Annotated in this window: 47 protein-coding genes and 1 pseudogene; 15 read left to right on the forward strand and 33 right to left on the reverse strand. The window is 32.4% G+C overall.

The window, feature by feature from the left end; all coding sequences use genetic code 11:
• Window positions 1-266: 266 nt before the first annotated feature.
• The 7 genes from Q4Q35_RS02315 to Q4Q35_RS02345 all read left to right on the forward strand — a co-directional run bounded on the left by Q4Q35_RS02315 (window position 267) and on the right by Q4Q35_RS02345 (window position 5,837).
• Window positions 267-1,115 carry a UDP-2,3-diacylglucosamine diphosphatase gene (locus Q4Q35_RS02315; RefSeq protein WP_303276309.1) on the forward strand — a complete coding sequence of 283 codons (849 nt, stop codon included), beginning with the start codon at window positions 267-269 and terminating at the stop codon, window positions 1,113-1,115.
• A gap of 284 nt (window positions 1,116-1,399) precedes the next feature.
• Window positions 1,400-1,828, forward strand: coding sequence for a DUF1801 domain-containing protein (locus Q4Q35_RS02320; protein WP_303276310.1), 429 nt, complete (start codon window positions 1,400-1,402; stop codon window positions 1,826-1,828).
• A gap of 134 nt (window positions 1,829-1,962) precedes the next feature.
• On the forward strand, window positions 1,963-2,505 hold the full coding sequence (locus tag Q4Q35_RS02325) for an NADPH-dependent FMN reductase (RefSeq protein WP_303276311.1): 543 nt from the start codon (window positions 1,963-1,965) through the stop codon (window positions 2,503-2,505).
• Between the two features lie 109 nt (window positions 2,506-2,614).
• Window positions 2,615-3,307 carry a helix-turn-helix transcriptional regulator gene (locus Q4Q35_RS02330; RefSeq protein WP_303276312.1) on the forward strand — a complete coding sequence of 231 codons (693 nt, stop codon included), beginning with the start codon at window positions 2,615-2,617 and terminating at the stop codon, window positions 3,305-3,307.
• A 129-nt stretch (window positions 3,308-3,436) separates the two neighbouring features.
• Window positions 3,437-4,087 (forward strand): antibiotic biosynthesis monooxygenase family protein, encoded by a 651-nt coding sequence (locus Q4Q35_RS02335; RefSeq protein WP_303276313.1) that lies wholly within the window; start codon window positions 3,437-3,439, stop codon window positions 4,085-4,087.
• A 74-nt stretch (window positions 4,088-4,161) separates the two neighbouring features.
• Entirely contained in the window at window positions 4,162-5,265 is a 1,104-nt protein-coding gene (locus Q4Q35_RS02340; RefSeq protein ID WP_303276314.1) for a DNA alkylation repair protein, read from the forward strand.
• Between the two features lie 134 nt (window positions 5,266-5,399).
• Window positions 5,400-5,837 carry a MauE/DoxX family redox-associated membrane protein gene (locus Q4Q35_RS02345; RefSeq protein WP_303276315.1) on the forward strand — a complete coding sequence of 146 codons (438 nt, stop codon included), beginning with the start codon at window positions 5,400-5,402 and terminating at the stop codon, window positions 5,835-5,837.
• A gap of 82 nt (window positions 5,838-5,919) precedes the next feature.
• Here the strand turns inward: Q4Q35_RS02345 and Q4Q35_RS02350 are convergent, their stop codons facing one another.
• Window positions 5,920-8,847, reverse strand: a complete 2,928-nt coding sequence (locus Q4Q35_RS02350; protein ID WP_303276316.1) for an FAD-binding and (Fe-S)-binding domain-containing protein — start codon at window positions 8,845-8,847, stop codon at window positions 5,920-5,922.
• A 168-nt stretch (window positions 8,848-9,015) separates the two neighbouring features.
• On the opposite strand from Q4Q35_RS02350, the gene Q4Q35_RS02355 reads away from it, so the two are divergent.
• Window positions 9,016-9,528 carry a hypothetical protein gene (locus tag Q4Q35_RS02355; protein ID WP_303276317.1) on the forward strand — a complete coding sequence of 171 codons (513 nt, stop codon included), beginning with the start codon at window positions 9,016-9,018 and terminating at the stop codon, window positions 9,526-9,528.
• 63 nt (window positions 9,529-9,591) lie between these two features.
• Here Q4Q35_RS02355 and cmk read toward each other — a convergent pair whose 3' ends face one another.
• The 4 genes from cmk to Q4Q35_RS02375 form a co-directional block, all read right to left on the reverse strand.
• The gene (gene cmk / locus Q4Q35_RS02360; protein WP_303276318.1) at window positions 9,592-10,287 is read right to left on the reverse strand and encodes a (d)CMP kinase; all 696 of its coding nucleotides are present in this window, start codon (window positions 10,285-10,287) and stop codon (window positions 9,592-9,594) included.
• Window positions 10,288-10,450: 163 nt separating this feature from the next.
• Window positions 10,451-11,470 (reverse strand): type IX secretion system protein PorQ, encoded by a 1,020-nt coding sequence (gene porQ, locus Q4Q35_RS02365; protein ID WP_303276319.1) that lies wholly within the window; start codon window positions 11,468-11,470, stop codon window positions 10,451-10,453.
• Between the two features lie 109 nt (window positions 11,471-11,579).
• Window positions 11,580-14,030, reverse strand: a complete 2,451-nt coding sequence (gene lon, locus Q4Q35_RS02370) for an endopeptidase La (protein WP_303276320.1) — start codon at window positions 14,028-14,030, stop codon at window positions 11,580-11,582.
• A 194-nt stretch (window positions 14,031-14,224) separates the two neighbouring features.
• On the reverse strand, window positions 14,225-14,857 hold the full coding sequence (locus Q4Q35_RS02375) for a rhomboid family intramembrane serine protease (RefSeq protein ID WP_303276321.1): 633 nt from the start codon (window positions 14,855-14,857) through the stop codon (window positions 14,225-14,227).
• Between the two features lie 62 nt (window positions 14,858-14,919).
• Here Q4Q35_RS02375 and Q4Q35_RS02380 point away from each other — a divergent pair, with 62 nt between their 5' ends.
• Window positions 14,920-15,807: a lysophospholipid acyltransferase family protein gene (locus Q4Q35_RS02380; RefSeq protein WP_303276322.1), complete on the forward strand. Its 888-nt coding sequence runs from the start codon at window positions 14,920-14,922 to the stop codon at window positions 15,805-15,807.
• Between the two features lie 97 nt (window positions 15,808-15,904).
• On the opposite strand, the gene Q4Q35_RS02385 is transcribed toward Q4Q35_RS02380, so the two are convergent.
• The 14 genes from Q4Q35_RS02385 to Q4Q35_RS02450 all read right to left on the reverse strand — a co-directional run bounded on the left by Q4Q35_RS02385 (window position 15,905) and on the right by Q4Q35_RS02450 (window position 36,383).
• On the reverse strand, window positions 15,905-18,493 hold the full coding sequence (locus Q4Q35_RS02385; protein ID WP_303276323.1) for a DUF6923 family protein: 2,589 nt from the start codon (window positions 18,491-18,493) through the stop codon (window positions 15,905-15,907).
• Between the two features lie 158 nt (window positions 18,494-18,651).
• A complete protein-coding gene (locus Q4Q35_RS02390; protein WP_303276324.1) occupies window positions 18,652-21,081 on the reverse strand; it encodes a DUF4114 domain-containing protein in 2,430 nt (809 codons plus the stop codon).
• Between the two features lie 221 nt (window positions 21,082-21,302).
• Window positions 21,303-22,016 carry a LytR/AlgR family response regulator transcription factor gene (locus Q4Q35_RS02395; RefSeq protein WP_303276325.1) on the reverse strand — a complete coding sequence of 238 codons (714 nt, stop codon included), beginning with the start codon at window positions 22,014-22,016 and terminating at the stop codon, window positions 21,303-21,305.
• A gap of 9 nt (window positions 22,017-22,025) precedes the next feature.
• A complete protein-coding gene (locus Q4Q35_RS02400) occupies window positions 22,026-22,343 on the reverse strand; it encodes an Hpt domain-containing protein (protein ID WP_303276326.1) in 318 nt (105 codons plus the stop codon).
• A 2-nt stretch (window positions 22,344-22,345) separates the two neighbouring features.
• Entirely contained in the window at window positions 22,346-23,395 is a 1,050-nt protein-coding gene (locus tag Q4Q35_RS02405) for a sensor histidine kinase (protein ID WP_303276327.1), read from the reverse strand.
• On the reverse strand, window positions 23,395-24,528 hold the full coding sequence (locus tag Q4Q35_RS02410) for an FIST signal transduction protein (protein WP_303276328.1): 1,134 nt from the start codon (window positions 24,526-24,528) through the stop codon (window positions 23,395-23,397). Before Q4Q35_RS02410 ends, Q4Q35_RS02405 begins: the two co-directional genes overlap by 1 nt.
• 489 nt (window positions 24,529-25,017) lie before the next feature.
• Window positions 25,018-27,120 carry a PAS domain S-box protein gene (locus Q4Q35_RS02415; protein ID WP_303276329.1) on the reverse strand — a complete coding sequence of 701 codons (2,103 nt, stop codon included), beginning with the start codon at window positions 27,118-27,120 and terminating at the stop codon, window positions 25,018-25,020.
• Window positions 27,120-27,659, reverse strand: a complete 540-nt coding sequence (locus Q4Q35_RS02420) for a heme NO-binding domain-containing protein (protein WP_303276330.1) — start codon at window positions 27,657-27,659, stop codon at window positions 27,120-27,122. The genes Q4Q35_RS02415 and Q4Q35_RS02420 overlap by 1 nt, the downstream gene beginning before the upstream one ends.
• Window positions 27,660-27,694: 35 nt before the next feature.
• Complete coding sequence (locus Q4Q35_RS02425) at window positions 27,695-28,108, reverse strand: response regulator (protein ID WP_303276331.1); 414 nt, start codon at window positions 28,106-28,108, stop codon at window positions 27,695-27,697.
• 204 nt (window positions 28,109-28,312) lie between these two features.
• Window positions 28,313-29,743: a rubredoxin gene (locus Q4Q35_RS02430; RefSeq protein ID WP_303276332.1), complete on the reverse strand. Its 1,431-nt coding sequence runs from the start codon at window positions 29,741-29,743 to the stop codon at window positions 28,313-28,315.
• Window position 29,744: 1 nt separating this feature from the next.
• Window positions 29,745-33,266, reverse strand: coding sequence for a nitrate reductase (locus Q4Q35_RS02435; RefSeq protein ID WP_303276333.1), 3,522 nt, complete (start codon window positions 33,264-33,266; stop codon window positions 29,745-29,747).
• A 125-nt stretch (window positions 33,267-33,391) separates the two neighbouring features.
• Window positions 33,392-34,819, reverse strand: a complete 1,428-nt coding sequence (locus Q4Q35_RS02440) for an MFS transporter (protein WP_303276334.1) — start codon at window positions 34,817-34,819, stop codon at window positions 33,392-33,394.
• A gap of 463 nt (window positions 34,820-35,282) precedes the next feature.
• A complete protein-coding gene (locus Q4Q35_RS02445) occupies window positions 35,283-35,942 on the reverse strand; it encodes a response regulator transcription factor (protein ID WP_303276335.1) in 660 nt (219 codons plus the stop codon).
• A 60-nt stretch (window positions 35,943-36,002) separates the two neighbouring features.
• A complete protein-coding gene (locus Q4Q35_RS02450; RefSeq protein ID WP_303276336.1) occupies window positions 36,003-36,383 on the reverse strand; it encodes a RidA family protein in 381 nt (126 codons plus the stop codon).
• A 272-nt stretch (window positions 36,384-36,655) separates the two neighbouring features.
• Here Q4Q35_RS02450 and Q4Q35_RS02455 point away from each other — a divergent pair, with 272 nt between their 5' ends.
• Entirely contained in the window at window positions 36,656-36,955 is a 300-nt protein-coding gene (locus Q4Q35_RS02455) for a GIY-YIG nuclease family protein (RefSeq protein ID WP_303276337.1), read from the forward strand.
• An 87-nt stretch (window positions 36,956-37,042) separates the two neighbouring features.
• Here the strand turns inward: Q4Q35_RS02455 and Q4Q35_RS02460 are convergent, their stop codons facing one another.
• From Q4Q35_RS02460 to Q4Q35_RS02480, 5 genes are all read right to left on the reverse strand, one after another.
• Window positions 37,043-38,848 (reverse strand): sensor histidine kinase, encoded by a 1,806-nt coding sequence (locus Q4Q35_RS02460; protein WP_303276338.1) that lies wholly within the window; start codon window positions 38,846-38,848, stop codon window positions 37,043-37,045.
• A gap of 12 nt (window positions 38,849-38,860) precedes the next feature.
• Window positions 38,861-39,448 (reverse strand): DUF4202 domain-containing protein, encoded by a 588-nt coding sequence (locus tag Q4Q35_RS02465; RefSeq protein ID WP_303276339.1) that lies wholly within the window; start codon window positions 39,446-39,448, stop codon window positions 38,861-38,863.
• A 14-nt stretch (window positions 39,449-39,462) separates the two neighbouring features.
• Window positions 39,463-39,840 (reverse strand): nitrite reductase small subunit NirD, encoded by a 378-nt coding sequence (nirD, locus tag Q4Q35_RS02470; RefSeq protein WP_303276340.1) that lies wholly within the window; start codon window positions 39,838-39,840, stop codon window positions 39,463-39,465.
• Window positions 39,841-40,144: 304 nt separating this feature from the next.
• Window positions 40,145-42,658, reverse strand: a complete 2,514-nt coding sequence (gene nirB / locus Q4Q35_RS02475; RefSeq protein WP_303276341.1) for a nitrite reductase large subunit NirB — start codon at window positions 42,656-42,658, stop codon at window positions 40,145-40,147.
• Between the two features lie 157 nt (window positions 42,659-42,815).
• Window positions 42,816-45,110 carry an FdhF/YdeP family oxidoreductase gene (locus Q4Q35_RS02480; RefSeq protein WP_303276342.1) on the reverse strand — a complete coding sequence of 765 codons (2,295 nt, stop codon included), beginning with the start codon at window positions 45,108-45,110 and terminating at the stop codon, window positions 42,816-42,818.
• A gap of 263 nt (window positions 45,111-45,373) precedes the next feature.
• Between Q4Q35_RS02480 and Q4Q35_RS02485 the strand changes: the two genes are divergently transcribed.
• Complete coding sequence (locus Q4Q35_RS02485) at window positions 45,374-45,616, forward strand: addiction module protein (protein ID WP_303276343.1); 243 nt, start codon at window positions 45,374-45,376, stop codon at window positions 45,614-45,616.
• Window positions 45,606-45,887 (forward strand): type II toxin-antitoxin system RelE/ParE family toxin, encoded by a 282-nt coding sequence (locus Q4Q35_RS02490; RefSeq protein ID WP_303276344.1) that lies wholly within the window; start codon window positions 45,606-45,608, stop codon window positions 45,885-45,887. The genes Q4Q35_RS02485 and Q4Q35_RS02490 overlap by 11 nt, the downstream gene beginning before the upstream one ends.
• A gap of 303 nt (window positions 45,888-46,190) precedes the next feature.
• Here Q4Q35_RS02490 and Q4Q35_RS02495 read toward each other — a convergent pair whose 3' ends face one another.
• From Q4Q35_RS02495 to Q4Q35_RS02535, 9 genes and pseudogenes are all read right to left on the reverse strand, one after another.
• Window positions 46,191-46,622 carry a hypothetical protein gene (locus tag Q4Q35_RS02495; protein WP_303276345.1) on the reverse strand — a complete coding sequence of 144 codons (432 nt, stop codon included), beginning with the start codon at window positions 46,620-46,622 and terminating at the stop codon, window positions 46,191-46,193.
• 2 nt (window positions 46,623-46,624) lie between these two features.
• Window positions 46,625-47,038, reverse strand: a complete 414-nt coding sequence (locus Q4Q35_RS02500) for a helix-turn-helix domain-containing protein (RefSeq protein WP_303276346.1) — start codon at window positions 47,036-47,038, stop codon at window positions 46,625-46,627.
• A gap of 3 nt (window positions 47,039-47,041) precedes the next feature.
• Complete coding sequence (locus Q4Q35_RS02505) at window positions 47,042-47,566, reverse strand: hypothetical protein (protein ID WP_303276347.1); 525 nt, start codon at window positions 47,564-47,566, stop codon at window positions 47,042-47,044.
• Window positions 47,567-48,151: 585 nt separating this feature from the next.
• Window positions 48,152-48,754, reverse strand: a complete 603-nt coding sequence (locus Q4Q35_RS02510) for a nucleotidyltransferase family protein (RefSeq protein WP_303276348.1) — start codon at window positions 48,752-48,754, stop codon at window positions 48,152-48,154.
• A 12-nt stretch (window positions 48,755-48,766) separates the two neighbouring features.
• Entirely contained in the window at window positions 48,767-49,780 is a 1,014-nt protein-coding gene (locus tag Q4Q35_RS02515) for an XdhC family protein (protein ID WP_303276349.1), read from the reverse strand.
• 12 nt (window positions 49,781-49,792) lie between these two features.
• Window positions 49,793-51,945: pseudogene (locus Q4Q35_RS02520) on the reverse strand (xanthine dehydrogenase family protein molybdopterin-binding subunit).
• 19 nt (window positions 51,946-51,964) lie between these two features.
• A complete protein-coding gene (locus tag Q4Q35_RS02525; protein ID WP_303276350.1) occupies window positions 51,965-52,426 on the reverse strand; it encodes a (2Fe-2S)-binding protein in 462 nt (153 codons plus the stop codon).
• Between the two features lie 226 nt (window positions 52,427-52,652).
• Window positions 52,653-53,870: a glycine C-acetyltransferase gene (kbl, locus tag Q4Q35_RS02530; protein ID WP_303276351.1), complete on the reverse strand. Its 1,218-nt coding sequence runs from the start codon at window positions 53,868-53,870 to the stop codon at window positions 52,653-52,655.
• Between the two features lie 29 nt (window positions 53,871-53,899).
• A complete protein-coding gene (locus tag Q4Q35_RS02535; RefSeq protein ID WP_303276352.1) occupies window positions 53,900-54,850 on the reverse strand; it encodes an NAD-dependent epimerase/dehydratase family protein in 951 nt (316 codons plus the stop codon).
• A gap of 162 nt (window positions 54,851-55,012) precedes the next feature.
• On the opposite strand from Q4Q35_RS02535, the gene Q4Q35_RS02540 reads away from it, so the two are divergent.
• The 3 genes from Q4Q35_RS02540 (at window position 55,013) to Q4Q35_RS02550 (ending at window position 57,612) form a co-directional block, all read left to right on the forward strand.
• Window positions 55,013-55,474, forward strand: a complete 462-nt coding sequence (locus Q4Q35_RS02540) for an Lrp/AsnC family transcriptional regulator (RefSeq protein ID WP_303276353.1) — start codon at window positions 55,013-55,015, stop codon at window positions 55,472-55,474.
• A 200-nt stretch (window positions 55,475-55,674) separates the two neighbouring features.
• A complete protein-coding gene (locus Q4Q35_RS02545) occupies window positions 55,675-56,616 on the forward strand; it encodes a hypothetical protein (RefSeq protein ID WP_303276354.1) in 942 nt (313 codons plus the stop codon).
• 303 nt (window positions 56,617-56,919) lie between these two features.
• Window positions 56,920-57,612 carry a hypothetical protein gene (locus tag Q4Q35_RS02550; RefSeq protein WP_303276355.1) on the forward strand — a complete coding sequence of 231 codons (693 nt, stop codon included), beginning with the start codon at window positions 56,920-56,922 and terminating at the stop codon, window positions 57,610-57,612.
• Window positions 57,613-57,671 lie beyond the last annotated feature (59 nt).

Consider the following 57,671-nt stretch of genomic DNA (forward strand, 5'->3'; position numbering starts at 1 on the left):
CGTGAAATATGGTAAAACTGAATTCGTGTGAATTCGTGAAACCTGCCAGCCGGCAGGCTGGTTCGTGTCAAAAGTTTTTAGAAGCTGAAAGCGACATGCACTAAAGTACTATAGTTTTAACTCCATTTGAGACCAATAAAAGAGCTATAAAGCTCCAAATTAATTGTAATTAACTACATAACAATTGTTTAACATAATGCTCATATTTAAATAATTATAAGATAATATAAAAACTGGTAATTTGTAAAGAAATAAATCCATCATTATTGAAAATTAAACGCAAAATAGAAATCGCAGTAATATCAGATGTTCATTTAGGAACCTATGGTTGTCATGCCAAACATCTACTTACTTATTTAAATAGTATTGAGCCTAAAAAGTTAATATTAAATGGTGATATTATTGATGTTTGGCAATTTAGTAAACGCTATTTTCCTAAGTCGCACTTAAAAGTTATTAAGAAGATCATGGATATGGCTTCCGATGGTGTTGATATTATTTACATTACGGGAAACCATGATGAAATGTTACGTAAATTTAGCAATACAACTATTGGTAATATTTCTATTGTAGATAAACTTGTTTTAGAATTAAATGATAAAAAAGCATGGTTTTTTCATGGTGATGTTTTCGATGTTTCCATACAAAATGCCAAATGGCTTGCCAAACTTGGCGGTTATGGCTACGATTTACTAACGCTTCTTAATCGTTTTATAAATTGGTATTTGGAAAAACGTGGAAAAGAACGTTATTCGTTATCCAAAAAAGTAAAAAACGGTGTTAAAGGTGCTATAAAATACATTAATGATTACGAAAAAGTTATTTCTGATTTAGCCATTGAAAACAATTATGATTATGTAGTTTGTGGTCATATTCACCAGCCAAAAATGGAATATAAAGAAAATAAGCATGGCAAAACCATGTATTTAAATTCTGGAGATTGGGTTGAAAATTTCACGGCACTTGAATACCAATTTAACCGTTGGAAAATATACAACTATAATAAAGACAAGCTCGCTCCTTTTTATGTGGATGAAGACATGGAAGATTTAGAAGTTAGAGATTTAATTGCCGCTATTACGATTGTTGAACAGCAAGAGAAAAAAGTTAAATAGTTTCTTTCCCAGTATCATATTAAATTCTTTTTCTTACGGTAAAATTCTGTTAGATTTGTATGTATATCTATAACAGGGATATAGTTACTGGTAACTGTATGTATTTGTTGTGGTGCATTTCACTCAAACCTAATAGATGAAAAAATTAATATTTCGACTGACAGAGAAAAATAGAAAATTGAAATAAAAAATAAAAAACGGCACCACGATGTATAAGGCATAGCTAATAGGTACTAAACCAAAAAGTTATATTTACAAAGACCATTACCATAATCTAAAAACCAATGAATGATTTACAAATAAAAATAAACCCAAAAGTTGAATTGGTTTTTAATAACTACCCAGATTCGGTTCGGGATAATATGCTAAGCCTTTGTAACTTAATTATAGAAACAGCTAAAGAAATTGATATAGTAACACACTTGGAGGAAACACTAAAATGGGGAGAACCAAGTTATTTAACAAAGCATGGAAGCACGATTAGAATGGATTGGAAATCTAAATCTCCGAATCAATATGCCATGTACTTTCAATGCACAAGCAGATTAGTAGAGACCTTTAAAATGGTTTTTAAAAATACTCTTAACTTTGAAGGAAAAAGAGCCATCATTTTTAAAATTGGAGAAGACATTCCCATAGAAGCATTAAAATATTGTATAAAATCTGCTCTAATTTATCATAAAGTAAAGCATTTACCGACATTAGGAATATAAAATAAAAAGCATATAGCTTGTGGACTGTTTTCTAATTTCCATATTGCTATAAAACACTACTATTTAAAACAAAATAAATCTCACCTCTTTCGAATTTTGTCAGTTATTTAATTGGTGCAAGAACTGAAAACTAAATGAATAAAAAATTAAAGATATTAGGGATTAACGGAAGTGCGAGCAAAAATTCATCAAATCTTTCTATACTAAACATAATCACTGAAATTGGAAAATCAAGATTTGAGTTAAAGATCATTGATGACTTAACAGAATTACCTCATTTTAAAACGGAATTAACAGACATAAATGTTCCTAAAAAAATAATAGAATTTCGAAATGAAATTGAAAAGGCAGATGGCATAATAATTTGTACACCCGAATATATTTTTAGTATTCCTAGCGGATTGAAAAATGCCATTGAATGGTGTGTTTCCACAACCGCTTTTTCGCAAAAACCTATTGGTTTGATTACTGCGTCTGCATCAGGACTAAAAGGACACGAAGAACTAAAATTAATAATGGAAACTGTCGAAACTAAATTTGTAGAAGACACTACTTTGCTTATAAGTGGCATTAAAGGAAAAATTGATAAAAATAGTTCCTTAAAAGACCTTGAGACCAAAAAACAGTTAGATAAATTTGTGAATGCATTTCAAAAATTAATACTAGAGTCAAAATAATATTGTATTAAATTTGTTATAACTTTTACGGAAAGGGCATTCAAAATTTGCAAAACAATTTCTAATTTTCATTCCATAAATAACGCAATTAAAAACTCCACATAACTTCATGAACAGACTCACTAGAATAACATCCATTCTAATTCAATTACAATCCAAAAAAGTAGTAACTGCTAAAGAAATTGCTAATAGGTTTGAAATTAGTTTACGAACTGTTTATAGGGATATTAAAACATTAGAAGAAGCTGGTGTACCTATTGGCTCAGAAAATGGCATCGGATATTTTATTGTAGATGGTTATTCTTTACCTCCAATAATGATCACAGAAGAAGAAGCAAATGCATTGATCGTTTCCGAAAAACTTATTTCCAATCAAGGAGACGCTTCTCTTATTAAAGATTTTAATTCTATCCTTATAAAAATCAAGTCCGTTCTAAGAGATCATGAAAAAGAAAATACATCTAAATTAGAAAACAGAATACTATCATCTTCTTATAAAAAAGAAATATTTGAAAGTAATTGGTTATCAATAATTCAAAAAGCAATTACTAATACAAAAATTCTTGAGATCGTTTATCATTCAATTTATAAAGATGAACAAACATTAAGAAACATTGAGCCTTTGGGTGTTTACTATACAGATAAAGCTTGGGTAATGATAGCGTATTGTAGATTAAGAAAAGACATGCGGGAATTTCGGTTAGATAGAATTTTAAAAATAAACCTCACCTCTCAAACCTTTGGTTATCAGACAGACTTCACGCTCTCTAAATATTTTAGCCAATTAACAGAACCTAGTTGACATAAGGCTGTCACCCTCCCATTTTACTTTTGTTTTATTATTAACATATAACATAAAAAAATGAAACAATTATCAATGCTATCAACCTTCTTGATCTTCTTTGGTTGTAATTCTCAAAAAAAAAGTAAAATGACAGAAACAACAAAAGAGGAAGTTGGAACCATTGTTCTAGTCATGTCGAAAACCCTACCAGAATACACAAGAAAAGAAATAATAAAACTTTCTGAAGCTATAGATCCTATGGTTAATGAGTTTGACGGATATTTAGGGCGCAAGATGGTCTTTTCTAATGATACTCCAGACCTCATGGGAGATATAGTTTATTATACTAATGTTAAAGCTTTTGAAGATGCCTCTGAAATTGAAATGAAAAGCGAAACATGTCAAAAGTTTTTTGCTACGATGATACCAGATCCTCAAACGAGTAAAATGCTTATTACATCGCCTTTAATAATGACTACGCCAAAGCAAGGAGTCGTTAAAGCTGTTGAATTAGTGCTTTTTAAAACGAAACCAGCATTTACAAAAGAAGTGGTAGTTAGTGCCGCCAAAAATATGAATTCTATACTAGAAAAACACAAAGGATACATCTCAAGAAAACTTTCAATAACAGAAGATGGACAATGGATGGATATCGTATATTGGACTGATCTTGAAAGTGCAAAAAAAGCATCAAAACACATTTTAGAAAATCAACTCAGTCAAAAGTATTTCGAAATGATAGATGAAGCTACCATGGAATTCACTCATTTTAATGTCGTTATAGATACAGAACAATAATAACATAACGCTCTTTATATAAGTATATAAGGAGCGTATTTATAAAACCAAAAACAACTATAAAAAAGAATAAAATGGCAGAATTATTTAAAAACATATATCATACAGAATTCTTTGATCGCTTTATAACTTCTGTCAACGAAGTTGTTCCTGGTTTTAATAAAGCATCTTTCTTAAAGGAGATATATGATACTGAATGGGAAAACAGAGAACTAAAACAACGTATGCGACATATTACCCAAGTCCTTAAAAATCATTTATCAGATGATTTCAACACAAATGTTGAAACCATATTAAAACTCATCCCCGTATTAAAAAAAGATGGGTTCAAACCAGATAATTTAGAATTTATTTTCTTGCCAGATTTTATAGAAATTTATGGTTTAGAGTCTTACGAAATAGCTATAAAAGCATTCGAAGAAATTACGCAGTTTGTAAGTTGTGAATTTGCTGTTAGACCTTTTATAATAAAATATCAGGATAACATGATAAAACAAATGTTGCTTTGGGCAAACCATAAACACAGTTCGGTTAGACGGCTAGCTACAGAGGGTTGCAGACCAAGGCTTCCTTGGGCCATGGCTATTGCATCATTAAAAGAAACACCTGCTCCTATTATTCCTATTCTTAAAAAATTAAAAAGCGACCCATCTGAATATGTACGAAGAAGTGTTGCAAACAATTTAAATGATATCTCTAAAGATCATCCCGAAACCGTTATAAATCTTGTTAAAAAATGGCAAGGAAATAGTAAAGAGACCGATTGGTTAATTAAACATGCATGCAGAACACTTTTAAAGCAAGGAAACACCAAAGTTATGGCGTTATTTGGTTTTGGAAACACCGAAAAAATAAAAGTAACCGATTTTAAAATATTGACACCAAAGGTCAAAATTGGAGACTTTGTAGAATTCTCATTAAAGCTTGTTAACACAAGTAATAATACTGCTAAGATCCGATTAGAATATGGACTTTATTATCAAAAAGCAAATACCTCTTTATCCAGAAAGGTATTTAAAATAAGTGAAAAAGAATATCCTAAAAACTCTACAACAAGTATTAACAGAAAACAATCGTTTAAGGTAATCACAACACGTAAATTCCATGTTGGGAAACATCAAATTTCTATCATTATAAATGGAAAAGAAATAGACGTATTAGACTTTGAACTTATTTAACGTAGGGTCACACCTTATTTACTTTTGACAATTTATCCTTCTAGGACAAGTATTTATCCATTAAAAATAAATTCTATTTCCGAACTTTAATTTTGCAATAAATAGGTTTAATCATCTATTAATTTAACAAAATTATGACAGGACATAGTAAACATAAAGATGTATTGTTAGAATGCATTCGTTTCCTGTTTATATTTTTGTTTTTATATGCTGCAATAAGTAAATTTTTAGTTTTTGATGAGTTTAAAATTCAGATTGAACAAGCTTTCATACCTATTGCTTATACTAATCTAGTGGCTTGGATGGTGCCACTTATTGAGATTTTAATCTCATTGCTTTTAATGATATCATTATTTAAAACATTGGCTTTATATACTGCTTTGGGCCTTATGGAGGTATTCACCCTCTATATTTTTATCATTTTGAGGTTTAGTGATCATATTCCCTTTTCCTATAATCGTGTTTTATTAAAATTAGGCTGGATTGAGCTTTTGGTTTTTAATATCACTTTTATGACTCTTGCTGTTATTGGGATCATGATATTGAGTATGCCAAAAAACCTTCAGCCCTAAAAATAGAGATACACTAAAACATTAGTAATGAAAACATCAAAAACAATAGATTTTTAAATAGAATTCGCCTTAATAAAAAAAATCAAACACGAATCAATGCTTCTTTTAAAATAGTAATGGGATGCTTAGCGTCTCGCTGGGTACCGTCTTTTATCTGATGCCTGCAACTGGTGCCATTCGCAGCGATAATGGTAGTTTCTAATGCTTTTTTAACAGCAGGAAACAAGGTTTGCTTCCCTACTTGCATACTAACCTCATAATGTTCTTTTTCATAACCAAAACTTCCTGCCATACCACAGCAACCACTTGGTATAATGGTTACTTTATAATTTTTAGGTAGGTTTAAAACATTAAAACTGGATAATTGATTACCCATTGCTTTTTGATGACAATGTCCGTGAAACTTAATAGTCTTTTCCTGTAGCGTAAATTGTTCTGAGGTTATGTGACCTAATGCTATTTCCTGTTGAATAAATTCTTCAATTAAAAAAGTAGATTTAGCAATCTTCTCTGCAGACACATTATCTTCTGCTAATTTTAAATATTCATCTTTAAAAGTAAAAATAGCAGAAGGTTCTATCCCAATTAATGGGGTGTCTTCTGAAATTTTATCTTTAAAAATTTCAACATTTTTATTAGCCAGAGTTTTTGCTTGTTTTAATAGACCTTTTGACAGGAACGCACGCCCCGATTCAGCATTATCGATAATTTCTACAAAATAATTTAATCCTTTTAAAAGCTCTAAAGCATCTATACCAATTTGAGTATCTAAATGGTTAGTAAATTCATCATTAAATAAATAAACCTTTTTAATATAGTTCCCTCTATTTCTTATTACTTTAAAATCTTCATAATACGCATTTAAACTACGCTTCGAAATTAATGGTAGACTTCTTTCTTTTGCTATTCCAAATGACTTCTTTAAAATAGCAGATGTTACCCCTTTAGAAAACACAAAATTGGTAAGCTTAGGAAACTTACTTCCTAAAGTATTTAGACTATTATTATATGCAAATAATTTTGTTCGTAATGACACACCATTTTCTTTCTGATATTGGTATTGAAATTCCGCTTTTAAGCTTGCCACATCTACACTACTAGGGCATTCACTAGCACAAGCTTTACAACTTAAACACAGGTCGAAAACAGTTTTTAATTCTTTATGATTAAACTTATTCGCTTTATCCGAATTCGTTAAAAACTCACGTAATGCATTGGCTCTTGCCCGCGTGGTATCTTTTTCATTTCCAGTGGCTCGATAACTCGGACACATGGTGCCTCCAAATTCGGGAAGTTTTCTACAATCTCCAGAACCATTGCATTTTTCTGCTTCACGTAATATGCCTTGAGATTTTGAAAAATCAAGTAATGTTTCTATGTCTGGTTCTGCCCTATCTGGAACATAACGTAACGATACATCCATTGGAAAGGCATCTGTAATCTTGCCCGGATTAAAAATAGCATCCGGATCGAACGCCTTTTTTATTTGTTTTAATATGTTATAATTTTCATCACCAATCATCATGGAAATAAACTCAGATCGAACGATACCATCACCATGCTCACCACTCATAGAGCCTTTATATCGCTTTACCAAACGAGCTACATCTGTTGTTATCTTCCTGAATAACTCAACATCTGCCTGCTTTTTTAAATTCAATATCGGACGTAAATGAATTTCACCAGCTCCAGCATGTGCATAGTAAATGGCTTCTTGATTATAACCTGCCATGAGTTTTTCAAAATCCATGATGTAATTGGCTAAATCTGGTAAGGCTACTGCGGTGTCTTCAATACAGGCAACCCCTTTCTTATCTCCAATAATATTTCCTAAAAGCCCTAACCCTGCACTTCTTAGATTATTCGCTTTTTCAATATCTGTTCCTTTAAGCACCGGGAATGCATAACTTAAACCAGAAACTTTAATGTCCTCCAGTAGGTTATTAACTAAAAGGTCGACATCGTTTTTAGTATCTGTTCTAACCTCACACATTAAAATAGCCTTAGGGTCTCCTTGTATAAAACGCCTGTTCTCTTGCTGTGTTTTATTATGCTTTGTACAATCTAAAATGGTTTTATCCATCATTTCGCAGGTGTACAAATTATGTTTCATAACAGGTTCTACGGCTTTTAAACATTTTTCTATACTATCAAAATGTGCTGCAACCATGACACCTTCAGATGGTGGAAGTTTATCTAATTTTAAAGTAATTTGTGTAGTAAATGCTAATGTGCCTTCGCTTCCTGCAAGCAGTTTACACATATTGAATTTGTCTGAAGTATCTGTAAATACGTCCGATTTTATTAATTCATCAATAGCATAACCAGTATTTCTTCTATGGATTTCCGGTTTTGGAAAGTTATTTTTTATTTCTTTTTGTACAGTTTCTGAAACAAGTTCTGAATATATTGTTTTATAAACTTGACCTTCTAACGTATTTTCTTTTGTTTTTCTGATAAATTCCTCTGATGATACTTCTCTAAAAACAGCGTTACTCCCATCACTTAAAACAGTTTGCAATTCTACAACTTTATCGCGGGTTACACCATATTGTATCGATGTAGTACCGGAAGAGTTATTGCCAACCATCCCTCCTATCATACACCTATTAGATGTAGATGTATTGGGGCCAAAAAACAAACCAAAAGGTTTTAAATAGTTATTTAATTTATCTCGTACCACTCCTGGTTGCACCGTAACGGTTTGTTCTTTTTCATTAATATCTAATATTTTTGTGAAATATTTAGACACATCTACTACAATACCTTTTCCAACACATTGTCCGGCAAGCGACGTTCCGGCAGTTCTTGGTATTAAAGGTGTTTTATTTGTTTTTGCGAAGGTTATTAGTCGTTTTAAATCTTCCTTGTTTTTAGGATATGCCACAGCCAATGGTAATATTCTGTACACAGAAGCATCGGTTGCGTATATTGATTTTATTAAATCATCATAATACAATTCACCAGAAAGCTTTTCTCTTAATATTTGAAAATGCGGAGTTAACCCCATGTTTGATAAAATATTTTATAAATCTAAAAAGATGTTAAATATAAATACAATTTTGGCGTTATTTTTGTTTAAGCAATCTAAATATTATAGAATAATCTTTTTTGCGAAAAATATCGTATATCAAGAATCAAATAAATATCATTAATCAAACAAAAAACATTTAAAAATATGAAGAAATTATTTTTATTATCACTTGCTATCATTGGTATCTCTTTATCATCAAACGCTCAGGACATTTCAGAAAACGCTATAGGGCTACGATTGGGAGACAGCGATGGTTTAGGGGCTGAAGTATCTTATCAACGTGCTATTCGCAGTAATAATAGGTTAGAATTAGATTTAGGCTGGAGAAATGGAAGAAACTACGATGGTTTTAAACTTGCCGGATTGTATCAATGGGTATTCCCTATAGAAGGGGCTTTTAATTGGTATGTTGGTGCTGGTGGTGGTATTGGTTCTTTTAGATATGATATTCAGGGTGGAGATGATATATCTGACACTTATCTTTTTGCTGCCGGTGATATTGGTATTGAATATAACTTTGACTTTCCTTTATTGTTATCTCTAGATTTTAGACCTGAAGCTGGTTTTAGAGATGATGTTTATTATAACGGTAACAGAGTTTATAACAATAGCGCTTTAGATTTTGATATCGCTTTTAGTGTTCGTTATCAATTTTAAATCAAAAAACATTGAAAAAGCGGCCTGCACTTCGACTACGTTCAGTGACCAAGGCCGCTTTTTTTATTCTTCACCTTCAATAGTCATATTTACCAGTTCCAAAATTTTATCAAACTGTTCTTTTAAACTAAGGTCTGAGTTATCTATTTCTATAGCATCTTTAGCTTTCTTTAGTGGCGAATCTTTACGTGTTGTATCTATGTGGTCTCGCTCCTGAACGTTTTGTAAAACATCTTCATAATTAACCTCATCACCACGATCAATAAGCTCTTTGTAACGCCTTATGGCTCTTTTTTCAGCAGAAGCTGTCATAAATAATTTGAGCTCGGCATCAGGAAAAACTACTGTACCAATATCTCTACCATCCATAACAACCCCCTTATCTTTTCCTAGTTTTTGCTGCTGTTCTACTAATTTATGACGTACTTGAGATACGGCTGCTACTTTACTAACAAAACTAGAAACATTTAAGGTTCTAATTTCTTTTTCTATATTAATTCCGTTCAAATAAACCTCAGCAAAACCAAGCGTTTTATTAAACTTAAAGCTAACTTCTATATTTGGTAATTGATAAACTAATGCCTCTATATTAAAATCATCATCGCTAATAAGTCCATGTTCCATAGCGTAAAACGTAACAGCTCTATACATAGCACCTGTATCAACATAGACATAACCTAAATGTTTAGCAAGTTGTTTAGCTACAGTACTTTTCCCTGTTGAAGAAAACCCATCTATAGCTATCGTAATTTTATTCATTTTATAGGTTTGAAGTGCCTAAAATAATTAAAGTAGTTTGAGCAAAAAAACTAATTGCTATAATTTATGTTTATTAGTTTTTTCTAGATAATAAGGAATACGAAACACCTCCTACTGAACACTAAGTACTGCCTATCGAACACTGAACACTGAACATTGAATACTACCGCAAATCTATCTGTAACCCAAAAAAGTTAGAATTAGCAGCACTTGTATATCTTGCATGGGTGTAGCTAAATCGCATATTATTCATTTTAATTGAAATTCCTGCGGATATTCCTGAGAAGTTACGTTGATCTATAATTCGTAATTCTTCACCCCTTCGAAAATTATAACCAAGTCTTATATTAAAACCTCCTTCTGGAAATAGTTCTGCTCCAAGAATGGTGTGTCTTATTAATTGACCTAAAAACCCAACCTTTTCATCCGTTTGATTACCACTTAAATCATTAACAGTCCGAGCTGGATTAGATCTGGCTATTGGCCATTGCTGTAAATTCTCGAAAGTAACATGCCAACGAATGGGTACATTTTCCAAACGCTGGGACATTCCGAAATCGACCTCAAACGGAAGACGCTCATTAAGTCCAGCATAGGTAGTAATTTGAGTTCCTAAGTTTCTTATTACAACGGTAGCATTAAAATCTATATCTTCATTAATATAGATCAAGCCTAAATCTGCTGCGGCCCCAAACGAACTATACTGCTCTAGTTTTGATGTAATAAGCTTAACATTGGCTCCAAAATAAAAATCGGAAAAACCAATTTGTAATGCATACCCTATTGATAAAGCGGCTTCGTTACCAGTAAATGTGCCTGTGCTAATACCGTTTTCGTCATACCCATCAAACGAGCCATAGTTTATATAAGTAATACCTGCATGGAATGTTTGTACACGTCTGTCTATAGTATAAGCGTAAGAAGCCGTTCCATAATTAATACCTCCTAAATAGCTTGTATAGTTTACTGCCAGCTGATTATCCATTTCTACATTTATAGTCGCCGGATTGAATAAACCTTGGGTAACATCGTAATCGATATTGGTTAGTACCTTACCACCTAACGCTGCCTGGCGAGGTGACGATATCAAATTAAGAAATTGATAAGTCGTTTCTCCTCCAACTTGAGCTATAGCTAGACTAGAAAAAGATAAACAAAAAAAAGTAGTAATTTTCTTTAGCATATTTACGATACAAAGTAAGTAAATCTATCTTAAAACGATAGCTTGTATCATTTATTTTAAATGATAAAAAAAACCTCGAAATGAATCGAGGCTTTATTTATACTTATTTTTAAAGCTTTTTGGCATTCTTAACTTTTTGGCTTGTAAGTGCTATTTTTATAACATCACTCATATCTGTTACATAATGAAATGTTAAGCCTTTTAAATACTCTTCTTTAATTTCTTCTATATCGCGTCTGTTCTCTTCACACAATAAAATCTCTTTTATACGTGCTCGTTTTGCAGCTAATATCTTTTCTTTAATACCTCCTACAGGAAGCACTTTTCCACGAAGTGTAATTTCTCCCGTCATCGCTAAGCCTTTCTTTACTTTTCTCTGTGTAAATAAGGATATTAACGATGTTAACATAGTAACTCCTGCACTTGGCCCATCTTTTGGCGTTGCGCCTTCTGGTACGTGAATGTGAACATTGTAACTATCAAAAATAGCTGTATCAATTCCAAAACTATCTGCATTAGACTTGATATATTCCATAGCAATGGTAGCAGATTCTTTCATCACTTTTCCTAAGTTTCCGGTAATAGAAAGTGCTCCTTTTCCTTTTGATAAAATAGATTCAATAAATAGAATATCACCTCCAACACGCGTCCACGCTAATCCTGTAACGACACCTGCCACATTATTATTTTCGTATTTATCGCGTTCTAGCTTAGGTCCTCCTAAAACTTCAATAATATCTTCATTAGAAACTTTAATATTATAAGTTTCTTCCATAGCTATATTTTTGGCTGCATAGCGTACCATTTTTGCTATTTGTTTTTCTAAACCTCGAACACCAGATTCTCGTGTATAACCTTCAACTATTTTTTCTAATTGTGGCTTACCAATTTTGATATGAGCTTCGGTTAAACCATGTTCTTTTAATTGCTTAGGCAATAAATGGCGTTTTGCTATTTCTACCTTTTCTTCTATTGTATATCCTGTAACATTAATAATCTCCATACGGTCTCGCAATGCCGGCTGAATGGTAGATAGGCTATTAGATGTTGCTATAAACATAACTTTAGAAAGATCATACCCCATTTCTAAGAAATTATCATAGAATTCGCCATTTTGCTCTGGATCTAGAACTTCTAACATTGCTGATGATGGATCTCCTTGATGCGAATTTGACAGTTTGTCAATTTCATCTAAAACAAAAACCGGGTTAGATGTTCCTGCTTTCTTCAAACTCTGGATAATACGCCCAGGCATAGCTCCAATATAGGTTTTACGATGTCCACGTATCTCAGCTTCATCACGCAAACCACCTAATGAAATACGTACATATTCTCTCCCTAATGCTTCTGCTATAGATTTACCTAATGATGTTTTACCGACTCCCGGAGGTCCGTATAAACATAGTATAGGTGATTTCATATCGTTACGCAATTTCAATACTGCGAGGTATTCTATAATTCTGCGTTTTACATCTTCTAATCCAAAATGATCTCTATCTAGTATTTTTTTAGCGCGTTTTAAATCGAATTTATCGGTACTAAACTCATTCCATGGCAAATCCAAGAACAACTCTAAGTAATTACGTTGGATTGAATATTCTGCAACTTGTGGATTCATACGTTGCATTTTAGCGATTTCTTTGTTAAAATGCTTTGCTACTTCTTCACTCCATTGCTTTTCGCTAGCTCGCAGCTTCATTTCCTCAAGCTCTTCATCATGACTTACTCCTCCCAATTCTTCTTGAATGGTTTTCATTTGTTGATGCAAGAAATATTCACGTTGTTGCTGATTCATGTCCATTTGAACTTTAGACTGAATATCGTTTTTAAGTTCTAACTTTTGAAATTCAACATTCATAAACTTAAGAGTTGCCAAAGCACGTTTCTTAAGGTCGTCCATTTCTAAAAGCTTTTGTTTTTCGGCTACCGAAAGATTCATGTTAGAGGACACGAAGTTTATTAAAAATGAATTGCTCTCTATATTTTTTATAGCAAATGATGCTTCACTTGGAATATTTGGACTTTCTTTAATAATTTCGAGCGCTAAATCTTTTATGGATTCTATAATAGCGGAAAACTCCTTATTATTAACAGCTGGCTTTGCTTCTGCCATATCTCTAATAGTTGCATTCATATAAGGCTCTTCTGTAATAACCTCTGCTATTTTAAAGCGCTTTTTGCCCTGTATAATAACTGTTACATTACCATCTGGCATTTTTAAAACACGTAGTATCCTTGCTACGGTTCCTGTTTCGTTTATATCTTTTACTGTTGGGTCTTCTACAGACTCATCCTTTTGAGACACTACACCTATAACTTTTCCGCCTTTATTTGCGTCATTTATTAGTTTGATAGATTTATCTCGGCCAGCAGTAATGGGTATTACAACTCCGGGAAACAATACCGTATTTCGCAATGATAAAATAGGCAGGGTTTCTGGTAATTCTTCATTATTGATAGCTTCTTCATCTTCGGGTGTCATAAGTGGAATTAACTCTGAGTTTTCATCGAATTCGTGTAATGACAAACTGTCAAGGGTAATAAAATTAGATTTCTTCATATATACATTTAGGTCAATCTGTCATTAAAACAAAATCGATCATTTATTATATTTATTTTTAAAAACATTAAACACATGAATATCAGTCACTTAAATAATAATATAAATATTCATTACTAGTATAAATTCAATAGCTATGCCAGATACTAATTTTATGCTTTAAATTATTATTATATAATATGTTTTTAATGGTCTTACACCTTTCCCATTTTCTTTAAAACAAATAATAAAACTATAGGTATTGCTAATAAACCAATCATAAGTAAATTAGTTTTAAATAACACTGGAGATAAGATTAAAGTAATGACATAACCTCCTATGGCACCCCCAAAATGTGCATCATGCCCTATATTGCCTATTCTGTTTTTCATGCCGTAAATAGAGTATAATAAATACCCTATTCCGAAAATATAACCAGGTATAAAATTGATGCTCATATCTGGTTCAAATAAAATAGCAGAATATAAAACACCCATAACTGCACCACTAGCTCCAACGGCACTGTAGTGATACTCATTTTTATGAAAATAAAGAGATAAAAAATTCCCAAAAAAAAGGCTTCCTATATAAACAAAAATAAAACTAATAGTTCCTAGGTGAGCTGTTACAGTTCCTGTAAAAAAGTACAAGGTTAGCATGTTAAACAATAAATGCTGTGTATCTACATGTAAAAACCCGGAGCTAAATAGTCTAATCTTCTCTCCTCTTTGAACGCCTCCTACATGAAATTTATATTTATCAAAAAAACTATAGTCACCAAAACCTTTATAAGAAATGATAACGTTTGCTGCTATTATTATTACAGTTATTAAATCTAAATTCCTCATATGGCATAAACGTTTAAAATCTATTTAACATATATTTGTCGATACAAATCTAAAATTAATTAATGCAATTTCTAATTTATATTCTTGTTTATCCTTTTTTATGGTTTATATCTAAATTTCCCTTTAAATTATTATATATAATATCGGATGGTTTTTACATATTACTTTACCATATAATTGGTTATAGAAAAAAGGTTGTTACTAATAATTTAAAACTGGTTTTTCCTCAAAAAACAGAAAAAGAAATTGCTTCTATTAGAAAAAAATTCTATAAACATTTATGTGACATGTTTCTGGAAATGGCTAAAACGATGTCTATTTCTGAAAAAGAATTAAACAGACGCTTTCGTATCACGAACCCAGAGGAATTTAAACGCTTAGAATCTTTAAACAAAAGTATTATTTTAATATTCGGTCATTATGCCAGTTGGGAATGGTCTATTGTACTTCAAAATTATATAAATTTTAAAGGATTAGCAGTATATAAAAAGCTGGCAAACCCTCATTTTGATAAACTGATTAGGGATATTCGTTCTAAATTTAATACGACATTAATTAGCACTAAAGAAACCACAAGTATTATAAATCAAAATGAGGCTAAGGATGTTAAAAGCATCATTGGATTTTTAAGCGATCAATCCCCAAGGTTAAGCAAGGATGTTTATTGGGGGCAATTTATGGGTATTGATATACCTTGTTTTACCGGAGCTGAACGTATTGCAAAAAAATTAGATTTATCTACAGCTTATTTAAAAATCACTAAAGTAAAACGCGGGTTTTATGAAGCAAAAATTATAACACTTGCCGAAGACTCTAAAAAGTATAAAAATTACGAATTAACAGATTTGTTTCTTAAAGAAGTAGAAAAACAAATCCATGAAGCTCCTGAGTATTATTTCTGGACTCATAAAAGATGGAAACATAAAGACCAATCGAATAACTTTCTATAAACTTATAGGAAAACTAACAAATAGTTTTAAGTGATATAAAAAGGCAAAAAACTTATGTCTTTTGCCTTTTCAAAATTTGAATTAGTCATTTATTATATTATTCTACAAGTAATTTTATTGTTTTATAACCTGTTTGTCCATTACTTATTTTACAAAAGTATAGTCCTGTAACTAGATTATTTTTGTCCAATTGTATTTGATTATTACCTTTTTCGGCCTCAAAGTCAACTTGTTTTACAAGCCCACCCAATTGATTGTACACCAATAATGTAACCGTTTCTGCTTCTTGTACTGTAAAATTAACTTTAGTACTAGATTTCATCGGATTAGGAATAGCAACAGGATCATTGAATGCTCCTTCGCTATTCAAGTTTTCTGCAGTCGACTCATTGCTTGTTGAAAAGCGAAGTTGCTGTAAAGTCATAGCTTTAGTTTCTTCTTCTCCATTTTCGGCCAACATAGTAAATACTATAGATGTGATATCATCCACTTCAAAATCACCACCATTGATTGATGTAAATTCGGTAAACGGGATGCTATAATCCTGTAATTTATCGGCCAATACGATACTAGTTTTGTACTGTTCTTCCCAATTGCTTACACCTTCCTTAACCAATCTTATAATTAAAGTTCCTGTTCCTTTTCCTTTTAACTGTAAGCTTTTATAGTCAGAAAAATCTATTGGGCTAAACTTTGGCGTTAAAGATCTATAAGTTGCAATGTAATCGCTAGTGGTAGCTACTAGTTCTATATTTCTTTCAATAGGATATTCATTATCACTAAATTGAGCTTCATTTGGTTCTACGATATAGCTACTAACTATAGTGCTCTCCCCTGCATCATCGTAGCCCCATGAACCATCCGACATAAACAAATCATCTGGAGTTTGTATGCCATCTCCTATTCTAAAACCGATATCGAACAGGCTACCAGCATCAACTTCTACATTGGTAATATAACTACCATCTAAGCTCAATGTAGACGATATATTCTCTATAGCATTAGTTTCTGTAGCTCTTAATCCGCCTTCAAAATTAACAGCTTCGCTCTTATTGGTATTTATAATTTGTAATTCCAGCTTACCGTAGCGGTATTTTCCTTTCTTAACAAATACCGTAGGAGGTGCCGAGCTATTATAATTGCTTACTGGTTTTTGAATATCTAATAACCTTACTACTTCTTCTCCAAGTAGTAATAGATCGTCTAATGAATTAGACCATATTTGGAAATTATAGTATGGTACGTTGCTTTCATATTTATCTAAATTCCAATGACTTTCTATATCGAAGTTGTTATCTCCATTAACTGGTTTGGCTGATAAACTGAGTACAAATTCCACAGAACCATCAATATTTCTAATTAAAGCTTTTATAAAACTATGCTCTTTTATTTCTATGGTTGATACCGAAAGTAACTCTGCTCCCAATAATCTGTCACAAATATATTTAGTATGCTCGTAAACACCTTCATCTGTTTTAAGAACCATTATTGTAGATATAGCATTATCTGATTTCATGTAATCTACAGAGTAAATTTCTGTTGCATTGGTAATATTTAATAGATCGGTTGGAGACGATTCTATCACATAGTCTTCTCCTATGATTTCTACTGGCACAAAATCTGATAGTTGCAATTCTTCTTTACCTGTTTTTTTACCATATTTTGCTGATTTTACCAGTCGTTTTGCTGATGTTTTATCAAACTTATAATTATTCTTTGCTCTATTAAAGTTTCGCTTATTGATTAGCTCGGAAAGTCTGTTGTTACTCTCTAAACCACCTTCATTTCCACTTGAAGTTGGAACTTCTATAACTGGACAGGAAGCATACCCTGAACATGAAGGGTCTTCACAATCTACCAAGCCATCACCATCATCATCAATACCATTAATACAATCTTCTTGAGGTACTGGTGCTGTGGGACAACGTGCTCCATCATTTTGAGAACTGGAAGGTCCAAAAGCAAACAAATTGGAATCCATAGCATTTGTACCGTCTAAATCTTGTACATTTTGAATCACATAAATGGTTCCCGTTTGGTTTGCAGATACATAAAAACGCCCTGATGCATCAAAATAAACTGCGCCATAAGTATAATTTAAACCAGATAGAATAGGAACTTCTCCCAAATTTTCTATGGTGTCTGTATCTGTATCTATACGGTATAATATGTTTGTTTTCTTTTCTACAGTGTATAATTTACCATCTACGGCGTTAAACGCCCAATCATGGATACTTAAACTGAGTGGTAAATTTTTTGTAGCAATATGACCTCCGTAATTCTCAGAATCTGGATTTACATCTACGGTATAATAGGTTTGACCTCCTCCTTTTAGGTAATAAACACCCTGAGAACTTACATCACCAATGTATCGTCCACTTGTAGGCAGCTCATCTACATAAAAAATTAGAGTTGAAAAATCTTTTCCTATTCTAACTATAGATTTAGACGGATAACTTAACGAGCCCCATATATATCCATCTGCTGGATTGTATGCAGCTGCATTAATTGACCCTTCTGTAACATCGGTAGCTACTTCATAAGAATTTCCAGATGCTAAATCTATAGCATAAACATCGTTGTACTGGAATAAATAGGCATTATAATCGCAATTAAATGGTTCGTCTTGTGCGCAAATACGCAAAACAAGGAGAAAAGCAAGCATTAAAAGTAGGTTTTTTTTCATGTCAATGTAGTTTTGGATTACAAATTTAAATAAATATAGTTTCTGTTCTTTCAATTTTCGATGAATGCAAAAAATGTGTCGTCGAATGGTTTAATTTTATCGTTGAATCGTATTTATTTTTGTAAGTAAATACGTATTTTATATTAAATATTTTTAATTTACTCAATCAAAAAAGTACCGGAATGATATGTTCTTAAATCATCTAATATCAAATATTTATAAACCCCTTTTGATAAATTCGGTGCGTTATAAACTGCTTTTTTATTATTGGTTTTGATGTGTTGTAAGTCTACTGTTCTACCCAACATATCTATCACTTTAATGTCTATAAACTCAGACACATTTGTCAGTTTTATAGTTGTATTTATTTTAAATGGATTCGGATAATTTTGTAACGTCATGTTTTTTGAAACGTCCTCTTCTAAACTTAAAGACGCAGCTTTAGCAAAGGCTAAATCATTAATTGATATTTCAAAAGGTATATAGTTTACATAATCTCCTATAATAGAAAACACAACTGTTTTAATATTATCCAATGTACCGGGGTTTCCATTGGCATCAACAAAATCGTTAAAAGACAAACTATGGAACGTTTCTGTCTGATTGGCTGAAATTGAATATCGCAAACGGTTATTCCAATCGGTTAATTCTTCTGGCATCAAAACAATTTCTACGTCTTGGTTACTCAATATATTGAATTGAATAATGTTGAAATTTGAGACATCTAAAGTTAGATCTCCAGGTAGTAAATGTCTAAAAACATTCACATTCCCTTTCACTTGACCAGAAACCGTAGGCTGTCTTTCAACTTCATATAAATCATCGTTATAATCTATACTTTCATTATCTACGTGGAAATCCTCTATAGATACATACTCTTCTAAAAAATCTATTCCCCATGGTCCATCTGCTAAGTACATCGCATCTATTTGCTCAGATTCGTTTGTAGATAATGAGAATCCTATATCAAATAAAGCACCTATTTCTATACTAAGGGTTTCTGTATAATTACCGCTTAATGATATTGTTTTAATTAGGCTATTAATATCTGCAACTTCTGTTTCTTTTATATTGCCTTTAAAAGTCATTTGCTTTGATGCAGACCTATTAACGATATCTAAATGAACATTGCCATTTGTATAGTAACCGGATTTAACAAAAACCGACGGCAATTTATCTTCTGTCAAATCACTATGTAAGCCCTTTTGATTTGAATATGTATCTAAAACATGATTGGCTATAGCGAATACCTGAGAAAAGGAACTTCCCCAAATTTGAAAGTTATTATAATCACCTTCTGGATACTGTGCTATATTCCAAAAACTGTATAACTGATTGTGGTCTTCACCCAATTTAATAGAAAAACTTAATGTATATTCTATCTCACCGGTAGCTCTTTTTATTTTTGAACTAATAATATTATGTCCTTTAACTGTTACTGTTCTAATGTCTTCTAAGCTTGAATTATTAAGCCTGTCGCAAATAACTTTAGAATGATCGTAAACAACACCTTCTGTTTTGGTTGCTAAAGCTGCAGATACACGCTTATTATCCTGATAAACATCAATTGAGAATACTTCCTTGGCATTGGTAATCTCCAATAAGTCTTCTGGACTGGATACATACGCCGTTTCTGTTCCGTACATTCCTGTATCTGGCAAATAATTCTCTAAAGTGTTCGCTTCGCCTTTTTTTGTTTTTCCTTTTGAATATGTCTTTTGAAGCCCTTTTTTATCTAGTGTTTTCCCTAGTTTTTTACGTCTAAAATTACGTTTTGCTATTAAACTTGCTAAGTCACCGTTACTTTCTAAACCGCCATTATTGGCAGAAGTCACATCTGTGGCACTGCTTACATCTGCAAAGTTTGTACTCCTCATGGCTTCGTAAGGGTTTGCTGTAACGTAAAATATCGCATCGTTGAAGTCGTTATCGCAAGAACCATAATCACGTCTAATATCTTCAAACCCTAGAATAACACGCTCATTATCAGGATCATTAAGCAGCACATTGTGGAATCTTAAATCTGAATTTGCTTCTGGGTTATAATCAGGGTTAGAAAATAACTGCCAATGCCCATTCCCTACACTACTGGTGCTCGAATTCCATGCGTTAGCTAAAAGTACCCAACCTATACCGGTTCCTGCTTCAAATGTTCCAATTTTAACTTTATCTCCAACTTGTAATCCACCACCACTACCCAATGCTGAAGCATTAGGAAAAATAATAGTAATATCTTCTGGTTGTGGTTTTGTACTGGATGGATTATCAATATCATACGTATAAAACCCCAATACGTTTCTATACCCTGCACCTTCGCTAACAAAAGTCACCCATACATCGGCAGGGGCATCAAGAATAACATCGGTATCATATCCTGATGAAATATAGTGCGGATTGTAATCTGGAACAGGATAGCTCTCTGGTAAAGAATTGCTAATCATTTCCTGAGTCTCTACAGAAACAATATCTCCAGGGTTTTCTAAATAAAGAGGTGTTCCGTTTGATGTATAAGCTCCTAAATAGTTATAATTCTGTGCAATCATTGCACTCGTGAATAATATGCTAAATAATAGTAGATGTTTTTTCATGATACAATTGTTTTATATCATAAATCTACTTATATAATCTACTGGATATCTTTATTTTCGGTAGATGAAAATGAAGTGTAGATGAGTGGGGTTTTAAGTTCGTTTAATATTTTAAACGGGTTCCTATCGATCAGTTATAGAGTCATCTTATAATGTTATCACTATCGAGTTCAAGGATAACTCATTATAACTAATTATTGATAAAACCTGATGCTTAATACTTAAAGTAAATTCAAGCGCTTCATTAATTCCGGTCTATTTGAACGGCTTACTGGAATAACGTCTTTTTTAATAAGTACACTGTTATCTTCTATATCTATAATTTTTTTGGTGTTAATTATGTAAGATCGATGTACTTTTAAAAAAAGACTGTCTGGTAGTTTTTCTTCTATTTTTTTTAATGTAGAATGCACCGTATAATTTTGGTTTTCGGTTTTTACATGAATGTAATCTCCTTTGGCTTCAACTAGATATATACTTGATATATCTAACTTTATTAAGCGTCTGTCAATATTGATATACAAATCATTACCTGAATCTGTTTCAACTGCTTTTGGTGATGTATTATTTGTAGTTTGCTTTACCTTGGTCAATTCTGCTTTCTGAATTGCCTTTTCAAAACGGGGCAATCTTATAGGCTTTATTAAATAATCTACAATACAATCATACTCAAATGCTTCTATAGCAAATTTAGAATCGGAAGTTGTTAATATAATTTTTGGTGGATTTTTTAAACTTTGAATAAAATCAAACCCGGTAAAATCCGGCATATGAATATCTAAAAAAATTAAATCGACATCATTTTGATTTAAATATTTCATAGCTAGAATAGCATTAGGAAATTCTTCCAAAACATTCAAACTGGGCAGATTTGAACACAATTGTGCTATAATCGTTCTAGCCGTAGCTTCGTCATCTATAATGATACAGTTCATGAAGTAATATTATATGGTCGCTAAAAAGTCTGTTATAACTTTTAATATATTCTGAAAGTCTTCTTTGCCTAAATCTTTATTCTCTTTTAAATTGTTTTCGTAATCTGTGGCTATTTTATAACTTTCTTCAAGCCCTAAAATAGTAATTTTATGTTTAAGTTTGTGTACATTTTCTGAAGCTTTTTTAAAATTGTTAGCTGCTATGTTTTGTAGGTATACGTCTTTTTCATTTGGAAACTCTGTTTTAATAATACCAATTAGCTTATTTTTAAAAGCTTCATCTTCTCCAGAAAGTGTATCTATATATGAAAAATTGGGCTGTTCCATATTTACTTTTTTATTGTGAAATAAAACGTAGTACCTTTTCCAACTTCAGATTCAACCCAAATTTTGCCTTTAAACAGATCTATAATTTTCTTTACTATGGATAAGCCAATCCCTGTTGAATCTGCATGGTCATTTTCCAGCTTTTCAAAGGTTTTAAATATTTTTTTGTGATAACTCTCTTCTATTCCTTTTCCATTATCTTCTATGCTAAACTGCCAATACTCTTCCAATTCAAGAGCTTCAACTTTTATTCTACCCTTTTCTTTGTCATTGTACTTAATAGCATTATCGATAAAGTTTTGGAATAATTGCTGTAACCTGTACTTATCTCCTCTAACTGTAGGTAATTTGCCTATATCAATTACAAAACCTTCTGGCAAAGTAATAATACTTAATACATCTTTAAGTATAACATTTAAATCTACATCATAAATTTCAATTTGAGTTTTTCCAATAGTCGAATACTCTAAAATACCACTTATTAAAGCATCCATCTTTTCTACATTACTTCTTATTAACTCTAAATTCCCTTTTCCTTGTTCGTCCAGTTGGTCTTCATAATCTCCCTTTAACCATGTTGTTAATGCATCAATACTACGTAGCGGGGATTTTAAATCGTGAGATACCATATGTGCATAATCACTTAATTCCTGATTTTGATATGCCAACTCTTCCAAGAGTTTTTCTCTTTGTTTGTTTATTTCTACAATCTCTTTGGTTTGATTATCTATAAATTCCACCAATTTTAAACCATCAAATTCTGAATTATCTGTACCATTGCCTCCTTCTAAATCATAAAACTTGAGTGTATCGATAACACTTTTAAGTTTATTAATCACATCTTGTTGTGCTTCCGATTCTTGTTGCAGTTTTCTATTGGCTTGAAACAATTCCTCTGAGCTAATAGTCATGGATCGTTGGAGCATAATAAACTGTTCATCGAAATTATTGTACGATTTATTTATAGCATCAACAAAACCATCCAGTTCTATTTCACTTACCTGGTTTTCGTTTAAATATTTACGAATTTGTCTTTTAAGTAGTGTATTCATTATTCACTTATTAAAGTTATCGCCATTGTTTGATTATGTAATTGACATGAAACATACCCATGAAAAGGTGCTATTTCTCCATAAGAATAAAAACCAGATATGGTTGTGTTCTTACCTATAACTTCTATAACCTCTTCTACTTCTTCCTCAACACGTTGGTCCAGCACCAGTTTTCTACCAATACAACTTACTAACAGAGCTAATTCTGGTTTGGTCTTTCTAAACTCTAAAGCTTGTCTTGCAGCGCGTTCTGATGCATTTGCAATATTATCTACATTAGTCATCATTAATTGCACTTTATCATTTTCTGAAATATCTCCGGCCAGAATCATTGTATTATCTTCTTCATTTATATTTAAAATAGTACGTACTATTGATTCTTTTCCATCTGTAGCTTTTACATTTAAAGGGTATAATAATGCTGCTGCTGGTAGATCTTTAGACTTATCTCCCAAATATTTTTTATATAAATCTAATGCCGGTTGGTTGTCTAGTTCATACAATACATTAGACTTAGATTTTGTAACAACACGCTCTGGTCCAAAAGGGGTCCAACCACCATAAATAGAAAATGATGCTTCAATTGTTTCTCCATAAAAACCAATAGCTACTATTTCGCCAGATTTCGGATTTTCGTTATACGATGCAACTGTTTTTTCAAAACGTGCAGCATCTCCACATAATCCTCCTGTTATTAAAAGGTTCTCACTAGTTGCAGAACCCATCCCTTTAGTAAGCTCGCTTCCATTAACAAAACTGCCTTCAGAAACTACAAAAACAAATTTTAAATCTTCAGTCGGAAACTGTTTAATAAGCTCGTTTCCAGTTTTAAAACTATCCAAATCTGAAGTTAAAATATTACTTGTTTTTATTAAAAAATGGCTTTTTTCAAATTCTATTGCAGTAATGGTTATGCAATTGTCATCTACAGATTCTCCTGTAATGTCTCCACTTGTAGATCCAAATACTAAATGACCATCAGGAAATAAATCTCTAATTTCATCAAATACTGTAGGTTCTTCTAACATAAAACGGTTTCCGAAAATTAAAACTAAAGGGTTCGCTAAATCTAGCTTCTCACTAAGATATTGCCACTCTTGATTTTTATGCTTTTTTAATTGTATTATTTTCATACCTATTTCCTTTTTATTATTACTTTTTTATAAAAAATTGTACTTAATTTCGTTGTTATTTTAATATTGCAATAAACATAAGTGCATTTCATCACGTTTTTTAAACACTTCAACGAATGTAATACTTTTTTTAATATTTTCTAAAAAATGTAGGAAAAAATTTCTTTAAAGTAATGTCAATACTTACTAATATAAAAAGAAAATATATTTTAATTTATTGATTATCAATAAATTAAATAACACAAATTAATAATAAACTAGTAATTTTAAATCTTTATGTTTTTTGCCTTTATATTCTAATATTTACTTGAAAACAATAAATACAAATAAGATTTTACTTACAAAAATTAATATGAAGGTTTTAGGACTTATTAAGAATAGCTGTAGTTTAAACATTTACACTAATTGTTAACTGGTAAACACAAATGAAGTACGTTTAATAATTGCCAGAATAACAACTATAACTATATGAATAAAAAGGAATAACGATTACTTGGTGCCCGTTTTACTTTTGTATAGTGTAAAATAAAAGGTTGTTTCTTTACCTGGAACACTGTCTACCCAAATACTTCCTTGGTATAAATCGACAATTTTTTTAACTATGGACAAACCAACTCCTGTAGATTCCTTATTTACATTAAGCGACTGAAATATTTTGAAGATTTTATCGTGGTATTCTTTTTCTATGCCAATCCCATTATCTTTTATTGAAAATTGATAATATGATTTTTGTTCTATAACATCTATTTCAATAAGCCCTTTTTCTTTATCATTAAATTTTACGGCATTACTAATTAAATTTTGAAATAATTGTTGGAGTTTGACCTTGTCTCCGTAAACTGTAGGCAATGGATTTAATATTTTAACAGTAATATGTTCTGGTACAAACAATATTTGTTTTAAATCTTCTAAAAGTACATTTAAATCTGTGGTTTGTTCTTCATTCGTATCTGCTCCAACACTCGAATATAATAGGACATCTGAAATAAGCTGTTCCATTTTTTCCAAAGTGGATTCTATTAATTCAAAATTTTGTAAACTGGTTTCATCTAATTTCCCCTTAGTATCTTCTTTAATCCAACTAACCAATGCATTGATACTACGTAATGGTGATTTTAAATCATGGGATACAATATGTGCATATTCTTGAAGCTCTTCATTACTTTTTTCTAATTCATTTAAAAGATCTTTATTTCTGGACTCTGCCTTTTGTCGCTCTCTTAAATTGATCGCACTTTTAAGTTGCATAACTACTAAATTTGCAATACTATGAAGTGTGTGTAAATGTTCTTTTGAATAATAGTTTTTCTTATTGTATTCGGAATCTATAACGCCAATGACATGTCCATCACTAATAATAGGCACTGCAATTTTTGATAGTCCTTTTTTATCTTTAACAACATACCTATCGTCTAACTCTGTATTATTAACTATTTCTGCTTTTCCGGTTTTTGCGACCGATCCTACAACGCCTTCTCCTTTAGAAAATGTAACTTTATTATTATTATTTGTCTTTTTACCATAAGTTGCGATTTGCTCCAGAATATCACTCTTCTGGTCTACTAAATAAATACTGCATCTATCTGTATTTAAATATTTGGCTATTTTATTAGTTATTTCCAAGGCCAATTCATGAATATCCATTTTACCAAGTATGGCTTTGGCAACATCGTTGATCATGTCTATAATCAATGAATTTTCTCGTTCGGAAGTAACATCCTCGATAAGTGCTACATGAAATCTGATTTTTCCCGATTTATACCTCACTGCATTTACATTGGTCTTGGTCCAAAGTACAGAGCCATCTTTCTTTTTATATCGTTTAGATATGGCAAAATCTTCTATTTCACCAGAGTTCATTTTCTTTAAATACGCTTTAGACTCAGAGAAATCTTCTTTAAAAGAAATATCTTTAATAGTTAGTTTGGACAGTTCTTCTTCTGTATAACCTAATAATTTTTGTATGGCTTCATTTGTCCTAACTATATTATCATCTTTAATTAGTACGATACCTAAAGATGAGTTTTCTACTATAACATCTAATTCTTTCTTTTGTTCTTCTATAAGTTCTGCGGTACGCTTAGACTCTGTTATGTCTCTTATTATACCTTGTGCTCCAACGGGCATTTTTAATTTATTATAGATAACACTGGCATTAATATGCACCCATTTAACAACTTTAGTCTTTGTTATAATTCGGGCTGTATAGTCTGTAAAAACACCTTTTTCTTGTAATTTTCCAAACGACTTAAATGCATATTTAGCATCTGGTTTGTATATAACATCTACAATATTGAATCTTTCTTTATTGAGGTCATACTCAAAAAGATCTATGGCAATATCATTCATTTTTAAGGCATTACCATTTAAGTCTATTATTATATAAGCATCATTAATATTTTCGAAAACACCTTCAAGTTCTGATGTTTTTTCTTCTAAAAGCTGTTCTAATTGACCGTTTGCACCTTTTAATTCCTCTGTAAGGTTATAAAGTTGCAAAGACTTATCTTCCAAGATTTTCTCAGCCTGTTTTCTAGCTGCTTTCTCTCGGGCAAGTGCACGTTCTATTATATTAATGCCGCTTTTAATCATTAGTTTTTATTAATAATAAACATAACTTCTGTTCCGTCCTCTCTTATTTTTTCAATCTTAATTGTTGCTTTAGAATTAAAATGCTCAAATGTTTTATTCATTAACCCCAAACCAAAATGATGCATCGCTCTACTTGATTTATAAATCATGACAAGCGAATTTTCTGTTTTTTCAATAACATCAAAGGTTGGTAATTCAGCATCTGGGTATATCTTTCTTACCTCTACATGTATATGGTTTTCTATGGACGATAACATCTCTATAGGATCTTTATATGTATCTAAAAGCCCAGGGTAACTTTCTTTTAAAACACTAAAAAAATGCTCAGCATAAATTAATAACAAATCATCAATTGATATACTGGTATTGGCGCTTAAATGTTGAAGTAGTTGTAACATTTCTGAAAACTTGTAAGTTCCTACTGCTGTATAAATGCCACCGGATTCTAAATCGGATTGATTAATAATGTCATCAACCATTTCCAGTCCAAACTTTTGTTCAACTAAATCTAAAAACTCTGTAAAAACAATACCTTTCATATTTATACTTTAATATATTATCTAATGGACTTTGTTTAAGCTTTTATTAATTCGTTAATACTCCAATAATCGAGTAGTTTTTCAATCTTCGTTATATAATCTTCATATTTTAAAGGTTTTAAAATATAACCGGCTATACCAATTTTATAACATTCTAATAAATCTTTTTGATTGCTAGAAGTTGTTAGGATTATTGTTGGTATATACTTCATCCTTTCATCATTTTTTAAAATAGATAAGAATTCTATACCATTAATCTTAGGCATATTTAAATCTAATAAAATAATATCAGGTAGCCTATCTTTTAATTCTAAAACCTTAAGTGCTTCTTCACCATTATTGGCTTCGGTAATTTTATGTGTCAATTGTAGCGATGAAATTGCTCTATTTAATTTCATCACCTCTATCATATCATCTTCTATAAGAAGAATATTTAAATTAGTTTTCATGTCTCTCAGATTTATATCCGAAAGATAGAACAATGTCGTAAATTATATTTTTTGATTTCGTTTGACTAAAAATAAGTGTAGACGAATGGTAATTAAGTGTAGACGAATGGTTTTTGATGTTTGCTGGAAAAAATTTCAAATAAAGATAAGATACTGCTAATTTCAGCTTTTAATATAATGTTCTACTGTTTAACAACTAATAAATTATTTAACCAAAACTTTCTTTTCGAAACTACTTTTTGGTGCTTCGCAAAGTGAACATTCGTAAGTTTCAGAAAGACTATCAAAAGGTGTATTAGGAACTATATTTTGAGTAATATCTCCATATGCTTCATTGTATATGGTTAAACACTCAGAACATTGATATACTTCTTCTTCAGCGGCTTCTTTATTAATAATACCAGTAGTTTCCTCTTCGCGTTCTGTTCCTAATTGTTCAAAATACAACTGACTAAGTTCCATTAATAAGCCCGGTAATTCGACCTTATCAACATCCTGAACATGCATGATATACTCTCTTGTATTAGGGTCGAAGTTTTTGGCGTATAATAAATTGTAAGTATCTCTAATTTTAAAATCACCAATAGCTTCAGGCTGTCTGTTTTTTTCGACCACAATGGAAGTAAAATTATAGGTATCGCTATCGTAACTTGTAATACCAAACGTTAAGCCATAAGTACTAATATCGTTTTGGTCGAAATTGGTAACTAAATACTTTTTTAAGCTCAATGCTTCTTTATCATTCACTGGCACATGCCAATTCATTTCAAGCATAGAATGGCGCACGTTTATACCGAATTTACCTAAAAACTTTTCCCATATTAATTTTGAATGTAGCGGTATTCCTTTAACTATAAAGGATTTCCATGGGGTAATTGATATTTTACCAATTTTATTTTCCGAGCATAAATCGCACATGGCTTTTAAAAAGGGTATATCGTATCTGTTGTTTCTCCAATATAGTCCCAACCAGTATCGATCTGGGCCTATACGGTTCATACCTTCATAGTACGGAAAAGGGTAAAAAGGCACTTCTAAAGGCTTATCTACGGTTCTGTTATTGGTATCTACAGCGTCACTTACTAAATCGAAAACTGTTTCAATATTTTCTGGTTCTTCTATTAAAATATTTTCAATGGCCAGCTCAATTTTATCCATATCCCAACTGTAAATTAAAGCAGGATACATTTCTGTGTTTTTCCAACCTGGTAATCTCAAGTACAAATACCAATAATCTTCATGTTCTGAAGCAATAAAATTCACATTCCCTGTAAATAAAGGAACTAAACGTTGCTTAGGGTCTATAACATTAATTCTTAGCTTCGGACTACGTTTAAACTGCTCTAAAACATACAAATATTTGTCACTTGTTAACCATGAGGTACTCGGTAAAATTTCTGCCGAAACATACGACGATGCTATATTCTCTACACCATCTCTTTTTGGTTTTACAAATTGAATTTTATTAAATTGTTCAAACTTAGTGTCATCAATTTTTTCTGGAAAAATAATATCTTGTCTAGAACCAAAAGAAATAGCGTCTAAGCCCAATTTTTCTGCAGCTTCACAAATATATTTTAATTCTCCCGGCGATAATACACCTCCGCTTATTCTTAATCTATATCGTTCGTCCATATTATGCTAGTACTTTTGAATTTAGAAGTATTTCCCTAACTTCAGTTTTACAACTTCCGCAACCTAAACCTGCTCCGGTTTTATTACACAATTCGGTAAAATCTGTACAACCTTTTGCTATGGCTTCTTCAATGTTCCCTTCGCCTACTTGACTACACGAGCACACTAATTTACCTAAAACCGGTGTATCGTTTGATGAACCACGAAGTAATGTATTTCGCTTATCGGCCATTTCAATTTTACTTTCAATCATGGTTTTAAATTCTGCGAATTCATTTTTATCGCCCATTAAAACCGCGCCTATAAGTAAGTCGTCTTTTACGATACATTTTTTATAGTAGCGTTTAGATATATCTGTAAAAATAACTTCCTCGTAACTATGGTCATTTTCCGGAACTTCAATATCTCCTATACTACATAAATTAAGGTCGTTAAACTTTAAAATATTCATGAGTACAGATCCGTTGTAAGCACAACTTATATCACCTGCTATAAAATTAGCTAAAATACCTGCTTGCTCTTCTGCTGCTGATGTAATTCCGAATAATTGATTATTATACTCTGCAATCTCACCTATAGCAAAAATATCGGGATGTGAGGATTGTAAATGCTGATTTACCTTAACGCCTCTACTACAATCTATACCATTTTCTTTTGCTATTTCAATGTTAGGAATGGTTCCTATGGCATAAACAATAGCATTGGCTGTGATGAGTTTACCACTCTTCAAATTGATATTTAATTCGCCTGTATCTTCATCATTAAACACCGTACTAACTTCATTATCAAAATAAATTTGAATACCACGTTCCTGTACATCTAATGCCAATAATTTACTCGAAATTTTATCTAATTGGCGTTCCATTAATCTTGAAGCACGTTGTACTATGGTGATTTTTACATTTTTGTGCTTCATGGCTGCTGCCAACTCTAATCCCAATAAACCACCACCAACAATGACTACATGCTGTTCTTCTGGTGGTAAACCTGTTGCATCTAGATATTTTTTAAACTTATCGGCATCGTTTTTATTCCGCATGGTAAACCTGCCCGGAAGATCTATTTGTACATCTTTTGGAATAAATGCACGGCTTCCTGTAGCCATGATTAATTTATCAAATGTATGCTGAACACCATTTTTATCGGTAGCAATTTTATTTTCCTTGTCTATTTTAGAAATAGAGTTTTCCGGATGTAAAACAATGTTTAACTTATCTAGTTCTGTTTGCTTTATTTTAAGTAATTGCTCCCATGATAGTTCTTCGGTAACATATTCTGGTAATAAAACGCGATTATAAAATAAGTTGGGCTCTTTTGAGAACACATGAATTTCATCTTTTTCGTTGTAATCCCTATAATTTTGAATGAACCTAAACGATGCTGCTCCTGCTCCAACGATAATAATTTTTTCGTTAACCTTTTTATATTTTGAAACAGAAACTTTGGTAAATTTAAAATCCGGTTCTTTAGAGATAGGATCTACAAGTGTATTGGTTAAATTGTTAGCCCTGTTTAAATCACTTTGAAGTTGTTTACCCCAATGCATCGGTAAAAACACCACACCTTTCTTAATAGCATCGGTAACCTTGGCCCTAACACGAACTATACCATTTTCACTTTTAATCTCCGTAATAGCACCGTCCTTGACCTTATATAAGTAAGCATCAACCGGATTAATTTCTAAAACTGGTGTTGGGTAATGTGTTTTTAAACGGGATACTTTACCCGTTTTTGTCATGGTATGCCATTGATCGCGTACTCTTCCTGTTGTAAGGATTAAAGGGTAATCGCCATTTGGCTGAATTGAAGTGTTTTTTATATGTGTGGGTAAATTAAATATCGCTTTTCCTGAAGGCGTGTAAAACTTTTTATCTTGGAAAAGTCGTTTTGTCCCAGAGTGTCTATGTTCTGGTACTGGCCACTGAAACGTACCTTCATTTTTTAGTCTATCGTAATTTAAAAAAGATACATCAATATTAGTGCCTTTAGTCATTGATGTATATTCACTATAAATCTCTTCTGCACTATTATAATTAAAGCCTCTAAAGCCCATACGCTGTGCAAAATCACAAAGTATATCTACATCTGGTCTTGCTTCTCCGGGAGCATCAATTTCTTTTGGTAAGTATGATATTCTTCGTTCAGAATTTGTCATAGTACCTTCCTTTTCTAACCAGCCTGCCGCTGGTAATACCAAATCTGCATACTCTAGAGTATCTGATTTATGCGAAATATCCTGAACCACAACAAACTTAGAGTTTTTCATGGCCTTTTCAATACGATGTGTATTTGGCATACTAACCAATGGGTTAGTACAAACAATCCAAACGGCTTTTAATTTTCCACTATCAAGTGCATCAAACATTTCGGTAGCGGTAAAACCTGGTTTTGGAGATATTCTATCAACTCCCCAAAATTGGGCTACTTCTCGCCTATGTTCTTCATTCATCAAATCTTTATGAACCGCTAATAGATTGGCCATACCTCCTACTTCTCTACCTCCCATCGCATTGGGTTGTCCTGTAAGCGAAAAAGGCCCCGATCCTGGTTTTCCAACCTGACCTGTAATTAACGATAAGTTTAAGAGAGCTACATTCTTATCGGTACCAACCACACTTTGGTTAAGCCCCATAGCCCACATACTTATAAAGCCTTTTGAAAGCCCTATAATATCGGCTGCTTTTCTTATGTCTTTCTCAGAAACTCCACATATTTTTGAGGCTTCTTTTAAAGAAGTTTTAAAAATTAAATCTTTATAATCCTGAAAACCTTCTGTATGTTTTTTAATAAAACTTTCGTCAATTAATCCACGTTTATATAAACATCTACCAATAGCGTTATACAGTATTACATCGGTACCTGGTAGTAATTGTAAATGTAAATCTGCAAAGTTTGCAGTATCTGTTTTTCTTGGGTCTACTACTATAATTTGAGTATCCGGATTTTCTTCTTTATGCTTTTCTATACGTCTAAAAAGAATGGGATGACACCAAGCCGGGTTTGCTCCGGTTATTAAAAATGTATCTGCTAATTCAATATCTTCATAAGAAATTGGTACACTATCTTCTCCGAATGTTTTTTTATAGCCCACAACAGCAGAGCTCATACATAAACGAGAATTGGTGTCGATGTTATTGGTACCTATAAAGCCTTTTGTAAGCTTGTTGGCTATATAATATTCTTCTGTTAAACTTTGACCGGACACATAAAACCCAACACTATCTGGTCCGTGTTTTTTAATAATAGATTTAAAAACGCTAGCTGCTCTATCTAAGGCATCATCCCAACTAACTCGTTCTCTTGGGTGTGAACGACTCCAACGCATTTCTGGGTATAAGATTCTATCTGAAGTATCATTTGCTACATAATGCAAATTCATCCCTTTAGAACATAACATGCCTTTATTAACTGGGTGATCTTCATCGCCCTCGACCAAAACTTTATTATTGTTATCTTTTTTAACAATAATTCCGCAGCCTACACCACAATAAGAACATGTTGTTTTTATTTCGTTTTTAATCATTCAGACTAACATTTTACACTAAATAATACATTTTATTTACAGAAAACAAATGCTAACTTCATTATTCTGAATACCTTAAAAAAGGTACTTTTTATTTGAAATTTAATAAAAATCAGTATCTAAAATTAGCTTTTTACTTTAACAGGAATTAAATCCTCTTTTGAAGCATTTGTGTCCATTTTGGCTACTTTTTCGTCTTCAGATGAAAAACGAATAGCTAACGATACTACTGCAGTAATAACTACTATAGCCCCAATTATAAAATAACCACTTGAAACCGCTGTAGATGCTGCTGCCGATTGGGCTACTTTTATAGCTTCTTCACCCAATCCTGTATTTTCTGCTATGGCTGCTTTTTCGGCGGTTGCCGACTGAGATTTTAATAGCATAGCTGCTAAAAATGCCCCTACATTTCCTCCCGCTCCAACTATACCTGAAACAGACCCTATTGCTTTTTTATTTATAAAAGGAACAACAGAAAATGTTGCGCCTTCTGCCATTTGAACTGATAAACTAAATAGGATTAAAAATAATATTCCAACTATAATACTGGTTGTTGTTGAAAAAGTCATTAACATACAACCTTGTACTGCTAAAATAGCAGACAAGAATAGTACACGGCCTCTAAGCCCTTTTAACTTCCCGAATTTATCTCCAAAAAAGCCACCTAGGGTACGCGCAAAAATATTCATTAAAGCAAATGATAAAACGATATTACCCGCAGTCACCCTCTCTAGTTGAAAGGTATTTTGTAAATAATCATCCATAGTACCATAAACTGTTAACTCAATTCCAAAACAAGCGGCATATACTATAAATAGGATCCAAGTTCTATAATCTTTTAAAACGGTTCCGAAACCAACCTGGTCTTTCTTTTTTTCAATTTCAATTCCAGATGCTCTTAAATCTTTAAAATTTCCTTTTGGAGTATCTTGTGTAAAAAAGTAATATACAATTCCCATTGAGAAACAAATGACACCTGCAATAACCATAGAATATCTCCATGCTTCTGCCTCAGCCACTCCAAATCCAACAACTGCCGCAGCAATTAAAGGCATTCCTAAACGATTGGCACCTCCACCAAGGTTACCCCAACCAGCCGAGGTTGCATTTGCTGTACCAACAATATTTGGTGCAAACATTAAAGAGGTGTGTACTTGAGTAATTACAAACGATGCTCCTATAAACCCAATAAACAACCTGCATATTAAAAATTGCATTGGTGTTTGTACTAATCCGCAAAGTATAACAGGAATAGCTCCTAACATAAGTAACCAGGTGTAGCATAATCTCGGTCCATATTTATCACATAATTTTCCAATAAGTAAACGAGCAAATACAGTTCCTGAAACTGCTAGAATTATTGAATTCCATTTTTGATCTGGCGTTAAGCCTAAATCTTTAACAACATCTGGCATAAACGGTACGATACCAAACCATGCAAAAAAACACATGAAAAATGATATAGCTGTGATCCAAAATGTACGTATAGAAACGTTTTTAAGGTTTAATAAGTTTAATGTGGTAGATTTAGTTTGTGTTTTAGTGTCCATAATTAAGTACTTTTATACGTACAAAATTAAGTAATTATACTTAATTTTAAAACGTAAAAATACGTAATTTCAAAAAAAATATCAGATTGATAATTATGGAATAGGGATTTTGAGGATTTGGTAAAAAAGAGGAAGAATTGAACAGAAAATTAAGCTTTAAATAATTGGAAGTAGTCCAAACTTTTAGTCAACGATCACTTACCCTTCATCTTAAGTCTTGACTTTTTATTTCTCTATAGCTGTTGCTACTCTAATACCATTTCCGACCTAGAATGACCTATTAAAATTTGCTCTTTTTCGCTTATACTTCAAAATAAAATGTAGTCGTAACTAAGGCTATGACTGCATTTTCTTTTTTGCCTAAACAAAAAATAGCTGCTTTTTATTTGAGTCATTCTAAATCAGAACTGGTATAAAATGTGTTTTTTTAGTTTTTCTATGAAGTCGAGAAATTAGTTGCAAACTAAACGAGGTTATATTCCTTAGCCTTATTACTAAGTTCCATAATATTTTTTACCTCTAGTTTTTTCATCAAATTAAAACGATGTACTTCGGCTGTTCTTCTGCTAATACTAAGTTCTTCTGCTATGTCTTTATTATTTTTAAGTTGCAAGACTAAACCAAGTATTTGTTTTTCTCTTTTGGTAAGATGAAACGGGTCTGCTACTGAAGCTTTTTTAGAGGTACTTTCAACATTACCATTTACAAAATTGTTAACGATAATGGCAGACACATCACCAGCAAAATACTTATCGCCCGATGCTACTTTAGTCAACGCCTTTAAAAATTCATCTTTACTGGCTCCTTTTAGTAAATAACCATCTGCACCCGCCTGAATGGCTTTAACGACATATTCTTCGGAATCATGCATAGACAACACCAAAGTCCTTACGTTTTTATGTTTTTTTGAAACTTGAGTAACCACCTCTATACCGTTAATTTCCGGCATTCTTATGTCTACAATTAGTAAATTCGGATTGGTCTCTTCTAAAATTTCTAAGGCTTCTTTTCCATTAGATGCTTCTGCTATAACTTCTATCCCCTGCTCGTCTTCTAAAAGTGCTTTGATCCCATCTCTTACCAACTCATGATCATCTGCTAAGACTATTTTTATAGTATCCATTTTACTAATTTAAATAAGTATGACAAAAATAATAAATTATTACGTAATTATACTTATTTATCATTCTCTAAGGGCTGTTACCTGAATTTCAATTTTCATGTTTTCATCTGCCAAGCCTCCTGAAAACATAGTCGCCGCTGGTTTAATTTTTCCAAAATATTTTTTTAAAACCGGCCAACATTGTTCAAACTTTTTAGCGTCAGGTAAAATATAAGTAACTCTAACAACATCTGACAAACTAGCATCTGCCTCTTCCAGAGTTTTTTTTATGTTCTTTAAACACTGTTCGGTCTGCTCGACTATATCATCACTAATGGTCATGGTTTCATAATCATAACCTGTTGTTCCTGATACAAATATCCAATTACCTTGTACTACTGCTCTGGAATAGCCTATTTTTTCTTCAAATGTTGAACCTGAGCTTATTAGTTTTCTTTTCATTGTTAGAGAGCTTTTGTTTGTTAAATGTGTTTTTATGCATCAATATGCCCACCAAAGATATTAATTTTACATTCCAAAGTCATTTCGATCCCGATAACTTCGGGAGAGAAATCACATAACACAATTATAAGGATCTATATTACTTTTACAATGTGATATCTCAATCGTACCTCATTTCGATATGACTATTCCCATATCATTTAAAATTAGGTTAGCTATTATCAAAAAGTAAGATAAATCTTATAATTACAAATATTCACTATATTTATTAAATGCAACATAAATTCTTTGTCTATATAACAGCAAATAAATATAGAACCACTTTATATATTGGTTTTACTAATAATATTCAAAACAGATTATCTCAGCATTACTTTGATAGTCAAAATGCCAAAAAGTCGTTTGCAGGTAAATATGGCTGTGTTTATCTGGTTTACTATGAAACCTTTGATTATCCTAAACCTGGTATTTCCAGAGAAAAAGAATTGAAAAAATGGAGGCGAGAAAAGAAGAATAAGTTAATATCTGATTTTAACCCCAAATGGGAGACTTTAAATAATCAAGTATTCTAGTAATTTAGAATATTATGTGATGTCTCTCTATGTTCGACATGACAACGAAATATAAATTTAGCACTCAAGTCATTTCGACATGACTATCTAAACCAAAGGAATATTCAATGTTACTCGTGTTCCTTTATCTTTTTCAGAATTAAGAAAAAGTCTGCCATCTATATATTTAATTCTCTCTTTCATAAAAGTCATCCCCATACCTCCTTCTCCATTTTTTACATTTTTAATCTTAGCGGGATCGAAGCCTTTACCATCATCATCAACAACAATACTAAGTATATCTTTACTATGCGACAGGGACACCAAAATATGACTGGAATCTGCATATTTTATGGCATTGTTAATCGCTTCCTGTACAATTCTGTATATATTTATTTCTGCCAGCGAATCCAACCTATCTGTAAAATCTGTTTTATTATAAAACACAATATCTTTTCCTGTAAGTTTAGACAGCTCTTGTGTAAGCTTTGTGATTGCTGGTACTATGCCGTAATCTGCTAATTCTGGAGGTGTTAAATTAAAAGTCGCTGTTCTTACACCTTTTATAATATTGGAAGTCAACTCCTTTAAATGCTCTATTTTTATAGCGGTTTTATCTATATCTTTAATATCTATACTTTCAAGATTATACTTTAAACCTGTGAGCATTTGTCCTATACCATCATGTACATCTTTAGCTATTCGGTTTTGTTCCTTTTCCTGATTTTCGATAATCTTACTGGAAATGGTTTTTTGTTGATTCATTTTCTCTTCAAAACTGGCTTGCGTTAACCGCTCTATTTCTATCTGTCCAGCTTTTTTTGATGTGATATCTGATGCTATAATTAACAATTCCGATTTATCGTCGGTCAGAGTAAAAGGGATAATCGACATTTCCAACCATACCCCTATCTGGTCTTTTGTTGTTGCCTTTACTTCACCTTGCCAACCTGTTTTTTTATGATTGGAAACAATGTCATCTATAACAGTTTGTTCGTTTTCATGAATGGATATCACTTTTGAGAAAAGTGCATTTGTAGTAAACTTGCTAAACTTAAACAAACGAGAAAACTTCTTCCCCATATGTGTAATAACCCCATTAGGTGTAATACGGGCAAAAAACAACGTTTCATCTATGGCATGGCTTAAGGCTCTAAGTTCTTTAATCGATTTTTCTTTCGCATCACTTAAAACATCGGCATCAAAAGCCATTTTTTTTGCTTTCTTCTCTGCCTCTAATAACTCGGTGAGACTATTTTTTACTGTTTTAGCTGTTGGCCAAAATATAAAGAGGAATTCTCCTAATAAAAGCAATAAAGTTATGGTCATTAAAACCATTTCTAAATTACGTAACCAATCTACTTTTTCTTCTGCCTCTAAATCAAATTGGTTTACAATTTGATCCATTTGTTGCAAAAAAGCACCTTCGTTTTCTTGAATAGTCTTTAGTTCTTCTGTAAATGTTGAATTCGAAGTACTTTCAATCTTTTTTATAACGGAAGAAGACGCTGTACTTATAGCGTTGAAAGGCAAATTAATGTCTTTAAACTTATTTAAAATAACATCGCTATTATTCCCCGGTAATCTGAGGCTATCGCTGCCTTCTTGCAACGCATAGTGAGACAACTCCCAAAGTTGAAGTGTTTTTTTAAATTTATTTTTTAACTCAATTTGCTTTTGGTGATTATTTTCTATGGAAATTGAAAAAATTTCCTTTGTCAATTTCTGACTTAACATACGCTGTCTACCAGCAATATTAATCACTCTGGAATCACTTTCCTGATCGTTAAGATGTTTACGAATAAGTATTTGGCTTACTATAACTGATAATGCGATGGTACTAAGTGCAATGATATATAAACGACGTAATCGTTCAAAAGTACTTTGATCTAATGAAGTCCGATTTCTTACCATTGCTACTAACTGCTAGCCTTCCAAAGCCTGCTTTATTAAAGAAAGATTTTTATCAGAAAAATTTAATTGTAGTGCCGCTTCATGTCCTTTTGCTGACATTTTTTTCCACGTTTTTTGTAAAATATCAATAACCTTCTCATCGGGGTGCTTGGCAGCGAACTCTTCAAAATAATAATCTAGAAAAACCAGACATACTGTATCTTCCAACATCTGGGATTCTTCATTTTTCTTAATAAATTTTTTATTAATTAATAAGGTAACTCTATCAATATACTCTGCATCGTACCCTACTTGTTTTAAAATATCTGCTGTTAATTCGGCATGCATCTTTTTTAAGGTTTCTCGCCATTTTAAGTATCCTACCCGATCCATTGGGTACTCGTCTCTGGCAATTTTCCATCTACAAATATGCTGTGCTCTGGCTGCTATTTGTAATGCCCTCGATGCATTAGGTTCAAATTGTAATAGCTTACGTGTCATACGTTGCGAATACAATAGTTCTTTTGGGTAGTCTATCCCAAAAACCTGATAAGTATTTATATCTTCTGTGTTTGCTTTATCTATTAATGCTATAGCTGTTTCAAATCGAGTTGGTTTCATAAAATGTGTACATATTAATCTGAAAAGCCAATATACACATTTCCATCTTCAATTTTAACGGGATAGGTTGCTATTTTTAAGTCTTCTCCAGCTAGATTGGAACCATCTTCTAAAGAGAAATTCTTTTTATGCATAGGACAGGCCACTTTTGGGATATCATCTTTATCTCCAATCATACCTAAAGATAGTACCATTTCCATTTTATGTGGACACAAATTTTGCGTAGCATACCACTTACCTGCTCTTGCAAAATTATAAACTGCTATTTGCTTGGTTTTATACTTAATGCATGCTCCACTATTCTCAGGAAAATCAGAAGTTTCACCCACTCTAAACCATTCTTTTACAGCATCTTCTGTAACCGTTTTATATTGACTAAGTATATCTTGCATATTTTAAAATTTAAATCAATTTATTTTTTATTTGGGCGTTACCTTTTACTCATACCTGCCAGGTTAAAATAAAACCTTGCAGGATCGCAAAAGGTCGGGCTTTTCGTTTCAATCTTTTTTGTGTTTAACCCTTCGACTGCGCTCAGGGCGACACAAAAAAGGATTTCCACTGCAATCCCTAACGCGGGCTAACTTGCTATTGTTAGTGTTCAATTTCCAGTATTCAGTGTTCAGGTAGCAGTTATCAGCTTATTCAGAAATAACACTTCAAACTTCATACTTCTAACTCCCAACTTCTAACTATTTAACTCCAAGCTTTTGGCATTTTTTGGCCACGCATTGGCACGAACACCAAGTTATCATCTGTATCATCAGAATTAACAAAATGCTTAAAACGTTTTTTAATCTCTGGGTTTTCAATAGCTTGTTTCCACTCGCATTCATATTTATTTACCAAACCTTGCATTTCTTTTTCCAAATCTTCAACAATTCCCAAGGAATCTTCAATCACAACCTGTTTTAGGTAATCTATTCCTCCTTCAAGTTTATCTAACCAAGGTGCTGTTCTTACCAAAGGCCCGGCTGTACGTATGTAATACATTAAAAACCTGTCTAAGTATTTTATTGCTGTTTCATCATCTAATTGCTCGGCAAGTAATATAGCGTGTTTTGGTGTTGCTCCTCCATTACCACATACATATAGATTCCACCCGCCTTCAACAGCTATTAATCCAAAATCTTTTCCTCTAGCCTCTGCACATTCTCTAATGCATCCGGAAACACCTCCTTTTAGTTTATGAGGTGAACGTAAACCTCTATATCTATTTTCAATTTCAATAGCAAAGGTTACACTTTCGTGCATACCGTAACGACACCATGTAGAACCTACACAACTTTTAACTGTTCTAAGTGATTTACCGTAAGCATGTCCACTTTCAAAACCAGCATCTATAAGTTCTTTCCATATTAATGGTAATTCATGGATTTGAGCTCCGAATAAATCAATACGTTGTCCACCTGTAATTTTAGTATATAAATCGTACTTTTTAGCAACCTCACCTATAACGATCAATTGATCTGGTGTAATTTCTCCACCTGCAACTCTTGGCACTACAGAATAGGTTCCGTTACGTTGAATATTTGCTAAAAATCTATCGTTTGTATCTTGTATCGTAGGTTGACGATTTGCTGTTTCCATGGTAATAGTAGCGAAAATGGAAGCCACTAAAGGTTTACAAATTTCGCAACCATGTCCTTCTCCAAATAAATTAAGGGTTTCATCATAATCGGCTACTTTATTAATCTTTATCAAATCATAAAGTTCCTGTCTATTAAAGTTAAAATGCTCGCAAATGGTTTCTTTAACTTCTTTCCCTAAAGATTTAAGGGTTTCGTTAACCAAATCTACCACCATCGGTTTACAACCACCACAGCCTGATGTTGCTTTGGTTTTTGCAACGACATCGCCTAAATTATTACAATCGCCTTCGGTAATTGAACAGCAAATATCACCTTTGGTAACACTCTCACAAGAGCAAACTTGTGCTGTATCTGGCAAATCTAAAACACTTCCAAAAGATGCACCGCCTTCACTTACTGGTAAAATTAATTGTGATGGATCCTCTGGAATTGACATGCCATTTAAAAACATTTGATGCAACATATTATAGTCTGAAGCATCTCCTACTAAAATACCACCCAGTAATTCTTTACCATCGTGACTAACATTAATTCTTTTGTATAAGTGTTGCGTTTTATTTTCAAATATTATGGAATGCCCTTTTGATGCCGGCATAAATGGTTCTCCAAAACTGGCCACATCTACTCCTATTAATTTTAATTTGGTAGACATATCTATCTCTCCTGGCATTACTGTTTCTGTTTCCCCTATAATTTGGTCAACAGCTACAGCAGCCATATCGTAACCGGGAGCTACCAATCCGTAAATCATCTGATTGTAAAGTGCAATCTCACCGATTGCAAAAATATGCTCATCAGATGTTTTCATTTTATTATCGACCACTATACCGCCACGTACACCAACTTCCAGTCCACAATTTTTTCCTAATTCATCTCTGGGTCTAATACCTGCAGAGACAATAAGCATATCGACATCCAGTATATCGTCTTCTCCAAACTCCATACCTTCTATAGCTCCATTACCTAAAATTTGGTTTGTTGCTTTGCTTAAATGAATATTTAAACCAATAGTTTCAAGTTTTAATTTTAATACTTGACTACTTCTGGAATCCAATTGTCTCGGCATTAATTTCGAGGCAAACTCTACTATATGTGGTTCTAACCCCATATCAAGAACTGCTTTTCCTGCTTCTAAGCCTAACAATCCGCCACCTAGAACTGCAGCTCTGGCATTAGGTTTTTTGGCTTTAAGTTTTGCTGCATAAGCAAGCATGCCTTCTAAATCTTCAATCGTTCTGTATACAAATACACCTTCTTTTTCAACACCTTTAATTGGTGGAACAAAAGGTGCCGAACCTGTAGCTAAAACTAAATAATCGTATGAAAACTCTCTGTCTTTAGCTGTGGTAATCGTTTTAGAAGTTCTGTTAATATCTGCAACACGTTCGCTAACAACCAAATCTATACCGTGTTCTGCATACCATTCTGCCGGAGCCATTTCTAAAGCCTTTGCATCCTGATTTTCAAAGAATTCACTTAAGTGAACTCTATCATAAGCTGGTCTTGGTTCTTCTCCAAAAACTGTAATTTTAAAATCTTTAAATTCAGGTTTATCCACAAATTTTTCACAAAATTTGTAACCAACCATGCCGTTTCCAACTACAATAATATGTTGCATAAATTACGTATTTAAAAACAAAACTAAGTATTTATACGTATTTTAATAAGTATTTTACTAAGAATTTTAAGTAAAAAGCCTATTATTAGCAATTTCTCAAATTGGCATATCAATTATTGCTTATTAAGAAAATTAAGGTGGTTGTTTTAGTAAAATCTTAAACTTTCTCTAATGTGATTTTAACACTTTTAGAGGCTGGTGTTTTTGCCGTATGTGCAAAACTATCTAAAGGCACCAATACATTTGTTTCTGGGAAATATGTAGCACAACAACGCTTTGGTATGTCGTAACCAATAACCTTAAAATTATTTGCAACTCTAAGTGTTCCGTTATATTCAGACTTTAAATTAACTATTTGTTGTTCTTTCAGGTTTTGCTCTTTCATATCCTCTTTATTCATAAAAATAATACGGCGTTCGTTAAAAACACCACGGTAGCGGTCGTTTAATCCGTAAATCGTTGTGTTAAATTGATCATGACTACGTATGGTCATCATAACCAACTCATTATTTTTAAGCTTCCATTCTGGTAATTTATTCAAAGTGAAATTTGCTTTTCCTGTCTTTGTTTTAAATTGTCGCACCCTAGCTCCATTAGGTAAATAAAAGCCTGATGGGGTCTTAAGTCTTTTGTTATAATCTTGAAATCCTTCTACAACTTCCTGAATATCATCACGTACCAAATTATAATCATCTTTATATTGAAGCCAATTGATTTTTGAGCGTTCTTTTATAGTGGCATGTGCTATGTTACAAACCACTGCAACTTCGCTTAGCAGTTTATCTGAACAAGGTTTTAAAAAGCCTTTTGTTGATGATACTATCCCCATAGAATTTTCGACACTTTGGGTTTGAATGCCTGTTTTTTGATAGTCTTTTTCAGCCCGCCCCAAACAGGGTAATATTAAAGCTTCTTTACCTGTTACTAAATGGGATCGATTTAACTTGGTACTTACATGTACTGTTAAGTTACAATTGGCTAATGCTTGTGCTGAATAGTTTGTATCTGGAACCGCCGATATAAAATTGCCTCCCAATCCAAAAAATACTTTGGCTTTTTTCTCGTACATGGCTTTAATGGCATCGATTACCGAATAGCCATGTTTTGTAGTGGGCTTAAAACCGTACTTATTTTCAATTTTATCTAAAAAAGCTTGTGGTGCTGCTTCCCATATTCCTACTGTTCTGTCTCCTTGTACATTGGAGTGTCCCCGAACTGGGCAGGTACCTGCTCCTTCTTTTCCTATACTCCCTTTTAGCAATAACAGGTTAACGAGTTCCCGAATATTATCCACGGCATTTTCATGTTGTGTAAGCCCCATAGCCCAACAAATGATAATCTTTTTATTGTTTAAAACCAGATCGAAAACATCATCAAAAGTTGTTTTGGACACACCAGACGAGGTTAAACACGCATCAAAATTAAATTGTTTTAAATCTGATATAAAAGCATCGTAACCGCTTGTATGGGCATTGATAAAGTCTTTATCGAATACATGACCTTCTAACTCCTCTTTCTCTAATAATTTGAGCAATAAGGCTTTTACAAAAGCGACATCGCCATTAATGTTAATAGGTACAAACACATCGGCTATCTTGGTGCCTCCGGTTAATAATTTAATAGGGTTTTGAGGATTGGTAAACTTAATAAGTCCTGCTTCTGGTAATGGATTAATAGCTATAATTTTACCGCCATTCTTTTTACACTTTTCTAGTGCGGTTAGCATTCTCGGATGATTGGTCCCTGGATTCTGACCTATCACCATAACTAATTCTGCTTTGTACAAATCATCTAATGTTACCGAACCTTTTCCTATGCCTAATGTTTCGGAAAGTGCTTTACCACTTGCTTCATGACACATGTTAGAGCAATCTGGGAGGTTGGCTGTTCCGAATTCACGAACAAACAACTGGTACAAAAATGCGGCTTCATTGGTAGTTCTTCCTGAAGTGTAAAAAACAGCTTCATCTGGATGATCTAATGCATTTAAATGTGATCCAACTTTTTTAAAAGCAGCTTCCCATGATATGGGTTGGTAATGTGATGCACCTTCTGCTAAAAACATAGGTTCGGAAAGGCGTCCTGATTTGCCAATTTCGAAATCGGATAACTTAGCGAGTGCTTCTACGGAGTGTTTTGCAAAAAACTCAGTTCCAATAGTTATATTCTGCATTTCTTCCGACATAGCTTTCATCCCATTTTCGCAGTATTCTCCTAATGATGAACGCTCATCGTCAGGATCTGGCCATGCACAACCCGGACAATCAAAGCCTCCTTTTTGATTTATTTTAGTGGATATTTTAATTGCATCAGCAGGTTTCATATACTTTGAAGCATGTGTGATTGCAGATTTCAAAGCTTTAAAACCTCCAGAGTTTTTTGCCGGTTCTGTGATTTTTATACTTGTGAATTCTTCTGGTGTGTTTGCTTTATCTATGGGGGATGCGCTCATAAAACTATGCCATGTTCAATTTCTATTACTTGTAAAATTAAGGTTTTTAAAAATAGCTTTGGTATTTTAGATATTATTAGCACTCGTTATAAAGAAGCGCTAGAGAGGGGCTAAGGACTAGATAATACTAGTTTAAAAGCTTTATAAAATGGAGTATTTATAGAAATTACGGAATGTAGCGGAAAGATTTCATCTGTTACAGTAATATATTGCATTACTTTAGGCTTAAAAATTGCTATATTTGTTATATAAACCCAATAATTATGGATTTAGCAGCTAGAAAATACCGATTAATAGAACGCTTAACCAATTTAATGAGTGAAGAGAAGCTGGATAAGATAGAGCAATTTTTAAATAAAGAAATATTTAAAGATAATGAACCTATACTTACTCAAGAGATTAAGGATTTATTAGATGAGCGTCTAGCAAGTCATAAAGCCAATCCTACTGCTGGGAGAAGCTGGGATGCTATAAAATCTGATTTAGCACAGAAGTATGCCTCATAAATTGATTATTAAACCTGAGGCAGAGTTAGAATTAGTTGAAGTTTTAGAATGGTATGAGGAGCAACTTGCAGGTTTGGGTAGTAGATTATTTCAAGAATTTAATGAGGTTTTTGATGAAATAACTACTAATCCAGAATATTTCCAAAAAAAGTATCGCAATATTAGAATCAGATATACCTATAAGTTCAATTATGGCGTTCATTATACTGTAGAAAAAGACACAGTCTATGTGCATGCTATTTTGCATACGAGTAGAAAACCTAGAAAATAAACAACTTTACTAAGCTAAAGCTTACTACTTGACTGTGTTGAGTACCTCGCCATGTTTTTTTAATTTTAAGACCGAATAATTAACTTTATCAAAAAAGTACTAGACCATCCACCAGCTACAAACTGGGGATGCGCTCATTATATATAAAATAAATGAAGTGTATGTATAATTATTATTAATTGTAAATATATCTTTTCATATACAATTAAGTCAAATTAATTCAAGACCTAATATATAGAAAACTATTAAAAAATATACCTCAATTTACTTTATGATCCAAGGTTATTATACTAGATGGACATTTTATTGGTCTTTAAAAAGCAATTTACTAGGAGAAACAACTGGGAGAATAACATTTCTCATATTAGTTTTAGATAAGCGTTCAAAGATTATACCTCTAGCTGTAGAAAAACTTATCCCCATCAAAGTAGATATAAATAACCCGTCAAAAACAGGTTCTTTATTATCCTTTTCATAATAATCAGCTAAATCTTTAATTTTGAATTGAAAATCAATATTGAAGTTTGCATTAAATTCATTATTAGCATCGGAACTTTTAATATCTAAAATTAATTCAATTCTAATTTTTTCTTCTTTAAGATTATTCTGAATATTATGAGCTACATTAATTCCGTAATTCAACCTTTCATCTTTCTGAGAATCATTAATAATACATTCACTAACCTTAATGTAAAAAAGGTTTATATTTTCAGGAATAATTTTTACGTCTTTCATTCTTACATGGCAATATCAAAGTCACTATCAGGTTTATCATTGATAGTTGTTTTATGATAATCATTGATAGCTTCTTCTATAGAACCTTGGATAGATCCCAAGTATACATACTCTTTTTCGGATGGATTATTATTATTATTCGCGCCGACTACAGCTAATAAGTTAATTCCCAAAGCAATCTCCATCTTCACAATACTTTTCATTGTTAGATTATGAGCACCACTTAACCATTTAGTTATCTCAGAAGGTTTTTTTTCTAACATTTCTGCAAATTTACTTTTATTAATACCTCTTTCTTTAAGTATTGTCAAAACTCTATTTGCTATTGACAGATTTCTCTCTACAAGTTTAGCTACTTCTGGATCTCCTTTTTGATTTAACCAATTATCAATAATATTTTCTTTTGGAAATGTCATTCTTTAAAAATAAATTTGTAAATCTTCTTTGTAAATTATTTGAGTACAATCGTCATTCCAAATTATTTCGTCCTCATGAAAAGCTTTATCTATGGCTTTTGTAAGTCTGTTAGCTAATTTAAAATGTCGCTTGACATTTGGGCAATCTTGTGCTTTATCTTTTATCTTAATATCACCGCTAAATAAAATTACAACACTGTCATTTGCTCTAAGGCAATATAACCTCAAGTTATTGGCTTTCTTTTTACCATATTCTGTGTACTGAGGTTTTCTATTGATTCCTTTTGGTGGAAGCGCTGAAGTATCTGCTGTCTCACCTTCTGGTCTAAAATAATCTGGTTTTGCACCATAATTGATACCTATTTGTCTTAGCCAATTTAAAATATGGTCTAATTTTTCGTTATTTTCTTTTGTATGTTTCTTGATGAATTCTTCAAACAAAGAATTTTCTTCGCTATTTATACAAACAGAGTAATAAGATACTTTGTTGTATTGCGCTATCGGTTTTATATGAGCAAAGATATTCACTTATAGGTTAAATTACAAATAAATTTCACTTTTAAGTTAAAAACATTATTAAAGGAAATAAAAATTTTGATGAAAATACAACAACATTTGATAAGTTTAAAAGTAAGCTTAATCTACTTATTAACAAGATTTTTCATTCACATGTTTATATTTTTAAAGAATACCATATTGACTCATCCTAAAAAAATTACATTTAAGATTACCCAAAAGCGAAAACCCGATAGCGCGGATTTGAAATCCGTGCCATATTTCCTTAAACTCAAAAAATATGTAAAATAACCAGCATCGGTCATAGTGGTTTTGTACTTAGTGTACATTTTCTGTTTTTTTTGCAAAGTATAAAAATTTTATTTAGTAGGGCACGGATTGCAAATCCGCGCTATCGAATATAGAATTATGGAGTGAAGTAGTTATAAAACAAAAAATAGATTATATATACAACAATCTGATAGAAACCGGCTTTGTAACCCCTGCTAGTCCTCGTATGTGCTGCGCTTCGTCTTTGATGAGTGCCGTATCGAGTAAGAAATAAATAAAAGTAAGAAGCCACCCCTGCTGCCTCCAGTTTGTAACTGGCGGAGAAAATTAAGACTTTTTAAAAAACTTCTCATAATCTTCCATATAATCCAAATCAATATTTTCCAATTTGGGCTTAAAGGTTTTTACCAAAGCTGCATATTTTTTAAGAATGATTTTAGCACCTTTATCATCATCTAATTTTGATAATTCGGATAAGTATACCTTATCAAAAATCACTGGAACACCAGAAACATCATTTTTATAAGAAGTCGCTATAATTTGATTTGAATTAGGAGTAAAGTTTTCTATTAACGTATTTAAAAACGTCGTATCTATAAATGGCTGATCTGCCAAACAAATAAGCACAGCATCAGCCTCTCTCAAATTTAAAATATGACGAATAGCGCAGGCTATAGATTTCCCCAAACCTAATTCCCAATCTTTGTTTTGGATAATGGTAACCGGAAACTCACTTATCTCTTTTTTTATGACTTGGTAGTTTGCTCCTAATACCACAAAAACATTATTGGTATTTGTTTTTAATGCCATTTGAATGGCATGTCCTAAAAGAGTTGTATCTCCCCAAGGCATTAATTGCTTTACGGTTCCCATACGTTTTGATGCACCGGCAGCTAAAATAACGATAGGAATATTTAAGGGGTTGGACACTATAAATTAATATTAAGAATGAATCTTCCCTGCTTTTTTACTTAACGATATTGGAGTTTGATGTCTGGTAAAAGCCAATATTTCTGAAATAACGGATATGGCTATTTCCTGAGGTGTTTCAGAACCTATATTTAATCCAGCTGGTCCATGAATCGTATCTAAAAAAGCATCATCTGCATCTGGACAATATTCTATAAATTGAGATAACATGTCATCCCGTCGCTTTGATGGTCCTAACAAACCAATATACACTGGATTGGTATCTTTTAACTGTACCAAATACCTCAAATCGTTTGCAAAATTGTGGGTCATTAACACAATAGCCGTTTGGTTATCAATATTAGAAACGTCCATATTTTCAGGTGATACCGTGTAAAAACCAGAGGCTCCGGAAAAATTTTTAATCGACTTAGATTCTGAAGAACCAGAAACAATAGTCGTTTCCCAACCTGTTAAAGTTGCGTATTTACATAATGTAACGGCATCATGTTCTGCGCCAATAATAACAAGTTTAAAGCAAGGTGGTAAACTTTGTTTAAAAACTGATAGCTGTTTATTAGCTTTTAATACACTATTAGAAACCGAAAATTGTTCGTTATTTAATTTTACTAAAGACCCGAAATTGGCGTTTGAGGTCGGTTTTTTTTCAAAAAACGATACGATTTCGAATGAGATTCTTTCTTTTATACTTTTAGTAAAGGTTTTGTAAAATGCTTCGGAAGGTGTAAATAATTCCAGTAAAATATACAAAACGCCTTCACAACCTAGCCTATAACGCCCATCGTAAGTCATAACTTTTGAAATGCCGGTTTTAAAAACGGTTTCTGATTGTAACTGAATTTCCTTTTCAACACAACCACCGCTTACAGCACCTATCATATCGCCATTTTCCTTAATAAGCATTCTAACACCCGGTTTTCTATACGACGATCCATCGAGTGCCACAACGGAAGCTAAAACCGTTTTAAGTCCTTTGTTTTTGCACAGAAAAGCGTCTTCTACTATATTTTTGAATTCATGCGTCATATATACTAGTTATTAACCTATCATTTTATCAAGTTCTATATGACTCATATAGGGCTGTTTGGTAAGCCTTTTTCCGGTTGCTGCATAAATGGCATTCGCAACAGCACCACCAACAGGAGGTAACGAAGGTTCTCCCAAACCAGTTGGAGCAATCTCATTTTTAACAAAATGAACATCCACTTTCGGAGTTTCTCCCATTCTAATTAATTGAAATCTATCAAAGTTTTTTGATTGCGGTATACCTTGATCAAAAGCCAAATCGCCATACATGGCATGTCCTATACCGTCAATAATTCCGCCTTTAATCTGGTTCATAGCTCCTAATGGGTTAACAACAACGCCACAATCTACTGCGCAGGTTACCTTTTTAACGATAGGCATTCCATTTTCCAATACTATATCGGCTACTTCTGCTACGTGTGTATTATGACAATAGTAAACTGAGAACCCTTGATAAACACCTGCTTCTGCCTTACCCCAGTTGGATTTATCAACTACTAATTTTATAACACCTTCTAATCGCTCTGGGTTATACTTTATGCGATCATCTGTTGTTCCTTTTACTTTTTGTAATAAATCTAAATGTAATTGTATACGGTCTACCTTCATAACTTCTGCTAACTCATCGAAAAAACTCTGTTCTGCGCTAGCTAAAAAATTGGTATAAGGTGCTCTCCATGGGCCGGTCGTAATATTACTTTTGTAATTGCCAGCATCTACCTGATAGTTCTCTATAGCTCCTGCAGGGAAGAAATTTGGCACTAAGCCATACATGTTGCTATTAATACAGGCTTCTTTAAGATGATAACCAGTAATCTTACCGTCTTTTATTGAGGCTGCTATTTTATATTTAACAGCTGGTTTGTATACACCGGTAGTCATATCATCTTCACGAGAATAGACTAACTTTATTTTACTTTTGGAAAGACTCGATATTTCTGCTGCCTCTAAAACAAAATCACTACGCAGCCTTCTTCCAAAACCACCACCCATTCTTGTCATTTCTAAATGTACTTCTTCTTCTTTTCTTTCTAATAACCTTGCCACTCTTCTCGCTGCTCCTGCCGGGGTTTGTATAGGACCAACCAAATGAATCTTTTCATCTGTTACATCTGCGAAAAAATTCATAGGCTCCATGCAATTATGTGGTAAAAACGGAGATTCGTAAGTGCGCTCTAATACTGTATCTGCTTCTGCAAATGCTTTTTTAACATCTCCATCTTTTCTAAGGGTATTGAATGTGCTTCCGTTTAATATTTCAAATAACTTTCATCATGAAACTTGGAACCTTCTGCTTCTGAATCTTGTTTCCAATTTGCTTTTAAAGCATTTTTTCCTTTTATCGCTGCCCAAGTGTTTTTAGCTAGTACAGCTATTTTATCACCAAATTGAATGACATTTGTAACACCTGATATATTTTTAGCACTTGTGTCATCAAAAGATTCTAAAATTTGCCCAAATGCCGGAGGTCGTAATACTGAAGCATACAGCATCCCTTCTTCTTTATAATCTAAACCAAATAAAGGTTTACCGGTAATAATCTTATCAATATCTACATTAGATTTCCCTTTTCCTATAATGGTAAAATCTTTAGGCTCTTTTAGTGTAACGTCTGTAGGTACTTCTAAAGTTGCTGCTTCGGTTACTACATCTCCATACCCCAATGTATCGCCATTGGCATTTGTAATGACACCTGCTTTTGCTGAACATTCTGAAGCTGAAACGCCCCATTTCGCTGCTGCTGCATTTATTAGCATCTGTTTTGCTGTGGCTCCTGTTTGTCGTAAAGGTTCCCATGAACTACGAATAGAACCACTTCCTCCTGCCACCTGACGTTTATAGTTTTTTCTATCTAGCGCGCCTTGTACCACATAAACATCGTCCCATAATACATCCAATTCTTCTGCTATAATCATTGGCATTGAGGTTTTTACTCCTTGGCCTATTTCCGGATTGGGCGAGAATATAGTTACTTTCCCTTCTTTAGAAATTTTAATATAGGCATTAAAATCGTTGTAGTTTAGTTTGCTTAAATCTATTGGAGGTGCTACATCAGACTTACAGGCATTAAATAAGTTAAAACCTATAAGCATGCCTCCACTGGCTAAAGCTGATGTTTTTAAAAACGATCTTCTGCTAAAAGCGATTTGTTTTGAGAGTTCCATTTTTTACTTTTTTGGTTAGTTAACTTAATTTATCTGCTGCTACTTTCACTGCTTCTTCTATACTATTATATGAAGCGCACCTGCAAATATTACCGTGCATAGCATTTCGTATTTCTGAAGTATTGGGATTAGGGTTTTTATCTAAAAATGCTGCCGCTGTCATGATTTGTCCGGATTGACAATAACCGCATTGAGGCACATCAATATCTTTCCATGCTTGTTGTACTGGGTGATTACCTTCTTTTGAAAGACCTTCAATGGTTGTAATTTCCATGCCTTCGGCTTGAGATACCTGAAGTAAACAACTACGCATGGCATTCCCTTCTACATGAATGGTACAGGCACCACATTGACCAATACCACAACTATATTTGGTACCGACCAATCCTATTTGATCTCTTAAAACCCAAAGTAATGGGGTATCCATATCTGCCTCAACAGTATGTTTTTTACTGTTAATTGTTAAGTTAAAAGTTGGCATAAAGTGACGTATTAAAGTTAAATTTTAGATGTGTTCTTTTTAAAAATACGAAAAAACAGCACCTATTTTTAACTATTAATATTCTTTTAACATTGTTTTAATAAAAACACTACGACGCTCAAGTAACCACTACATTGTTTTATTTTTTAATGTATGGGATATAATATGGATTCCTAAATTAAGTTATACACTTGTTTTTAATAAAATCTGGAGTAAAATTTTGAGGTTAGGAAAGCTCCGGAAGATTCTTTTTGTTTAAAATCACATTAAGTTCTTTGCCTACCTTTATAAAAGCTTTTATCGCTTCATCTAAATGATGTCTTTCATGACTTGCTGATAGCTGCACTCGTATTCTCGCTTTTCCTTTTGGTACTACTGGATAGAAAAAACCAATAACATAAATACCTTCTTCTAGTAATTTTGCTGCAAACTCTTGTGCTAAGGCTGCTTCGTATAACATAACTGGCACTATGGGGTGATCTCCATGAACAATATCAAATCCGGCTGCGGTCATTTCTTCTCTAAAATATTTAGTATTTACTTCTAATTTATCTCTAAGCACTGTAGAATGACTTAAAATATCTAACACCTTAATGGAAGCTCCTACTATTGATGGTGCCACTGTATTTGAAAATAAATAAGGTCTGGAACGTTGTCTTAACAAATCGACAATTTCCTTTCTTGCTGCCGTGAATCCTCCTGAGGCACCTCCCAAAGCTTTGCCATAGGTACCGGTTATAATGTCTACTCGTCCCATAACATTTCTGTATTCATGTGTCCCTCTCCCCGTTTTACCAATAAAACCTGTAGAGTGACATTCATCTATCATAACTAAAGCATCATACTTATCGGCTAAATCACAAATTTTATCAAGCTGGGCAATAGTACCATCCATAGAAAAAGAACCATCTGTAACTATAAGCTTTCTTCTAGCACCTTCTGCTTGAATCAATTGTGTTTCCAAATCTGTCATGCTGTTATGAGCATATCGAAATCGTTTCGCTTTACATAAACGAATCCCATCGATTATGGAGGCATGATTTAAAGCATCAGAAATAATAGCATCTTCTTCATTTAAAATAGGTTCAAATAAACCACCATTCGCATCAAACGCCGCTGCATATAATATACAGTCTTCCATCCCAAGAAACGCCGCTGTTTTTTCTTCTAGTGTTTTATGAATATCCTGTGTCCCACAAATAAAGCGTACTGAAGACATACCATATCCGCGAGAATCAATAGCTTGTTTACCTGCTTCAATAACTTCCGGGTGAGACGACAAACCCAAATAGTTGTTAGCACAAAAATTCAGAACTTTAAGCGATTTCGTTGTACTTATTTCTGAACCTTGTGGCGTTGTTATAATTCGCTCTGTTTTATATAATCCTGCTGCCTTAATTTCTTCAATTTCGTTCTGCAAGTCATGCTTTATGCTAGAATACATATCTTTTTATTTTAATATTATTTATAAACTCAAACGGTCATTTTATATTGTTCTATCAGCTTACTAATCATAGTTTCTGTAATAGCCCACAAATCGTATTCAGGCTCCCAATCCCAATCCATTCTTGCTTCAGAATCGTTAATAGATTTTGGCCATTTATCGGCAATATCTTGTCTGAAATCCGGTTTGTAATCAATTTTAAAATCGGGATACAAACCTTTAATTTCGAATGCAATTTCTTCTGGTGAAAAACTTATGCCTGCTATATTATATGACGTTCTAACTTTTATATTCTCAATAGGTGTTTCCATAATCTCTATAGTAGCTCTAATAGCATCATCTATGAAAATCATAGGCAAAGTGGTTTCCTTATTCAAAAAACAAGTAAACGGTTCATTTAAAACAGCCTTATGGAAAATATCTACAGCATAATCTGTAGTCCCTCCATTTGGTAATGACTGATATCCTATAACACCGGGATAGCGAATGGATCTAACATCTAAACCATATTTAATATGATAATACTGTGCCCAATTTTCGCCATCTACTTTACTAATGCCATATACCGTTTCCGGATCTAAATAAGCATTATTAGGTGTACTATTTCTTGGTGCACTATTTCCAAAGACTGCTATCGAACTTGGATAAAACACCCTTTCTATGTTACATATTCTAGAAGTCTCCAGAACGTTTAACCACGTTTTTATATTTATATCCCATGCTCTCAACGGGTCACCTTCTCCATTAGCAGATAGAATGGCTGCTAAGTGATATATTTGAGTTACTTTATACTGTAAAACAACTTCCTTGATTCTATCTATATTCATAGCATCAATGACTTCAAATATACCATCAAATTTGCCTATATCTTCTAAATCTGAAGCAATGATTCTTTCTTTTCCGTATTTATCCTGTAATGTTTTGGTAAGCACACTTCCTACCTGTCCATTAGCTCCAATTACTAAAATTACTGCACTCATATAAAAAGTATTATTTGCTTTCAAAATTAAATAATACCATTTTAAAAATGTAATATATAAATAAAATAAGTATTTACAACTTATAAATTAACAAAAAACAGCTATATTTACTTTAAAGTAATCAAAAAATCGTTTTTTGCAATAATTTTTATTTGACATATTATGGAAAATTTAGATCAAACTGACATTACTATACTTAGGATTTTACAAAATGACTCCAAAAAAACGGCTAAAGAGATTGCTGAAATTTTAAATTTAACTCCTTCTCCGATTTACGAACGTATACGCAGACTAGAAAATCAAGGTTTTATTAAAAAGTATGTTGCTATACTTGATAAAAAACTAATTGAACGATCGGTAACTACTATATGTCAAGTTTCTATGCGGTATCACAGTGAAGCTTTTATTGAAAAATTTGAAGAGCAAATTCAAAATTTAGACGAAGTTCAAGAATGCTATCATATGGCTGGTCAGGTAGACTTCATTTTAAAAATAAACACAAAAGGGCTGGAAGATTATCATAATTTTGTAAAATATAAACTTTCTAAAATTGAAAATATTGGTGTGTTAAACAGTACGTTTGTTTTAAAGGATATTAAACATTCGTCAGAGTTTTATATTTAACGATCATGGTTATATTTGTAACAAATTTTACTTATTCAAGACTAATAAGTATACCTTTATGCCTTACATCTCATATTCATGAGATTAAATAAATTGATTCAGCCCTCTTAAAGAAATCTTCAAAACACAGGTTCTATAGGATATGACCATATAATTTATAGTCGTACAGAAAGAATAATCTAAATTATAGAAAAACAAAGATGAAAGAAACGCCCCAAGTTCGAAAATCATTACACAAACCTTATAGATACGACAACACCAATCGTTGTAATAGAGGGGATATGAGTCTGTTCCTGCTTATGATATTCATAGCTTTAATTACTATTTTTGGTTTTCTAGTAATATATTTAACGATTCATTTGTCCTTATATATTTTAGGCATATCTGTAGTAGTAATGATAGTAGCATTTAAAATTTATAACACTTTTTATCACCGCTATTATCGAATATTAAAAATAACAGAACAGCAAGGTAAAAATGAAAATCGTATATATTATGCTGTTCAATCATGTATTTCATACAAAAAACTAGAAAAAATAGTTCATAAAGGGAATGCGACATGGAGAAATGTGAAATCATTTTATAATGATTCTGGTAAAAAAGAGGCTGAGGCCTTTTTTGATCGAAAAACGATTGAAAATAAGGGAAGTGACATTGTAATATCTCAAATTAGGAAGTCGATACATAAGCCAAGATTCAGTGATAAATTTTTTGAGAAAAACAATTTCCATGTATCTACATTAATAGTTCCTGGAATACTACTTGGGATCGTTTTAATCATCATTTCACTTAGGTTATTAATATTATTTATACCCTCCAATATGTTTTTATTTGGCTATTTGGCTATGTATGGGATTATTATATTTTGCACCATAGTAGTGTATCAACTTTATATAAGAAAGAACCATCGTTATATTCGATTGATAGAAAGCACTGTGTGGCAAGGTCGCTATAAAGAAACATCATACCATTTACAATCATTTATTTCCAAAAAAAAGCTAGAAAAAATAGAACGTAAAAAAGATATAAAATGGAAATATTATGAACATCATGAATTTAAACCAAACATTTCCAGAAAAAGTGCTGAGTATTATTTTGATAAAGATACCATTGAAAAAAAAGTTATAGAAGAAGTTTTATGATATAACAAGAATTGATTTTCTGTGGTAAATCAAAATAGTTTACTCCTAAAAAATACGATCTTAAAAAACAATCCTCTAATTTATATAAAAACAAAAATGAAAGAAACGTCCCAAATTAGAAAATCACTACACAAATCTTATTGGTATGATAAAACCAACTATAGTCATGTAAGTAATTATGATTTTATACTAACCAGTTTAACATTCCCATTTATTGCCTGCCTAGTATTAGTTCTTTTTTATAGTGCCTGGCCTTTATTTATACTAGTAGCAACCGTAGTATTAGTAATAATTAGCTATAAATTGTATACTAATTTTTACTATCGCTATTATCGACTTATAAAAAGAACAGAACAAAGAGGCCCAAATAAAAAACAATATTATGTAGTTCAAACATGTCTTTCTTCCAAAAAATTAGAGAAATTTTTAATTAAAAAACGTGTAAAATGGAAAGACGTTGAATCAGGTACTAAAGAAAATATCGAGGCTTTTTTTGACCAAAAAACTATTGAGAAAAAGGTGGATGAAATTTTACTATCACCAATTAAAAAGGCTATACTAAAACCTAAATTTCTTCATAAGTTTAGGGAGAAAAATAATATCTTAAAAGCAGAAATAAATGTCGCTAAAAGCTTTTTATATTTACTTCTTCCTGTTTTATTATTTGGCTTGGCTTGGTACTCGCCTCAACCATTTTATACAATAGGAGTTGCTATACTGATTCTGATAATAGCATGTGTGTTTTATATTAAAAATACTTCTCGTTTTCTTCGTGTGATAGAAAAACGTGTGCACCAAGGTCGGTATGAAAAAACAAGCTATCATATTCAGTCCTTTATTTCTAAAAAAAACGTAAACGAAATAGCACATAAAAAGACTATAAAATGGACAGATTATTATCCCGAAGAATTTAAAAATGATGTTTATAGAGAAGAGGTCGAAGCTTTTTTTGATAGAAAAACTACTGAAATAGAAGTGATTGACGACGTTCTATAAGGTGTAAAATATTATTAAAATCTGGTTAATGAGTTTCTTTAACAAACTCTAAAGTTCGT

The organism is Flavivirga aquimarina (assembly GCF_030540835.1).
Lineage (GTDB): Bacteria > Bacteroidota > Bacteroidia > Flavobacteriales > Flavobacteriaceae > Flavivirga > Flavivirga aquimarina.

Coding starts and splice junctions, on each gene's coding strand:
- Q4Q35_RS02320 (WP_303276310.1), top strand. CDS start 1,400: ATGAATGATTTACAAATAAAAATAAACCCAAAAGTTGAATTGGTTTTT.
- Q4Q35_RS02325 (WP_303276311.1), top strand. CDS start 1,963: ATGAATAAAAAATTAAAGATATTAGGGATTAACGGAAGTGCGAGCAAA.
- Q4Q35_RS02330 (WP_303276312.1), top strand. CDS start 2,615: ATGAACAGACTCACTAGAATAACATCCATTCTAATTCAATTACAATCC.
- Q4Q35_RS02335 (WP_303276313.1), top strand. CDS start 3,437: ATGACAGAAACAACAAAAGAGGAAGTTGGAACCATTGTTCTAGTCATG.
- Q4Q35_RS02340 (WP_303276314.1), top strand. CDS start 4,162: ATGGCAGAATTATTTAAAAACATATATCATACAGAATTCTTTGATCGC.
- Q4Q35_RS02345 (WP_303276315.1), top strand. CDS start 5,400: ATGACAGGACATAGTAAACATAAAGATGTATTGTTAGAATGCATTCGT.
- Q4Q35_RS02350 (WP_303276316.1), bottom strand. CDS start 8,847: ATGGGGTTAACTCCGCATTTTCAAATATTAAGAGAAAAGCTTTCTGGT.
- Q4Q35_RS02355 (WP_303276317.1), top strand. CDS start 9,016: ATGAAGAAATTATTTTTATTATCACTTGCTATCATTGGTATCTCTTTA.
- cmk (WP_303276318.1), bottom strand. CDS start 10,287: ATGAATAAAATTACGATAGCTATAGATGGGTTTTCTTCAACAGGGAAA.
- porQ (WP_303276319.1), bottom strand. CDS start 11,470: ATGCTAAAGAAAATTACTACTTTTTTTTGTTTATCTTTTTCTAGTCTA.
- lon (WP_303276320.1), bottom strand. CDS start 14,030: ATGAAGAAATCTAATTTTATTACCCTTGACAGTTTGTCATTACACGAA.
- Q4Q35_RS02375 (WP_303276321.1), bottom strand. CDS start 14,857: ATGAGGAATTTAGATTTAATAACTGTAATAATAATAGCAGCAAACGTT.
- Q4Q35_RS02380 (WP_303276322.1), top strand. CDS start 14,920: ATGCAATTTCTAATTTATATTCTTGTTTATCCTTTTTTATGGTTTATA.
- Q4Q35_RS02385 (WP_303276323.1), bottom strand. CDS start 18,493: ATGAAAAAAAACCTACTTTTAATGCTTGCTTTTCTCCTTGTTTTGCGT.
- Q4Q35_RS02390 (WP_303276324.1), bottom strand. CDS start 21,081: ATGAAAAAACATCTACTATTATTTAGCATATTATTCACGAGTGCAATG.
- Q4Q35_RS02395 (WP_303276325.1), bottom strand. CDS start 22,016: ATGAACTGTATCATTATAGATGACGAAGCTACGGCTAGAACGATTATA.
- Q4Q35_RS02400 (WP_303276326.1), bottom strand. CDS start 22,343: ATGGAACAGCCCAATTTTTCATATATAGATACACTTTCTGGAGAAGAT.
- Q4Q35_RS02405 (WP_303276327.1), bottom strand. CDS start 23,395: ATGAATACACTACTTAAAAGACAAATTCGTAAATATTTAAACGAAAAC.
- Q4Q35_RS02410 (WP_303276328.1), bottom strand. CDS start 24,528: ATGAAAATAATACAATTAAAAAAGCATAAAAATCAAGAGTGGCAATAT.
- Q4Q35_RS02415 (WP_303276329.1), bottom strand. CDS start 27,120: ATGATTAAAAGCGGCATTAATATAATAGAACGTGCACTTGCCCGAGAG.
- Q4Q35_RS02420 (WP_303276330.1), bottom strand. CDS start 27,659: ATGAAAGGTATTGTTTTTACAGAGTTTTTAGATTTAGTTGAACAAAAG.
- Q4Q35_RS02425 (WP_303276331.1), bottom strand. CDS start 28,108: ATGAAAACTAATTTAAATATTCTTCTTATAGAAGATGATATGATAGAG.
- Q4Q35_RS02430 (WP_303276332.1), bottom strand. CDS start 29,743: ATGGACGAACGATATAGATTAAGAATAAGCGGAGGTGTATTATCGCCG.
- Q4Q35_RS02435 (WP_303276333.1), bottom strand. CDS start 33,266: ATGATTAAAAACGAAATAAAAACAACATGTTCTTATTGTGGTGTAGGC.
- Q4Q35_RS02440 (WP_303276334.1), bottom strand. CDS start 34,819: ATGGACACTAAAACACAAACTAAATCTACCACATTAAACTTATTAAAC.
- Q4Q35_RS02445 (WP_303276335.1), bottom strand. CDS start 35,942: ATGGATACTATAAAAATAGTCTTAGCAGATGATCATGAGTTGGTAAGA.
- Q4Q35_RS02450 (WP_303276336.1), bottom strand. CDS start 36,383: ATGAAAAGAAAACTAATAAGCTCAGGTTCAACATTTGAAGAAAAAATA.
- Q4Q35_RS02455 (WP_303276337.1), top strand. CDS start 36,656: ATGCAACATAAATTCTTTGTCTATATAACAGCAAATAAATATAGAACC.
- Q4Q35_RS02460 (WP_303276338.1), bottom strand. CDS start 38,848: ATGGTAAGAAATCGGACTTCATTAGATCAAAGTACTTTTGAACGATTA.
- Q4Q35_RS02465 (WP_303276339.1), bottom strand. CDS start 39,448: ATGAAACCAACTCGATTTGAAACAGCTATAGCATTAATAGATAAAGCA.
- nirD (WP_303276340.1), bottom strand. CDS start 39,840: ATGCAAGATATACTTAGTCAATATAAAACGGTTACAGAAGATGCTGTA.
- nirB (WP_303276341.1), bottom strand. CDS start 42,658: ATGCAACATATTATTGTAGTTGGAAACGGCATGGTTGGTTACAAATTT.
- Q4Q35_RS02480 (WP_303276342.1), bottom strand. CDS start 45,110: ATGAGCGCATCCCCCATAGATAAAGCAAACACACCAGAAGAATTCACA.
- Q4Q35_RS02485 (WP_303276343.1), top strand. CDS start 45,374: ATGGATTTAGCAGCTAGAAAATACCGATTAATAGAACGCTTAACCAAT.
- Q4Q35_RS02490 (WP_303276344.1), top strand. CDS start 45,606: ATGCCTCATAAATTGATTATTAAACCTGAGGCAGAGTTAGAATTAGTT.
- Q4Q35_RS02495 (WP_303276345.1), bottom strand. CDS start 46,622: ATGAAAGACGTAAAAATTATTCCTGAAAATATAAACCTTTTTTACATT.
- Q4Q35_RS02500 (WP_303276346.1), bottom strand. CDS start 47,038: ATGACATTTCCAAAAGAAAATATTATTGATAATTGGTTAAATCAAAAA.
- Q4Q35_RS02515 (WP_303276349.1), bottom strand. CDS start 49,780: ATGACGCATGAATTCAAAAATATAGTAGAAGACGCTTTTCTGTGCAAA.
- Q4Q35_RS02525 (WP_303276350.1), bottom strand. CDS start 52,426: ATGCCAACTTTTAACTTAACAATTAACAGTAAAAAACATACTGTTGAG.
- kbl (WP_303276351.1), bottom strand. CDS start 53,870: ATGTATTCTAGCATAAAGCATGACTTGCAGAACGAAATTGAAGAAATT.
- Q4Q35_RS02535 (WP_303276352.1), bottom strand. CDS start 54,850: ATGAGTGCAGTAATTTTAGTAATTGGAGCTAATGGACAGGTAGGAAGT.
- Q4Q35_RS02540 (WP_303276353.1), top strand. CDS start 55,013: ATGGAAAATTTAGATCAAACTGACATTACTATACTTAGGATTTTACAA.
- Q4Q35_RS02545 (WP_303276354.1), top strand. CDS start 55,675: ATGAAAGAAACGCCCCAAGTTCGAAAATCATTACACAAACCTTATAGA.